Source organism: Shouchella xiaoxiensis (assembly GCF_016907895.1).
Classification (GTDB): domain Bacteria; phylum Bacillota; class Bacilli; order Bacillales; family Bacillaceae_D; genus Shouchella; species Shouchella xiaoxiensis.
This window is the reverse complement of the sequence record NZ_JAFBCV010000003.1, coordinates 173,014-230,684: the sequence shown is the minus strand read 5'-3', so window position 1 is coordinate 230,684 and position 57,671 is coordinate 173,014. Positions and strand designations below refer to the sequence as shown.

Genomic DNA, 57,671 nt, shown 5'->3' with positions numbered 1-57,671 from the left:
TGATGCAGCTCATTTGGTCTCCTCTCTTTCTAAAAAACAAGCGGAACGGTCAAATGGTTTGCACATTCAAGATCGTCACCATTTACAAAAAGCACGACAGATGCTTGTTAGTGAGCTTGTCATCGTCGAAGACTACTCTGAAGAGAAGGCTTATGAATTTATCGACACAAATTTACTCGAAGCTGCAAATTAATAACGCGTCTTGATTGTCAGCTACACCAATCTCCTTTACAATAGAATTTGAAGTAATTAAACAAGGCTTTCACCTTAATGAAAGCCTGTTTTTTTAATAGGAGGCCATTTAAATGGACGTATTAAAAATCTCTCCAAGAGGATATTGTTATGGCGTAGTGGACGCAATGGTGATGGCACGACAAGCAGCTCAGAACTTGGACTTGCCACGGCCACTTTATATACTTGGTCAAATTGTTCACAATCAACATGTTACAGATGCATTTGAGGAAGATGGAATCATCTCTCTTGATGGACCAAATCGCTTAGATATCCTTAAAGAAGTTACACACGGAACAGTTATCTTTACAGCGCATGGCGTCTCTCCAGAGGTTCGTCGCTTAGCAAAAGAAAAAGGGCTAACATGTATCGATGCAACTTGCCCTGACGTGACGCGGACTCACGACTTAATTCGCGAAAAAGCTTCAGAGGGACATCAATTTATCTATGTAGGGAAACAAGGCCATCCGGAACCAGAGGGTGCAATGGGAGTTGCTCCTGATGCCGTTCATTTAGTTGAAACGATGGATGATCTTGAGCAATTAAAATTAGATGATCGAGATATTATTATTACAAACCAGACAACAATGAGCCAGTGGGATGTTTCAGATATTATGAAGCGAGCTATGGAACTTTATCCTAAAGCAGAAGTTCACAATGAAATCTGTCTAGCTACTCAAGTGAGACAAGAGGCAGTTGCTGAACAAGCATCTGAGTGTGACGTTGTAATTGTTGTTGGTGACCCTAAGAGTAATAATTCAAATAGACTCGCGCAAGTATCGCAGCAAATTGCCGGCACGCCAGCTTATCGAATTGGTGACCTATCAGAACTTCAACTAGATTGGATTAAAAACGCCACTAAGGTCGGCGTAACTTCAGGCGCATCTACGCCAACTCCTATTACTAAAGAAGTTATTACCTTTATCGAGAATTACGTGCCAGAAAATGATGAAACATGGGATACAACGAAGAAAGTTCCGATTGATAAAATCCTCCCAAAAGTACGCGTAAAAAAATAATATAAAAAAACCCGGTGCATGCACCGGGTTTTTTTATAGAAATTTAAAAGGTTCCGTACTTAGCTCAGAAGCTACTACCTCAATCTCATAACCATTTTTCAATAAACGGTTCTCCATCTCTTTAGCAACGCCAAGCTTCATAATCGATTCAATATGATGACCAGCATCAATGATCGTCATCCCTTCCATCAAAGCATCTTGGGCAACATGATAATACAAATCTCCTGTTATTAGAACATCAGCGCCCGCTCGTTTTGCATTTAACACATACTTGTTCCCATCACCGCCTAAAACTGCCACTTTTTTGATCGTCTTTTCTAGGTTTCCAACAACACGAACCTGGGGCACGTTTAATTGAGTTTTAACAAAATCGACGTATGATTTGAGCGATTGTTGTTGATGTACGGTGCCTATCCGACCAAGACCTAGCATTTCTTTCGGTTGATCTAAAGGATATAGATCATAAGCAGGTTCTTCATATGGGTGAGCACTAATAAAAGCGGCTATAACCGTTTTGCTTAATCTTGTTGGTATAATGGTTTCAATTCGTTCCTCATCTACAAACTCTTGCTTTCCTGCTTCTCCGATATAGGGATCAGCTTCATTTGTTGGACGAAAACTACCAGTACCTTGTACCGAAAATGAGCAATGGCTATAGTCCCCAATGAATCCAGCCCCCACTTTGCCAAGTTCTAAGCGAATTTTATCGGCGTGGGACTTAGGAACATAAGCGACGAATTTATTCATTAATTCCTGATGTGTTTCGACAAGAACATTGGAGTCAGTAAGCTTTAATTGTTTTGCAAGTAGATCATTTACCCCACCGTTTGCAACATCTAAATTAGTGTGTGCAGCGTAGATTGTAATGTTGTGTTCAATTGCTTTTTTTATAATTCTGCCCAAAGGTGTTTCAAGATCAATTTGTTTTAACGGACGAAATAGTAAGGGATGATGGGCTACTATAAAATCAACGTCTTTCTCAATTGCCTCATCCATCGTTTCTTCTAGTACATCTAAAGCAACCATTACTTTACCAATTTGTTTATTTAAAGACCCAACCATTAATCCATTTTTATCGCCTTCTACTGCAAATCGTTTAGGTGCCCACTGCTCGAACTCATTAATAAATGTTTGTGCATGGATGGATTGCTTATTCATGATAAAACTCCTTTCACAAGCGAAATCTTTTGCATCAATTCTTGGTGCTTTATCTCTTTCTCCTTAGATGCTTTACCCTTTTGTAGTTGATTCAACACTTGCTCCCAGCTATGAACCTCCCTTTCCCACTTCTCTTTAAATGCCGAGCCTTGTTTGTCTCTTAAAATCGGACCTAAAAGAACGTCTGCCGCGGTGTATGTGGGAGGGTGCACTACTGGCTCAGCTACAAGAATTTCATATATTTTATCGTCTTCCTTAATCATAATCTCGTCTACTAAAGTAAATCCATTCTTAACAAGCCATATACGAATTGTATGGGCTGCAATATTTGGCTGCAAAACAAGTCGTTTTATTCCATTAAGTTTCTCCTTGCCGTCTTCCAATATAGATGCAATTAATGGTCCACCCATTCCAGCGACTGCAACTGCCTCAATTTGATCTTGATCGCCTATTACAGCCAATCCATTTCCTTTACGAACCTGTACTTGCTCAGACAAACCAGATTTAACCACTTGCGCTTGAGCCGATTGATACGGCCCATCATTTACTTCACCAGCAATTGCCTTAACCATTTTATTATTTAAAGCTAAATAACATGGTAAATAAGCATGATCTGAACCAATGTCTGCAATTGTTTGAAACCCTTTTAAATAATCCGCTACTCGTTCTAAACGAGTAGACAGTTGATTTGCATTCAACGCCTGTTCTCCTCCAATAGAAAAAAAGCAAGGGAAGCTCCCCCGCTCTTATTCTGATAATGATAATAGATATTCTGCTATCGCATCAATTTCATCAGGATGCAAACTGCTGCCGAACTCTGGCATACCACCTTGTCCATTTGTTACGATGTCAACGATTTCATCTTCTGATAATTGACCACTAAGATTATTAATTGCTGGAGCAATATCTGTTCCACCTAAATCGTTCGCATGACAGCTAATACATGATTGCTCGACAATACCTTGTCCATATTCAATCGCATCAGTAATCTCAGGTGCTTCAGGAGCTTCTTCTCCTTCTTCATCTCTACCGGCACGTTCTTGTTGGCCGATCGCCGAAAATACAACCATTAAAACGATTCCAAGAAGTGCTATAAAAGCAAATGGAATTAAAGGACGTCCTTTCATATCAGTGCTCTCCTTTCGTGTTCGATCTGTCTACTACTATGTAAAAAAGCACGAATCTCTTACATTTTACTGCAAATACACCGTTATGAAAAGGCTTCCCTTTATTTTTCTCAAAAATTAACGGAAGGCATCACTCCATAAATTTATGAGAAAATTCTCAACAATAATTTGCATTCCTTTTGTAGAAACAGTAAAATAGAAAGTAAGATACACCAACCTACCTTACATAAGTGATCTCATGTAGGCAGATCGGTGTATACATACTTAATCGAGAAAATCTTTAAGACGCTTGCTTCTACTAGGATGACGAAGTTTACGAAGAGCTTTCGCTTCAATCTGACGAATACGTTCACGCGTAACACCAAACACTTTACCAACTTCTTCAAGTGTTCTTGTTCTTCCATCGTCCAATCCGAATCGAAGTCGTAATACATTCTCTTCGCGATCCGTTAACGTATCAAGTACATCTTCAAGCTGTTCTTTTAATAATTCATAGGCTGCTGCATCAGAAGGTGCTAACGCTTCTTGGTCTTCAATGAAATCTCCGAGATGCGAATCATCCTCTTCGCCAATAGGTGTTTCAAGCGATACAGGTTCTTGCGCAATCTTTAAGATTTCACGCACTTTCTCAGGCGTTAAATCCATTTCATTCCCAACTTCTTCTGGCGTAGGTTCGCGTCCGTAGTCTTGTAATAATTGACGCTGAACTCGAATCAACTTATTAATTGTTTCGACCATGTGAACAGGAATTCGAATCGTTCTAGCTTGATCGGCAATTGCACGTGTAATCGCTTGACGAATCCACCAAGTTGCATACGTGCTGAATTTAAAGCCTTTGTCATAATCAAATTTTTCAACGGCTTTGATAAGCCCCATATTACCTTCTTGAATAAGGTCAAGAAATAACATACCTCGGCCAACATACCGTTTTGCAATTGAAACAACAAGGCGGAGGTTTGCTTCAGCAAGTCTCTTTTTCGCTTCCTCATCACCTTGTTCAATGCGTTTAGCCAATTCAACTTCTTCTTCAGCAGATAAAAGTGGTACGCGACCAATTTCTTTTAAATACATACGAACAGGATCATTTATTTTAATTCCAGGAGGGACACTAAGATCATTTAAATCAAATTCTTCTTCGTTCTTTTCTACTTGTTGCATAGATGGAACTTCATCATCCGTTTCATTCAACAGTTCCACACCTTGCTCGCCAAGGTATTCATAAAATTCATCCATTTGGTCGGAATCTTGTTCAAACGTAGCCATTTTCTCTGTAATTTCGGCATACGTAAGCGTACCACGTTTTTTGCCTAGTTCCACCAATTGTTCTTTTACTTGATCGATGGTCATATCACCTTCAGTTACTGGACGTAACGGTTTATCAGCCACTCGATCCCCTCCTTCCGAAATTAACCAATTCCTACTTACTCTGCATTTCTTTTTTTAAACGTATGAGCTCCATTTGCTTCTGTGCAGCTCGTATTGGATCTTGTTCTAACCGAGCCGCCTGCTGTTGTTCTTTAATTGAAGCCCACTTTGGATAATCCTCAATTCGAACAATATAATCATTTAATTCATCTTCTGTGCACTCTTCTTTTAAAGGTTGCATCAAAAGGTAAGCAGCAAGCTTTGCTAGCTTCATGTCTTCTAAGCTTTCAACAAACTCTTTCATTCCCTTTTTAGGGCTGCGCGAAACAAATGAAAGCAAATAAGCATATAAAGCTTGATGTTCATCATGATTAAACCCGTTTGTTAATCGTTCAGAAACACGCCAGATCATTTCACCATCTTGCAACATATAAGCTAGCAACAATTGTTCCGCTTTGAGATGAGCCGCTAAAGGGCGGGATGATTGATCTCGTCTCTTAGTTTGTGACGCTGCCTGTACTTTTGGTTGCTGATGTTTCCAAGCTTCCTTCTGTACTTGTTGCTCTTTTCGTTGAATTTCTTGATAGAGTACATCTATAGATAGTTGAAACTCCTCAGAAAGTTGCCGAACATAGTGTTCTCGTTCAACTGATTGCTCAAGCTGCGCTAACTCCTGAATCATTTCTTCAATATAGCGTAACCGTTCTCCTTCATTCTGCATGTTTTTTCCTTGTTTTGCATCATGCATACGAAAGGATAGTACGGATAAACAATCATTTTCTACTAGTTTTTGAAATGCCTGATTCCCATATTGTTTTATAAAATCATCAGGATCATAACCTTCTGGTAGCAAGCCAACTTGTACATTGCAGCCTGCTTCTTGTAAAATAGGAATTGCTTTACGAACAGCTTCTCTTCCAGCCTTATCCCCATCAAAACAGAGCACAACGTCTTCTGTATTTCTTCTTAACAGCCTTGCATGATCTTGACTTAAAGCTGTTCCTAAGGTCGCTACAGAATTGGGCAAACCTGCTTTCCAAGCTGCCATAACGTCAAACGCACCCTCGAATAAAAAAGCTTTATTTTTCTTTCGAATGCTTGGTCTAGCCTCATGCATATGAAACAACGTCTTTGCTTTTTGAAAAATTGGCGTTTCAGGACTATTTAAATACTTAGGTTGCCCTTCACCAATTATTCTTCCCCCAAAAGCAATAACGTTTCCACTGTTATCCGTAATCGGAAACATTAGTCGATTACGAAATAAATCATAATAGCCTTCCGTTTTTCGTTTAGCCACTAACCCTGAGGCTTCCATCTCCTCAAGATTAAACCCTTTATTTTCCAGGATTTGAGCGAGTGTCCCCCACTGGTCAAGAGCAAAGCCAATTCTGAAATGTTCTAATTGATCTTGCGAAAACAACCTCTCTTCCGCATAAACTCGGCCGGGTGCACCTTCTTCAGTTAATAACAAAATACTATGGTAAGTAGAAGCTGCTAACTCATGTCCAGCTTTCATTGCTTTTGCTGACTTAGAGTCTTTTCCCTCCTCAGCTACAGCCGGAAGATTCGGCAAATCAATTTGCGAACGTTTTGCAAGATGAGTAACGGTTTTTGAAAAAGACCATCCCTCTAATTCCTGTAAAAAAGTAAAGACGTTTCCACCTGCTCCGCAGCCGAAACAATGATAGACTTGTTTCTCTTCCGAAACTGAGAAAGATGGTGATTTTTCATCATGAAATGGGCACAATCCTCCATACTGTCTTCCTTGTTTCTTTAGCTGGACGTACTCCCCTATTACTTCTACAATATCACTTGCATCTCGAACCTCAATTAGTTTTTCATCAGGAATCTTAAAAGCCACGATTAAGAATCACCACAACTCTCCTAACTAAATTCCTGTTGCGCGAGTTTGTTTTCAAGCGCACGATAAAATGTAATACGGTCCTCTTCAGTAAACTTAGTTGGCCCTTTTGTTTTTTTTCCAGCCCTTCTTGCTTTTTGAGATGCATAACGAGACTGCAGCAGCCCATTCATTTCTTCCTCAGTAAAAATGTGTCCTCTCGGGGACAATGCACTTACTCCTTTTATAATAAGAAGGGAGGCTAGAGCATGGTCTTGTGTAATACAAATGTCATCTCGTTTAACATGCTGCAATAAGTATAAATCTGCAGCCTCTTTGTCAGTGTCTACTACAGCTGTTTTCACATCTTCAGGCAAATTCATATTATGAGCATAAGAAAAAACAAAGACCATATCTTTTTTGTATTTACGAGAAAGAGAAATAATTTCTTCCTTAACTGGGCATGAATCAGCATCAACATAAATCATTGAACTCATAAGCTATTATTCAACATTCTTTACTCGTTCTCCTTCAAACTTGACGAAAAAAATAAGAACTTGTCGAAACATCTACTTATTTACAGCCTTCATTTCTATCATTACCAAAAAAACGAGAAAAAGTCTTGACTTTTTAAATTTATTTGTTCTCAGTGCTTTTTATACTTAAAAACTGTCAAACAAATAATATACATGCTCCAATAGGCAATTATATCTTATAAGTCTTATTTTGAACAGTAAACAGTTTCCATTTATCCTTAATGATTCTGAAACATATTGGAAATTAAGTTAGCCGTTTCCTCAACCGCTTTATTTGAGACATCAATTACCGGACAATTAACGCGATCCATTACTTCTTGGGCATACTGTAGCTCTTCTTTTATCCGATTAATATTTGCATAATTCGCTTCTGATTTTAAGCCTAATGCCTTAAGTCGTTCAGCTCGAATACTATTTAATTTTTCAGGGCTAATCTTTAAACCGATGCATTTTTTTGAGGATACTTTAAACAATTCCTCGGGAGGCTCTACTTCTGGTACTAATGGGACATTCGCCACTTTTAAACGTTTATGAGCTAAGTATTGTGACAAAGGGGTTTTTGAGGTCCTTGATACACCAATTAAAACGATATCCGCCAAAATAATTCCTCGAGGATCTCTGCCATCGTCGTACTTAACAGCGAATTCAATCGCTTCAACTTTACGAAAGTAGTCTTCATCTAATCGATAAATAAGTCCAGGTTCATAGCGTGGTTTTTCATTAGTCAACTGATTAATTTTCCCAAGCACTGGACCAATAATGTCAACTGTTTCAACATTTGCTTCATTAGCACATTCAATAAGATACTCTTTTATCTCAGGAACGACTAATGTAAAAGCAATTAGCGCTTTTGCTTTTTTAGCAATTTGAACAACTTCAAGTATTGTCCCTTTATCTTCCACGTATGGAATGCGGCGCAATTCTACATTTGATCCATTAAATTGACTTACAGCTGCTTTAACAACTAATTCAGCCGTTTCACCAACAGAGTCAGACACAATGTACACAACGAGCCGTTCTGATTGAGCAGTCATAAACACTCCCCCGTTCCTTAATATTAATTTATATCATTTGAAGACAAGTCGACTAACAGTGAAGTCATATTGGTTTTCGTAATTCTTCCAATTACTTCGTATCCAGACCCATTCTCGACTTTTTTTACTATTGGCAGACCATCAATTTGTCTTGAGATCAACTTCTGTGCAACTTCAATAATTGAATCATCTTTTTCACACATCGTTATATTCGGCATTCGTGTCATGATAATACTTACTGGGACTGTATCAATTGATTGCCCACCCATGCTTGCACGGAGTAAGTCTTTTCTAGAGACTACTCCGACAAGTGTTGACTGCTTATCAACAATGAACAATGTACCGCAGTCCTCTAAAAACATCGTACAAATTGCTTCATACACAGAGGTGGACTGCTCCACAAGGATCGGTCTTGATTGATAATGGTGTACTTTAATTTTTTGGATTTCATCAGATAAAACAGTTGCATCTGATTTACCTGTATAAAAATACCCTACGCGCGGACGCGCATCTAAAAATCCAGCCATTGTTAAAATGGCCAAGTCTGGGCGAAGCGTTGCCCTAGTTAAAGAAAGGTGTTCAGCAATATGTTCACCTGTTATGGGGCCATTTTCTTTCACAATATCAATTATTAGATGTTGCCTTTTTGAAAGTTCGATTAGACTCACCTCTCTTTAGCCAGGCCTCTTTTACGACGCAAACACAATTTGTTGGAAGTCTGCATAAGACTGAATTGAAACTGCCAACCTTCTCAATAGCGCCAAACGATTATTTCGAACCATTTCATCGTCTGTCATAACCATCGTTTCTTCAAAGAAAGTATCAATAACAGGACGGCATGACGCTAATAGTTCATATGCTTTAGCTGCGTCTTTTTCCGCCCATGCCTTTGCCAAGCCTAATTCGACCTTGACGGTGGTTGACAACAGCTTTGCTTCCGCATCATTTTCAAACCATTCTTCAGATACTACGGTGCTTGTTTCAGCTTTTTTAGCGAGATTAGTCACACGACTTAGAGATTCTGTGACTCCTTTAAAGTTCCCTGTATTAATTTGATCATTTAATTCTGCGGCTTTTGCAAACATGGAATGTGTATCTACGAGCGGTGATGCAAGGACAGCATCAACTACATCATAGCGGTAGCCAAGGTCCGTCATTAAGAATTTCAAACGGCCTGTAAAAAACCGTATGAGTTCTTCCTTCGTAGATTCGACATCAGCCGTCATAAATCCTTTTTTGCTTATAAGGTCCAGACTAAACTCTATTAACTCCTCTAGCGTTAAGTTAACATTTTTATCTAATAAAACTTGAATAATTCCAGTTGCTTGACGACGTAGCGCGTAAGGATCTTGAGAACCAGTTGGAATTAAACCTATTGCAAAACAGGCGACTACTGTATCTAATTTATCAGCAATTGATAAAATTGCTCCAGATATAGAGTCGGGCGTACGGTCTTTAGCAAATCTCGGTAAATATTGTTCATAAATAGCTCGAGCAACTTCCTTAGACTCGCCCGCTTTTTCAGCGTAGTCTTGCCCCATTCGTCCTTGTAATTCAGGGAACTCGCCAACCATATGCGTTACGAGATCAAACTTTGCAAAAGAAGCCGCACGTTCAACTGTTTGTTTTAAGGCTTCATCATCACTTACCTGGCTTGCTAACCAAGTAGCTAATTCTTTTGTACGAATGACTTTCTCTCCCGTTGTTCCAATCGATTCATGAAAGACAATTGCATCGAGTTTTTTGTTTAACTCAGAGAGATTGGCCTTTTGATCTTCACTATAGAAGAATGCCGCGTCAGCTAACCGACCTCTTAAGACTTTTTCATTTCCTTTTGAGACCGTATCAATATTTGCTTCATTTCCGTTTCGAACCGTTACAAAATAGGCTTGTAGCTCGCCTTCTTTCGTTTCAACTGGGAAATAACGTTGATGTTCACGCATGGTTGTAATCAAGACTTCTTTTGGTAGTTGCAAATATTTCGTTTCAAATGATCCAGACAAAGCAGTTGGGTATTCAACTAAATTTGTTACTTCTTCAAGCAACTGGTCTTCTATTGGAATGACCCACTGATTATCCCGTTCAATATCTTTAATTTGGTTCACAATTGCTTCTTTTCGTTTGCCTGCATCCACGATGACATATTGTTCTAAAAGCAGTTTTTCATAATCAAGCGGATTTGTGACTGTTATTGCTTCACCTAAAAAACGATGGCCTCTTGTTTGATCACTTGTAGACACTTCTGTAATTGAAAAAGGCACAACGTCCTTGTCATAGATTGCTACCAACCAGCGAATTGGGCGAGCAAAACGCAAATCATACGAATTCCATCTCATTTTCTTCGCAAAAGTCAGCTGACGAATAAGTTGCTCTAATTGCGGAAGCAAAGCAACTGTTGTCTCTCCTTTAACAAACGTTTCTGCAAAAACATATTCTGTTCCGTTTAATTCTTTTAGCTTTAACTGATCCAACTCTACTTTTTGACCTCGCGCAAAACCAATCGCTGCTTTCGTCCAGTTCCCTTGTTCATCAAGTGCAATTTTCTTTGCAGGACCTTTTGCTTCACCTGTTACGTCCGCTTGTTTATCAGCCAGCCCTTTTATAAGTAATGCTAGTCGACGAGGAGTTGAGTACGTATGAATCGACTGATAAGCTAAACCGTTTTCTTTCAACCACATCGTCATTTTTTCTTCGAGCTGCTCAATTGCTGGTGTAACGAATCTTGCAGGAAGTTCCTCAAGCCCAATTTCAAGTAAGAAAGGTTTAGTTGTCATTTGACTGTACCTCCTTTTTTAACATCGGAAAACCTAATTTTTCACGCGCTTCGTAATAGTGTTTGGCAGCTTTTCTAGCTAATGTACGGACCCGTCCAATATAACCAGTGCGTTCTGTAACTGAAATCGCACCTCTTGCATCCAGTAAATTAAACGTATGCGAACACTTTAATATATAATCGTATGCAGGAAATACAAGTTGTTTTTCAAGCGCTCTCCCAGCTTCTTTCTCATATGTGGCAAATAAAGAGAACAACATATCAGTATCTGATACTTCAAATGTATACGTAGAATGTTCAAACTCTGGCTGTAGAAATATATCTCCATACGTAAAACCTTCAACCCACTCTAAATCAAATACATTTTCTTTGCCTTGAATGTACGTCGCTAGTCGCTCTAAACCATAGGTAATTTCGGCTGAAACGGGATTGGCTTCCATACCTCCGACTTGTTGAAAATAAGTAAATTGAGTAATCTCCATCCCATCAAGCCAAACTTCCCAACCTAGGCCAGCACAACCAAGCGTTGGATTTTCCCAATTGTCCTCTACGAAACGAATATCATGTTTCAAGGGATCAATTCCTAAAGCACGAAGGCTATCAAGATACAATTCTTGAATATTATTTGGTGATGGTTTCATAATGACTTGAAATTGATGATGCTGATATAGTCGATTTGGATTTTCTCCATAACGACCATCCGCTGGTCGTCTTGAAGGTTCTACGTAAGCAACATTCCAAGGCTCAGGCCCAATTGTGCGTAACAGCGTATGAGGACTCATTGTCCCTGCTCCTTTTTCCGTATCATACGCATTTAAAATAATGCATTTTTGATCTGACCAAAAAGATTGGAGCGTTAAAATCATTGTTTGTACATTCATTTGCTTACCTCCTGTTTGTGAGTAGACAACAAAAAACTCTCGCCTCTACGCCTCAATGGCGTAGGGACGAGAGTAACCCGCGGTTCCACCCTACTTATTAAGCATGTCAACTGCTTAATCGCTTTTCCTTAAAATGCTCAAGAAGCGCCATAAACAATTGATTGTATCTCTAGCTCACACCACCCTAGAGTCGCTTAAAACAATCGTGTAATTGTTTACTCTTCCGTCAACACATATATTAGCATAGTCATATTAGCTAATTTTATTGCTCTAGTGTATCATTGTCAAGCTTAAATAAATTCTGGTCCATTTTCATCAATTGTTTTAAAAAGCGTTTTGACTTAAGTTGGATACCAACATATTCATCGTAATAGAATGTCAACATATGATTTAACTGCTGTTTAGTTGCATCTTTTACCGTAATCGTACCAAATTTATTAAAATCTAAATAATAGAGAGCTCGTATGAGTTTGGCCACAGAGAGCGTCAACGGGAACGCCCTCTCATCTTTTATTCGACAAAGATTACATAGAAAACCTGCATAGGTTACAGAGAATGCTACCGGATCACGCTCCTGTGATCCACATGAGGCACAACAGTCAAGCTGCGGTTTTGCTCCTGCAATCCCTAGCATTTTTAAATCAAATATTCGAGCAATCATTTCAGGATCTTGCCCGTTATTTAGTTGATGCATCGCTAAAACAAGCCAGTCATAAACCAAAAAATAAGATTTTTTTTCTTCAGTCAGTTTATCCACCAATTCAACAATATAAGAAGCGTAAGCCGTTTTTACGATATCTAGCTGAATTTCTTTAAACGTATAAATCGTTTCTCCTTGACTTAACGACGGTAGTCCACTGCCTTGATAAAATAAAAATTGTGCTACAACAAACGGTTGGGTAACTGCTCTGTATTGACTGTTTGGTTTTTTTGCACCTTTTGCTAAAACAGCTATCTTTCCTTGATCTCTCGTAAATAAAGTTACAATTTTGTTCGTTTCTCCATAGTCAATTGTTTTAAGGACAATTGCTTCTTGTTTTTTTAGCATACTTCATCCTTATTGTCTGCATCAACTAATTAAGTTAGCGTTTGATCCGTTCGTTCATCAAATTGGATAGCTTCTAATTCCTCAGAATCATTGTCTCGCTCCAATTCCTTATGAAGCAGATACGTTTCAATATTTCCAGTTTGTGAAAACACTTTCCAAGATAGAACAAGCAATTTATTCGCCACCCTTCTCTATTTCTTATGATGTATCATGACCTAAAGAACGAACGTTCATCCGATGGAAATATTGCTAATTAATTGAGCTTGACATTTGTTTTTTCTCCAAAATTCCTTTTTTAAATCATAAGTCAGTTACAACAAAAAAACAATGGTCAAACGCCCAGTTTGATCCATTGTTTTTTGATTAATATTCTTCCTCATTAAATCCATAATCCTTTAATTGCGACGGACGGTTCCGCCAGTCTTTTTGGACCTTTACCCATAATTCTAAAAACACTTTTGAACCTAGCAGAGCCTCAATATCCGTGCGCGCTCTCTGACCAACTTCTTTTAACAAAGCTCCTCTTTTACCAATAATAATTCCTTTTTGAGAAGACCGCTCCACTATAATCGTTGCTCCGACATAAACCATTCCATTATCGCGCTTTTTCATTTGTTCAATTACAACTGCAATTGAATGGGGGATCTCTTCTTTTGTTAAATGTAGAACTTTTTCACGAACAAGCTCTGCCACAATAAAACGTTCAGGGTGGTCTGTAACCTGATCACTAGGATAGTATTGTGGTCCTTCGTCCAACTGTTCTACAATTTGCTCCATTAATTTCGGCACATTGTTTCCATCTAAAGCGGAAACCGGTACAATTTCATTAAACTCAAATCGATCCTTGTATTGGTCGATAACTTCTAACAACTTATCTGAGTGTACTTTATCAATTTTGTTTATGATTAAAAAAACGGGTGTTTTTGTTTCATTCAAACGGTCTATAATGAACTGTTCTCCCGGACCAAATTTCGCATCAGCTTCAACCACATAAAGAATTAAATCTACTTCACGCAGTGTATTTTTAGCAACCTTCATCATAAAATCACCTAGACGATGTTTAGGTTTATGAATACCTGGTGTGTCAATAAAGACCACTTGTGACTCATTTGTTGTCAGTACACCTTGTACTTTATTTCGCGTTGTTTGCGGCTTGTCCGACATAATTGCAATCTTCTGGCCAATCACTCGATTTAACAACGTTGACTTTCCAACATTCGGTCTACCAATGATTGAGACAAAACCTGACTTAAATTTCTTTTCTTGATTCATTCATATCCTCCGCTTTAAAAAAACCTGGCAACAGTTCTTGCACCGTTGTTTTTTTCCATTTTCCTGTTGTATTACTTAAAAAAACTGGCATATCAGGGTCACACAATTCAGCTAATACCTGCCTGCACGCTCCACATGGTGAAACAGGGCCAGGAGTGTCTGCTGCAATTGCCATTGCTTTAAACGGCTTATGACCTGGATGGTACGCTCGAAATAGAGCGGTACGCTCCGCACAGTTTGCCAAACTGTACGCAGCATTTTCAATATTTGCGCCTTGAATAACTGTACCATCCTCTAACAACAATGCGGCTCCCACTTGAAAATTAGAGTAAGGTACATATGCTTGTGACCTTGCATTAATTGCCTCAGTAATCAGTTCGATCTGATTCACTCTACCGCTCTCCTTTATGTCATATATTCAAGTAGATAGGGCACGAAAATCCACAAGCCAATAATAAATGCAAAAATACAAAATACAAATACGCTCGCTGCCGAAATATCTTTTGCACGTTTAGCCATTGGATGAAATTCTTCTGTGACCAGATCTACCGTTCGTTCAATTGCCGTGTTAAATGTCTCGGCAGTCAATACACCACCTACAACGATTAATAAAATAATCCACTCAAAAGAACTAATTGAAAAAAACCAAGCAGCAATAAAAACGACTACTGCTCCAAATAAATGGATTTGCATATTCTGTTCATTTTTGACAACATACATAATTCCTGAAAACGCATAAGCAAATGATCGAAAAAGACGCGATATTCCTCTACGATTGCGATCTTCCAAGGCCATAGGATTCTAAAATCTCCTCTTGTTTAGTAAACATCTGCCTTTCTTCTTCTTCATCCTGATGATCATAACCTAGTAAATGCAAAAAGCCGTGTATGGTCAAAAAGCCTAATTCACGTTCAAAAGAATGACCATAGTCCTTTGCTTGATCATGAATATGTTTCACAGAAATGACAATGTCACCTAATAAATCTGGCATTTGATCGTCATGAAAAGCTACGTCTTCCTCGCCGTCATTCAGAGCAAATGATAACACATCTGTAGAACGATCGATATTACGATGTTCACGGTTTAACTCGTGGATGGTCTTTTCATCAACAAACGTAACGGAAAGTTCACTGACACGCGTTAACCTTTCTACTTTATATGCATGTTCAATCAGATGTTGAACAATTGTTAGTTGTTCTTTAGACAAAGTATTTGTTTCATCAATTAAGTCTACTTCAATCATCGTTTGTCTCCCTTAGTCACTTCTTCTGGGTATTCGATTCGCTGGTGAAACGTTCCATTTAAAGTTTCACACATAGAAAGTTTTATTTCATTCAATTCTCTTAACGTTAAATCAGATTCATCAAACTGCCCATCCTCTAGCTTATCCTTAATAATTTTATCAACCAGAGTGGCAATTTTATCAGGCGTCGGCTTTTGCATGGAGCGAACGGCCGCTTCCACACTATCCGCGATCGAAATGATTGATGTTACTTTAGTTTGTGGTTTCGGACCCGGATAACGAAAATGTGATTCTGGTAAATCTTGTTCACTATGTTGATTTGCTTTATGATAAAAAAACTTTAGCAGACTAGTCCCGTGATGTTGTTCCGCAATATCAACAATTTCTTTAGGCATTTTATGCTGTCTCAAAAGGTCGCCGCCATCTTGTGGATGGGAAATAATAATCGTTTTACTTAACTGAGGAGAAATCTTATCATGAGGATTTTCTCCGCGCATTTGATTTTCTATGAAAAAATGAGGTCTCCTTGTTTTTCCTAAATCATGATAATACGAACCAACTCGTGCAAGCAGTCCATTCTCACCAAGAACTTCACAAGCTGCTTCTGCTAAATTTCCAACAACAACACTATGGTGATATGTACCGGGTGCTTCAGTCAAAATCTTTCGTAATAAAGGGTGGTTTGGATTAGACAATTCAATTAATCGGGTCACTGATAGAACACCAAAGCCTGTTTCAATAAAAGGTAACAAGCCGATTGTCAATACTGACGCTATGAATGCTGATAGAAATGCAGCTGTGAAATGCCAACCTAGCTCAACACCGTTTAACTGAATGCTTTTCATTAACAACAGTGCTAACACCGCTAACACATTTGCACACGTTACATAAAAACCGGCTCGCAAAATTCTTGTTGCTTTATTTGTGCTGTTTAAGAAGTAAATGGCTGTTAAGCAACTCACCAAAATATAAAATCCATACGTAAATGTGAAGATACTTGATGAATCATAACTATAAAAAACAGATCCAATTACTGCAAATAAAAAACTAGTTACAATCGCAATTTTCGGTTGGAGTAATAAAGTTAGTAGCATGGCACCAGCTGCAGCCGGAACTGCATAGCCAATTCCAGGTATATTTAACATCCCTTCTAAATAACTGTACAACTTCATAAGTATTAAGATAACCATAAATACGATTGAAAACATTAATAAATGCGAATTATTCGTGGCAACAGTAGTATTCGAGTCATTTAAAAAGTAGCTTAGCATACCGGTTAACAACGCCACAAATAAGGCTAATCCAATGTACGGGTAGACAATTGCAGTATCGTCTAACAATCCAACCAATCGCAATTGCTCATACATTTGGTGAGTTACAATTTCCCCTGCTTTAACAATAAGTTCTCCTTCACGTATTAAAACTGGCTCTACTGAGTCCGCCGCTTCTTGCTTCAAACGTTGAGTTGCATCAGGGTCAATGGTTACATTAAATACAATGGCTAAATCAATAATATCGATAACCGCATTTCGTACATCCTGTGCTAATGAGCTAACCTCTTCAACCTGTTCTCGTGCTTCACGTTTTGCATCTTGAAGCTGCCCTACTCGAATTTGTTGACTCATTGCTTCGTGAACAGAATTTATTGCTGTATCCAATCCTGACTGAAATTGAAAATCAGAAGCATTCAAAAGAGCTTCAATCGATTCGTCAGATAGGTCAGCATTTGTAGTCGCAGAGTAATCTTCTCGTACCAATTCTATTTTTTCGTCAATCGACAACACATCTTCTTCATTTTCTTCGTCTGAAGAGTCATTACCACTTCGAGCTTGATCAATTACGCTAAAGATATCATTAACTTGTTGAACACGATCTTCTTCATAACTTGTATTGTGCTTCGTTTGTGATTCGATGCTATTAACGGCTTCTTCTTGCCTCTGTAATGTTGCTGCACGGTCTTCCACCGTAATTGGTGCACGAATATCTCTTTCAGCAGGTTCAGACAGGTTAACGGTTAGTTGTTCAGGTATAACATTGTCAAGCATCAATCCATACATAAACAGAGCAATGACAGAGAGAATCACTGCTCTTATATAAGGTTGTTGTTTAATTTTTCGCCACCATGTACGGGTGGCTGATATTTTGGGTTTATTTGCTGACAAACGTGGTCACCTCACCTTAATTTCACAACAGCCCTATTGCTCCTTTTCCTCTGCTTCATACGCTTGTAATATCCGTTGGACAAGCACGTGACGGACAACGTCGGTGGATTGTAAGTAAACAATACCGATTCCCCGAACATGATTTAATCGCCTTACAGCACTTTGCAAGCCCGATCGTTTCCCTTTAGGTAAATCAACTTGAGTTAAATCTCCATTAATGACCATTTTTGAGCCAAATCCCAATCTAGTAACAAACATTTTGATCTGTTCTTCGGTCGTGTTCTGAGCTTCATCCAAAATGACGAAGGCATCATCTAATGTACGACCACGCATGTATGCTAATGGCGCCACCTCAATTGTGCCACGCTCCATCAAGCGTGATGTATGTTCAACGCCTAATACATCGTGAAGTGCATCATAAATTGGTCTCAGATATGGATCAACTTTCTCTTTTAAGTCGCCTGGTAAAAAACCAAGGCTTTCCCCAGCTTCAACCGCCGGTCTTGTTAAAACAATCCTCTGAACATGTCCTTCTTTTAATGCGGTTACAGCCATAACAACAGCCAAGTAGGTTTTTCCCGTTCCTGCTGGCCCTACACCAAAGACCATGTCATTCTTTTTAATCAATGTAATATAGTGTCTTTGACCGAGGGTTTTAGCTTTGATCAACTTTCCTTTAATTGTTGTAGCAACTTTCTCATCATAAAGATCATTTAAATCGTCTAACTTGTCTTCTTTTTCTAATTGAACAGCGTAAACAACATCACGCTCTGCTATTTGAACATGTTGTTCTACAACTTGAGCAAGCGTATTTAAAACACGGGCAGCCTTATCGATTTGAGCTTTTTCCCCCGTAATCAATATGTCTTCCCCTCGCGTCACTAACTGAATGGCTAACTCTTCTTCTAATCGTTTTAAATGTTGGTCATTCGGTCCGTAAAGAGCTTGCGTGATGCGAGCATCTTTCGAACTAAGTTGAATCAATGATGTTTCAGACAATCGCCTCAGTCTCCTTGAATAATTGGTTTTTCTTGAGCTATTTCTTCTAGTACTTGGTAATGTATCTTTATTGAAACTGTATCATTTTCAACAACTTCTTGCAAAATATGTTCCGTTTTTATTTCTGCTTCGTCGGGCAGCTTTCCTTTTAATTCTTCTCTAGCTTGCTTCTTCAACACATCGATTGCCTCTTCTTTTGTATACGCACGCTTGAAAGCAAATGTTTCACGCTGTTCAAGTATTGAGAATTGAAATGGCAAACGATAGCCAAAAAGCGAAAGATTTGTTTCTTTCTCGAACGTTTCATAAGCAGCATAATCTGGCTTGGTAAAATTCCAATAAGGGATTTCAACATCACCAAACGTAATCATTCGTTTATTTTTCTGCTCTCCAGTCAAAGCTGTAAAAGTTTGCTCCATTGGCATAGATATAGTTGAAGTATACCATATTTCCCCGATTATCGAAGCTTTTGCGGCAATTGTTTGTTCCTCTCCCTCCACTCCGATAAAACCCGATACAAGTAAATCACCCTCGTTTACAACTTCATTCGTTCTTGTAACTGCTTTGCCATCTTCCACAAACATTTTGCGGATTACCGCTTTTTTTGAAGCAACTAAGTGTCTCGGGCTTAATCGCTCGGGTTCAGTCTGCCTTACTTGCTCAACAACTTCAAACTCATAGGTCGTCCCTTTTTTGCGCACACCAATCCATGTAGCTTCTGAAATTCGATCCGTTACTATCCTTTGAATCTCGTCCGGTTTCGGTAACCGAAAAGCAAGTGCACCTTTTTCAATTCCAATTTCCTGTATAACTTCATTTAGCTTCTGTTCAACATGCGGGGTTGCCCCTTTTATGGTATGACCCCAGACCATGTTTGAAGCAAACAGAATGATTCCAATGAATAATAACATTCCTACAGCAAATCCAACCCGTATTTTCATACGGTTAATGAGAAAAGGAATGCCCCGCCTTTGCTTAAAACGAATTTTCATACCAGATTGCCTAAATAACTTTCTCATTTTAGGGATATCAGTTAACGCGATATCAAACTGTAAAACACCGTCTGCCAGTTTGGCTACATTCCAAATCTGCACTCCTTCTTTCACGCATTTATTAACAAATTGTTCTGGGTAATTCCCCTCAGCCTCTACTGTTACATTTCCTTTGAAAGATTTAGACATCTCATTGCGCAAAGTAAATCCCTCCTTTACGTATTCTCGTTTTCATTAATAAATAAAACCTGATTAATCTTTCCCTCAAGTAGAAGCTCTTCGGGTAAAATGGTCTTTAGGATAAAGCCTTCTCCTTTAATTAACAACTGACCGTGCTTTAATAACAACCTTAATTCGTTTGACGAAAAACGAAGCACACCTTGATGGTTTTCTATATAAATATGCAGTTGACCTATCATTGTAATACGAGGTAGGTCCATCACCACATCAGCAGGCAATTGCAACTGATTGGTCATCCATCTCTTCATTCTGTTTGCTATTTTATTCATTCAATGGCCCCCTCTCCTATTAAGCCTATGAAATCAACGTCGAAATTAGCACAAAAAAAGCCGTAGTGCATCATGCACTACGGCTTTTTAAACGTTTAATCTAACGCCTATTCGAACGATATTTCCCAATAGCTGACCGACCCTTTGGCGGGCCAAGCACTTCAGACCAGACAACAGCCTGCATCGCTTTTTTCCCAGATAAATTCTTGAAGTCCATATCAAGACCATCAATCGAGCGATCTCTCTCTACAGTTAAGTCTGAGATTGCACTTAGATCAACTTGCTCTTTTATCTCTCGCGCTTTTGCGCGAGCTTGCTTTTGGCGCTCATATAACTCCTGTTGTCTTTGATCGCCATTAGCAGAGCTTTGTTTATTTTGTGCTGTTGACTGCGTTTGATTAGGTGGTGCTGCTTCCGTTGGAAAATAATCTTCCCACTTAATCTCATCAGCTGTTTTTTGTTGAGGTTTTGCTTCAACAGGACGATTTCGGTGCTGAGGATTCGATCGCTGCTGTTGAGGCTGCCTTTGTTCCGCTGGCCCCTCAGAGTCACTTTCTGGTTGTTTAGATTGAGCCATCCGAGAGAATGTACTAATCAACAATCCAATTACAACGATTAGAAGAAGTGGGTTAGCAAGTAAAAACGAAAGTAAATCTGACATGAGCTAACCCCCTAGCGACTAGCTTATTTGTTATTGCGGTTACGTGGGTCATTATCCGGGTATTGGTTATCATCTCCACCAGACGCTTTGCTAATCGAATCTCTCATATCCGTATCAGCCATTACGTTCTGGTAATTCATATAATCCATCACACCCATATGACCATTACGTAAAGCTTCTGATAATGCCATCGGTACTTCAGCTTCCGCTTCAACAACTTTAGCGCGCATTTCCTCAACGCGAGCTTTCATTTCTTGTTCTTGCGCTACAGCCATTGCACGACGTTCTTCTGCTTTCGCTTGAGCAATTTTCTTATCTGCTTCAGCTTGATCCGTTTGAAGTTCAGCTCCAATGTTCTTACCAATATCAATATCCGCAATATCGATTGAAAGAATTTCAAAAGCAGTTCCTGAATCGAGGCCTTTAGATAATACAGTTTGAGAAATCATATCTGGATTCTCTAGAACTTTTTTATGATCCTTTTGTGAACCAATTGTCGATACAATCCCTTCACCAACTCGGGCAATTACCGTGTCTTCACCGGCACCCCCAACAAGGCGATCAATGTTTGCACGAACCGTAATTCTTGCTTTTGCTTTTACTTCAATCCCGTCCATCGCCACACCAGCAATAAAAGGTGTTTCGATTACTTTAGGATTAACACTCATTTGTACAGCTTCAAGAACGTCACGACCAGCTAAATCAATTGCCGCTGCGCGTTCAAACGTCAATTCAATGTTCGCTCGCTGTGCTGCGATAAGGGCGTTTACAACTCGGTCAACGTTACCTCCAGCTAAATAATGACCCTCTAGTCTTGATGTATCCAAGTCAATCCCAGCTTTAACCGCTTTAATAAGCGGGTTAACAACGCGAGCAGGAACAACCCGTCTTAACCTCATCCCTACTAATTCAAAAATCCCGATTTTCACTCCAGCTGCAATTGCAGATATCCATAGAGCGACTGGAACAAATGTGAATAAAATAGCGAGTAATATAATTACCGCTGCGATAATAATAAGTGTAAATATTACCGTATTATCGTCCATTTACTTTTCCTCCCTTTTCAAAATTTAAGTTTGCTCAAGCTCCCTAACAACAATCCTTGAACCGGATGTATAGACAACCTTGACCATTCTTCCTTGTTCAATATAGCTTCCTTCAGAAACAACGTCAAGACGCTTATCGTTAATTAAAGCAACTCCGGCTGGTCGAAGGATACTTAAAGCCTTTCCAGTTTGCCCAATTAAATCAACTTCTGTTTCATTTGTTACATACCCTTCATCGCTTGTTGTTTGGGCTTGCAGAACAAGGCGTTTCCAAGGTCCCTTATCTCCAAAGAAGACAAACAAAATAATTGCTGCTGCAATTGTTAAAAATAGCGCTATCCCCACAGAAAAGACCATAACTGTTGTAGAGAACGATGCCATAAATAAACCTGCAATAATTAAACCGATACCAAGAAGCCCAAATATCCCAAACCCAGGAGCAATCATTTCAATTCCTAGCAATATCACTCCAACAACAACTAATATAAGCGACTCCCAGCCAGCGAAGCCTGCAACCATATGCCCGAAGAAGAAGAGTAGAAGCGCAGAGATCCCCATAATGCCTGGAATTCCAAAGCCAGGAGAATACAATTCTAAAATAAGACCCAGACTACCAACAGAAAGTAAGATTGGTATAACAATTGGATTCGTCACAAATCGTGCAATATGTTCAGCAATACTTACTTCTGAATCAACAACATTTACGGATGATGGATCAAAGCCTAAAAACGAAATTACGTCATTTAAGTTTGATTCAATCGATTCAGCGTAGCCTACTTCCTTCGCTTGTTCTGCATTTAAAGTCAAATAACCTGATGGAAAACCATCCACATCAAAAGAAGCATTTGCCATTGCTTCAGCATAAGCAGGATCCCGCCCGCCATCCGGTCCGTTTTCAGTCGCCGCAGTCGTCATTCTGCTTATCCACAATGATTGCACCTTTTCATCAGCAGCATTTCCCGAGCCATCAATGACACCTGCAGATCCTATTTGTCCATTCGGCACCATAATAATTTGGTCCGCATTTAAGGCAATATACGCACCAGCTGATATTGCCTCACTGTTTATAAAAGCAGTAACTGGAATATCTGTGCGATTGATAATATTAGCAATATATCCAGCGGCATCTACAGCACCACCAGGTGTGTCAATATCAAGGATAATGTGATCAGCATTTTCTTCTTCAGCTTCTTTAAATGAACGTTCTAAAAAAGCTTCTAATCCTCGCTCGACCGTTTGCTCAACAGGTATCACATAAATGGTTTCACTCGCGCTCGTCGATTGATTTGCAAATACTTGAAAAGGTATAAGTAAAAAGGCAAGCAAATAAGCTAAAAATGCTATTTTTATCCATTTACCCACTTTTTTCGTCCCTCCCTCCTTTTCAGATAATGGTAGCTAATTGTATATACGGTTACTTATAAAATAAGTTTCACCTTTCATTAAAATAGTATCACGCCAGATCACGAAATCCAAATAAAACGGCAAAAAACCTCTGCCGAGGCAGAGGTTTTATCATTTTTCTTAATTTGACAAATGCTTCATGACCAACTGATTAACAAGACCACCATCGGCCTTGCCTTTTACTTTTGGCATAATCGCACTCATTACTTTACCCATATCAGCTTTTGACGAAGCGCTTGTCTCAGTAATCGTTTCTTTAACAATTGCTTCAACTTCTTCTTCCGTCAGTTGCTGTGGCATATATCCTTCGAGCACAGAAAGATCACTTTCTTGCTTCGAAGCCAAATCTTCACGATTCGCTTGTTTAAATTCATGGAGGGATTCTTTGCGCTGCTTAACTTCTCGATTAAGAACGGTAATGCTCTCATCTTCAGTAAGTTCACGCCCGAGCTTAATCTGCTCATTTTGTAATGAAGACTTTACTAAGCGAATAACAGAAAGTTTATCTTTCTCTTTATTGCGCATGGCTGTCTTCATATCTAGGTTTAACCTCTCAAGAAGAGTCAAGTAAAACCACCCTCTCAATAATTAGAACTTGCGTTTTCTAGCCGCTTCAGATTTCTTTTTACGCTTCACACTTGGCTTTTCGAAGTGCTTACGTTTTTTAACCTCAGCTAACGTTCCTTCTTTAGAGAGCGATCTCTTAAAGCGACGAAGTGCAGCATCAATCGATTCGTTTTTGCGAACACGAGTTTCTGCCATTCTATTTCCCTCCCTCCGAAAACAACCAAACTCAATACGTGCTTATGGCACGTCTGTGTAAATTATAATACAGCAAATGACTTCGGTCAACTATTTGTTAAAAAGAACCTCACCTATCAAAGAGAAAAATTGGAATGCCTAGTTGCATAGCTCCATATAGTGTAGGACGAGGTGGTAAACTTGGCCAAAGAATTGTTTTCATTGCTTGCAGTTTTTATAGCATTATTTTTATTCGGAATTTATATATTGCGTGCTGGATTAATTCAAACTGGTACAAGCAAAGCGCAAGCCCTTTTATTAAAAGCAACGTCATCTCCACTTAAAGGGCTGATTGTTGGTATTTTTATCACGGCTTTATTTCAAAGCAGTTCAGTTGTAACGGTTCTTCTTGTTGGCTTAGTTGCTGCAGGATTAATCCAATTCAGACAAACGATTGGTGTTATTCTCGGTGCCAACATCGGCTCTTGTTTCACGCTTGAATTAGTTGCATTTAAGATGACAGATCTCGCTATCCCTTTGCTTGTAGTTGGTCTTGTTTGTCTTGCTTTTTCAAAATCACTGCTTTATAAAATAGGCTGTGTTTCTTTTGGAATAGGCTGTATTTTTTTAGCTATGAATGGATTTGAATCACTTGCCGCTCCTTTAAGTTCATTTCCGCTGACGCACCAATTTTTTGAATGGACAAATCACCACCATCTTACTGGGATTACCGTCGGGGCAATTGTTACAACCATTATACAATCAAGTACTGCAACCATCGGAATGGCGATGGGCTTTATCGAAGGCCAAGGATTAACGATGGAATCTGGCGTAGCAATCATGCTTGGAGCAAATATCGGCACATGTTTAACCGCTTATATTGCCAGTATTGGAGCTGGTAAATCTGCACGACTTGTTGCCCATGCACACATTTGGTTGAATTTACTCGGCGCTCTATTGTTCTACCCTCTCATTGCCTTTTTAGCTCACTTTGTCTCGCTATTAGCTGATACAGCAAGCATGCAACTAGCGCATGCAAGCACGATTTATAATATTGTGTGCTCATTACTCGTTCTGCCTTTTGCTTACTTGTTTGCCAGGTTCGTGGAAAGAATCGCTCAAGTAAAAAGATTTAAGTAAAAACAATGTTTTAATTGTGTTGTCAAGGGAATTTAATAATAATGAACGTGAACAAGGAGGAGATTAGATGAAGACAGCAAAACTTGGTCAATCAGATTTGACTGTATTTCCAATTGGATTAGGTACAAATGCAGTTGGTGGTCACAACCTCTACCCTAATTTAGATGAAAATGTGGGGAAAGAATTAGTTAGAAAAAGCCTGCAAAATGGCGTGAATTTCCTTGATACAGCTTTTATTTATGGCGAAGGGCGCTCTGAACAATTAATTGGAGAAGTTGTCAGGGAATTTAATCGTAACGAAGTTGTCATTGCTACTAAAGCAGCACATAGAAAATCAGGAGATTCATATGGAATTGATAATTCTCCTGCCTTTCTCACTCAGTCTGTTCATGAGGCATTACATCGATTGCAGACCGATTACATCGACTTATTTTACATTCACTTCCCAGATGAAGATACACGTAAGGATGAAGCGATTGATGCTTTAGTTGAATTAAAAAAAGCTGGAAAGATACGTTCAATTGGTGTTTCTAACTTTAGCTTAGAACAATTAAAACAGGCAAACCATAGTGGGCATGTTGATGTTTATCAAGGAGAATACCACTTGTTAGATCGCAGCGCTGAAGAAGAACTTTTCCCATACATGCGCGAAAACAACATTTCCTTCATCCCTTATTTCCCCTTGGTGTCAGGACTATTAGCAGGAAAGTATACGAAAGACACTACTTTTCCAGATGGCGACTTACGTAATGACCAGAAGCATTTCCAAGGGACTACGTTTCAACGAAATATCGATAAGGTAAATGAATTACGCCCCATTGCACAAAAACACAATGTTGATATTGCTCACATTGTTCTAGCTTGGTATCTAGAAAGACCGGAGATTGATGTACTCATCCCTGGAGCTAAACGAGCGGAACAACTTTTAGATAATGCTAAAAGTGTAGACATATCACTCTCCAAAGAAGAGAAACAATTTATAAATACCCTCTTTTAAAGAGAAAACCAGTCGCGTAATCGCGACTGGTTTTTCAGATTCATTTAATAGTCTTGTTCTCCTTGCTCACCTTGGACTATAGCTACACCAGAACTAGCACCAATACGTGTTGCACCTGCTTTAACCATCGCTTGTACATCACTGAGGCTCCTAACTCCCCCTGAAGCTTTTACTCCTAACTTATCGCCAACCGTTTTCCGCATTAATGCAACGGCTTCAACTGTCGCTCCACCTGTGGAGAATCCAGTTGACGTTTTAACGAAATCTGCTCCTGCCTGCGCTGCTAAGCGACTAGCACGCTCTATTTCTTCATTTGTTAATAGACAAGATTCAATGATAACCTTTGTAATCGCTTTGTTTTCCGCTGCTTTTACAACTGCTTCAATATCTGCTTGAACAATTTGATCTTCATTTTCTTTCAATGCAGCAATGTTAATCACCATGTCAATTTCAGTGGCACCGTTACGAATCGCATCTATTGTTTCTTCGGTTTTTACTTTTGTTGTATTTTGCCCTAGAGGAAAGCCAATAACCGAGCATACCTTTACTTGATCTGCATTCTCTAAACGTTGAGCGGCGGTTTTCACCCAATAAGGATGAATACAGACAGAAGCAAATTCGTGACGTATCGCCTCTTCACATAGTTGAAGAATTTGTAATTTTGTTGCATCTGCTTTTAATAACGTGTGGTCAATGAGGTGTGCGACTGATTCAGTCATTTCACTCACCCTTTCAATAGTTGTTATGTCCCGTCCATAATAACATGAAACAGTTCGTAACACGAGTCGTAGATAGGTTAAGTGTCCTCTTAGCTTTATTTATTTCTTAACTGCCTCTAACAAAATCGATTGACCGCTAAAACGTATAACGTCATTATCAACTTCATGAACATCTAGCGCTCTTTTTACATCAAGTGGTTGTTCAATGATCCATTCTGCTAATTCTTGTTTTTCTTTCTCTGTGAATTGCACTCGATCTGTCCAATCTTGGTAATCAAATGTCTTCTTAAATGTACGCAAGAAGGTAATCGTAAATCCTCCCTCTTCCATCATTGAAAGCCATTCAGATTTTTTATACGCTCTGACATGACTAGAGTCCCTTTTCTTTTCAAGTTCATTATAAGCTTTGTCATAAACTCTATTCTCCAAAGCAACGTTATCTAATAAATAAAATCGAGCACCTTTTTGAAGTATTCTATAGGTTTCCGTTAAAAACTTTGGAACATCCATGAAATGATGAGCTGCAATCCGATTTACAGCTAGATCAAACTGTTCATCTGCGAAAGGAAGGTTCTCTGCTGCTGCTTCAATATATTGAACGTTTAACAACCCTGCATCATCTATTTGTTTTTTTGCAACCGTTAGCATCTCCGGTGTTAGATCTACAGCTACAACATCCTTTACATATGTGGCTAATTTCTTAGCTACGTGTCCTCCACCAGTCGCAATATCAACGGCCGCTTGATACGTCTCTTTTTCTATTAATTGTTCTAACAAGCTTAAATCGTCACCTTTTGCGTGATTTTTACTCGTCACATACGCTTCTGCAAAGGCACCAAATTGTTCTTTTGAGCTTTTACTCATGATTATAACCCTCTTCCATCTTTAATGATTTCATTATAGTTGAAGCATTCCGAAATAGATAATTGTCATTATTGATCGTCAATTATAAGAAAAAAGGATCATTCAAAGCTCGCAAAAAATCCTTGTAGTCACTCAATCAGAGGACACAAGGATTTTCAGGTTAACTTTTATACAGTCTGCTCTTGATCTTCAAGAACACGAACAAACTCACCTCGATTAAACGGGTAACCGGCTTCCGTTATTTTCACCTTAACAATTTTTCCAATCAAGGAATCATCAGCAGACAACTTCACTTTTAAATAATTGTCTGTATAACCAACATATTGACCACTTTCAGGACTCTCTTTGTCCAGTTCTTCCGGAATGACCTCAAGAACTTCACCCTCAAAGCTTGACGCATACTCTTTAGCCAGTTGGTTTGACAACTCAATTAGTCTATGTACTCGCTTATTTTTAACGTCTTCGTTTATTTGGTCAGTCATACGCGCCGCGGGAGTACCCGTTCTCATTGAATAAGGGAAAACGTGAAGCTCACTAAACTGATGCTTAGCGATAAAATCGTATGTTTCTTGAAACTCTTCTTCCGTTTCACCAGGAAAACCAACAATTACATCCGAAGTGATTGCTAATCGTGGCAGAACTTGCTTTAGCTTCGTAATGCGTTCTGCATAAGCGTCCATTGTATATTTACGACGCATACGCTTTAAAACGGTATCAGAGCCAGATTGCAAAGGAATATGCATATGACGAACTACTTTAGATGACTTGCCGATTACCGCAATCACATCATCCGTTAATTGACTTGCTTCAATTGATGAAATACGGATGCGCTTCAATCCTTGCACTTGCTCTAGATCTTCAAGTAAACGAGCTAAACTATAGTCTTTTAAATCTTCACCATAACCACCGGTATGAATGCCCGTTAAAACGATTTCTTTGTATCCAGCATGCACAAGTTGGTTCGCTTGTTTCACCACTTCTTCTGGATCACGAGATCGCATTAAGCCACGCGCCCACGGAATAATGCAAAACGTACAAAAGTTATTGCATCCTTCTTGAATTTTTAATGATGCTCTTGTGCGATCTGTAAATGAAGGAACATCCAATTCTTCGTAAACACGTGATTTCATAATGTTGCCAACACCGTTTATCGGTTGGCGTTCCTGCTTATATTGTTCAATATAACCAATCATCTTTGTTCGGTCTTGTGTCCCAACTACAATATCAACACCAGGAATAGCTAATATTTCAGCAGGAGATGTTTGAGCATAGCAACCCGTTACACAAATAACTGCGTCAGGATTTTTGCGGATTGCTCGCCGTATAACTTGACGACTCTTCTTATCACCTGTATTCGTTACCGTACACGTATTAATGACATAAACATCAGATGTTTGTTCATAGTCAACTTTCTCATAACCTGCTTGCTTAAATAGTTGCCATATAGCTTCAGTTTCATAATGATTTACTTTACAACCTAGAGTGTGAAACGCAACGGTTGACATTCACTCACCTCAAATTTCTAATTGATACGATAACGCAGCCAATACATAGGAACTGGCTGTTTCGGTTCGAACGATTCGAGGTCCAATACTGCATGAAATGGCACCCTCATTTTGAAATATGGCAGTCTCTTCCCTTGTTAATCCACCTTCAGGTCCGATAATGACCAATACCTTCATTTCTTGATTTAATCGTTCAAATGCTTGCTTTAAGTTTGATTTCTGTCCATGTTTAGCTTCTTCTTCATCACAAACGATACATAAATCGTAAGTACCAATTGATTGTGTAAGCTGAGTCACTGTTAAAGGAGGGACAACCTCTGGAACGATTGATCGGTGTGATTGCTCTGCAGCTTCCTTGGCAATTTTTTGTAGTCGTTCAATTTTTTTTGACACTTTCTTTTGATCCCATTTTACAATAGATCGCTTTGCGGTGAAAGGAAGAATCGACGAAGCGCCGAGCTCAGTAGTTTTTTGGACAATTTGTTCGAGTTTATCACCTTTAGGAAGACCTTGCGCAATGGATACCTTTACAGGCATCTCAACAAGTGCCTCTTCCATTTCTTCAATGATGTGACCAGTCACTTTTCCCTGTGATATATCTGTCAAGGTAACTTTCACTACTCGCTCATTTTCATTTACACAAATGACAGTTGAACCAGCTTCCATTCGCATCACTTTAGCAATATGAGAAGCATCATCACCTGTAATTTCAACAAGAGTAGCGCTCATTTGATCATTTGTTAAGAAATACCGTTGCATTATACACCTCTCTTACACCGGTTTACGAGCCTTTATTGCGACCCAATCGTTTAACTCTGTCACTTCATCAACAATAAAACCAGCTGATTCTAAAGCATCGATGACGTCTGCCTTTTTTCTCGTAATAATGCCTGAAGTTATATACGAGCCTCCAGGTTTAACAACTTTGAAAGCTTCATCCGCAAATGAGACAATGACCTCAGCCAAAATATTCGCCACAATAACGTCAGCAACATTTTCCTGAACACCTTCTAGCAAATTGTTTTGCTTCACTTCAATAGCATGGTCAGCTTGATTCAAAACAAGATTTTCTTTTGCACTAGTAACCGCAACTTGGTCAAGGTCATACGCAGTAATCGTTTGCGCCCCAAATTTCCAAGCTGCTAATGCTAGTACACCAGAACCCGTTCCAACATCAATAACACGATCATTAGCTTCTACCGTTTGTTCTAGCGCACGAATCGAAAGAATTGTTGTTGGATGCGTTCCTGTCCCGAAAGCCATTCCAGGATCTAATTCAATGATTATGTCATTCTCTTGTGCCTGATAGTCTTCCCAAGTCGGCACAATGATAACGCGTTCCGTCACTTGAACAGGGTGGTAATATTTTTTCCAAGCGTTCGCCCAGTCTTCATCATCCACTTCAACATATTCCATTGTTGCTTGTCCAAGATTGATTTCACATTGAGTTAATTGTAGGATGCGGTCTTTTACAAGGTCCATTGTCGCGCTAAATGAATCATTCATTGGAAAGTACGCTTTTACATATACACCCTCTTCAGGATAATCATCAGGAGACAAGTCATACATTTCTCCAAACTTGTCGCCCCAATCTTGAACCAAATCATGCGGATCTTCAATAGCCACACCAGCAGCACCAGATTCATGCAGCACATTTGAGACTGGTTCAATCGCTTCTTGAGTCGTATGAACACGAAATTCTGCCCATTTCATTACGTATCATCCTTTATCATTCTAAAATTTATTTATCTGCAAAAGAAGTGAAGAGAACGTAGATCGTTCTCTCCACTATCAATTAATCTCCTTTAAAAGCACGTCGCAATTTCTCAAAAAAACCGTCTGTTTGCTCTTCTGGACGACCGCCACCCATCCCGGCAAATTCGCGCATTAATTCTTTTTCATTTTCATTTAATTGTTTTGGAGTGACAACACGAATTTGAACATGTTGATCTCCTTGACCTCGACCATGAACGTTTGGAACGCCCTTGCCACGAAGTCTAAAGTTTGTTCCCGTTTGCGTTCCAGCTGGAATTTTCAGCTTTACTTTACCTGTTAGTGTGGGCACTTCAATTTCATCACCAAGTGCAACCTGAGGGAAGGTTAATGGAACTTCACAATAAATATCTTCTCCCTCACGCTCGAAAAATTCGTGTGATTTCACTTGGAAAACAACATATAGATCTCCAGCTGGACCACCATTAACCCCTGCTTCACCTTGGTTTGAGACTCTTAACTGCTGTCCGTTATCAATACCAGCAGGTACTTTTACGCTAATTTTCTTGCGTTTCTTCACTTTTCCTTTACCGTGACATGTTCCGCATTTATGCTTGATTGTTTTTCCTGTACCTTCACAGTGATTACATACTCGTCTGTTCACGACACGACCAAATGGTGTATTTTGCTCAACGTTTAATTGACCTGATCCTTTACAATGAGAGCATGTTTCGGGCTTCGTGCCCGCTTTAGCCCCAGAACCTTCACAAGTATCACACGTCTCTTCGCGGGGAATTTCAATTTCTGTCTCTTTCCCAAAAACAGCTTCTTTAAATTCGAGCGTCATCGTATATTGTAAATCATTTCCTTGGCGAGGCGCATTCGGATTGCTACGTCCGCCTCCATTTCCACCGAAGAACATATCAAAGATATCACTAAAGCCACCAAAGTCACCTGCACCGCCTGCACCACCAAACCCTTGATTTGGATCTGTGTGACCAAACTGATCATAGTGTGACTTCTTCTGCGGGTCACTTAATGTATCGTACGCTTCTTTCACTTCTTTGAACTTTGTTTCTGCACCCTCTTCTTTGTTTACATCTGGGTGGTATTTACGTGCTAATTTTCGGTACGCTTTTTTTACTTCCTCTTCAGAAGCTCCTTGACTAACCCCAAGAACTTCATAAAAATCTCTTTTACTCACGTTTTTCCTCCCGACTGAAAGTGGCCATTCATGCCACCTCACGTTTTCTCACATAACGTTCATCTTACCACCAGTTACGTGTGGCTTGCAACCGCCATGAACACACTCAGAAAAAAAGCCAAAGCCATAACGCTGACTTTGACTTTTCCTTCATTCTAGATTATTTCTTTTCTTCTTCGTTAACTTCTTCGTAATCTGCATCAACAACGTTATCATCTTGTTGTTCAGCGCCTTCGCTTCCACCTTCTTGGTTCGCTTGAGCGGCTTGAGCGGCTTGCTCATACATTTTCGTCGTTAAAGCCGTAACGATTTCTTGAAGTTCGTCTTTAGCAGACTTAATTTCTTCTTCATTATCCGTTTCAAGAGCAGCTTTAAGCTTATCTTTAGCCGCTTCTGCTTTATCTTTTTCTTCTTGTTCTACATTTTCACCTAAATCTTTAAGTGTTTTTTCTGTAGAGAAAACGAGTTGATCGGCTTCATTGCGTAATTCAACCTGCTCACGACGTTTTTTATCTGCTTCTGCATTTTCTTCCGCATCTTGAACCATTTTTTCAATTTCATCGTCCGATAAACCAGATGAAGAAGTAATTGTAATAGACTGTTCTTTATTCGTACCCAAGTCTTTTGCTTTTACATTTACAATTCCGTTTGCATCTAAATCAAACGTGACTTCGATCTGTGGAACCCCACGTGGCGCTGGAGGAATGTCACTTAGTTGGAAACGACCCAGTGTTTTATTATCAGCGGCCATTTCACGCTCTCCTTGAAGAACATGAATATCAACGGATGGCTGGTTATCTGCAGCCGTTGAGAAAGTTTGGGATTTAGACGTAGGAATCGTTGTATTGCGCTCGATTAGCTTTGTAAACACGCCACCCATTGTTTCAATTCCAAGTGATAATGGTGTTACATCAAGAAGAACTACATCTTTTACATCCCCAGTTAGTACACCCGCTTGAATAGCTGCACCTAACGCAACAACTTCATCCGGATTTACACCTTTATGAGAATCTTTCCCTGTTAGGCGTTTAATTGCTTCTTGAACAGCTGGAATACGAGTTGAACCCCCAACAAGTACTACTTTATCAATTTCAGAAGCTGACAAACCAGAGTCAGATAATGCGCGTCTTGTTGGAGCTAGTGTCCGCTCTACTAGATCTGAAGAAATATCATCAAATTTAGCACGAGTTAAATTAATCTCAAGGTGCTTAGGACCTGTAGAATCAGCTGTAATAAATGGTAATGAAATCTGTGTTTGCGTTACGCCTGAAAGGTCTTTTTTCGCTTTTTCAGCAGCATCTTTAAGGCGCTGCATCGCCATTTTGTCTTTAGATAAGTCAATGCCGTTTTCTTTTTTGAATTCAGCAACAAGGTAGTCCATGATCACATCATCAAAATCATCGCCACCAAGTTTATTATCTCCAGATGTTGCCTTTACCTCAAAAAAGCCATCGCCAAGTTCAAGGATCGATACGTCAAACGTACCACCGCCAAGGTCATATACTAGAATTGTCTGATCTTCTTCTTTTTCTAAACCATACGCAAGCGCTGCTGCTGTAGGCTCGTTTACAATACGATCAACTTCAAGTCCAGCAATTTTCCCAGCGTCTTTTGTTGCCTGACGTTGAGAATCGTTGAAATAAGCTGGTACTGTAATAACGGCTTTTGTTACCGTCTCACCTAAATATGCTTCAGCATCTGCTTTAAGTTTTTGTAAAATAATCGCAGAAATTTCTTGTGGGGAATAGCTTTTTCCTTCTACTTCAACTTTATAATCGGTACCCATATGACGTTTAATGGAGATAACGGTATTTGGGTTTGTAATTGCTTGACGCTTAGCAACTTCTCCTACAAGGCGCTCTCCATCTTTAAAAGCAACAACGGATGGAGTTGTGCGATTTCCTTCGGGATTAGGGATAACTGTCGCTTCTCCACCCTCCATAACTGCAACACATGAATTCGTTGTTCCTAAATCAATTCCAATAATTTTACTCATTCGTTTTTCCTCCTAATACTATGAATTCACTTTAACCATAGAGTGCCGTATCACACGGTCTTTTAATTGATACCCTTTTTGAAGCTCATCAACAATTTGGTTGCTTTCATAACCATCTTCCTCTACTTGCATAACAGCTTGGTGAAGGTGGGGATCAAACATCTCTCCCTTAGTTGGAATCACTTCTACCCCTTCGTTCGCTAAAGCTTCTTGTATTTGACGATTTACCATTTCCATCCCTTGCAGAAGCTGTTTTGCTTCTTCGTTTTGAGGCTCGACTGACAGAGCTCGTTCAAAATTATCAAGCGCTGGAAGTAGTTTTTCTATAAAGCTTTGCGCACGATATTTTGCTTGCGCTTCCTTCTCATCCTTTGTACGACGACGAAAATTTTCATAATCAGCTCGCACACGCGCTAATCGCTCTTTTGTCTCAACTAATTCTATTTCAAGGTGATCAACCTCTGGCTCGTTTATTTCATCGCTGTCAGTTGAAGTTGTCTCATTAGCATCAATCTCTTCAACATGAAGTTCAGAATCAGCTTGTTGTTTCGTATCTTCTTCTAAAATCGTTTCGTCTTTCTTTTCTTCTGCCACGATTGTTCACCTCCTAGTATGCCTTAACTAAATAATAGTCATTTCGTTACATATCCTTGGACAGCTTACCAATAAGCGTGAAGATAATGCAACTGTTAGAACTAGTTTATTTTGATCTTTTATATGTATAGTAGCAGATTAATCTGCTACAAATACGCCTATTCATGCAAACCTGATAATAGCTTAGACAAATCTTTCGACAGAGAATCAACTACTTTGATCATTCGGCGATACTCCATGCGTGTCGGTCCAATCACTCCAAGCGTTCCTACATGTTGACCATTAATTGCATAAGATGCAGTTACGATACTACAGGCTTCGAATGCTTCAAGCTGGTTCTCCTGACCAATTGAGACTTGCAAACCATCCGTTTGTTGTGTTCTTAACCATTGATGCAAAATACTCTCTTCTTCAAGTGTTTTATAAACTAAACGCATTTTACCGACATCTTGAAACTCCGGCTGCCCCATTAAATTTGAACGACCTGCAAAGAAAAGTTTCTCACTTGTACCAGGCAACATCGAAGGACCAAAAATTGAAAGAACATGTTCATAATTTGTTATGTGTTCTCTAAACAAAGAGCTAAGTTCAATTTGAATCTTTTGTTGCAATTGCACCAATGGTATACCTGTTAACCGCTCGTTTAATAAATTTACCGTGCGTTCTAAATCAGCAGGAGTCACTTCCTTATCGATATGAACAAGGTGATTTTCAACGTGCCCGGTTTCGCTGACAATAATAACAACCGCTTTTTGATGATCCATTGGGATAATTTGAATTTTTTTCAATTTCTCATTTAACGATTCAGGACCTAAGACGATGGAAACATAACTTGTCATTTCAGATAATATACGTGCTGATTCTTGAAACACTTCCTCCATTGCTCTTAGGCTTGCGTCTGTTAAACGGGATAACCTTGCGCGTTCTGTAACGGTTAATCGATGTGGAGATAACAAATGGTCCACATAATAACGGTAGCCCTTCTGTGACGGTACTCGCCCAGCTGAACTATGTGGTTTTTCTAAAAAGCCTAATTCCTCTAAATCAGCCATCTCATTTCGGATCGTGGCTGGACTAAACGGAATGTCACTTCGTTTAGAGATGCTACGCGAACCAACAGGCTCAGCGGAACGAACATAATCGTCAACGATGGCATGTAAAATCAAAAGTTGTCTCTCAGTTAACATTCCAGCACCTCCTGTTAGCACTCAATGGCGTCGAGTGCTAATACTATAGATACACTATCAAATAGAGGGTGTTTTGTCAATTAGAAAAGTCTTGTTTTTAAGTCGTCTCAGCAAAGACATCATCCTCCAAAACAGCTACAAAAAGTTCAAACGCCTCATTCCCGAGTAACAACCCTTCTTCAGTTAAGGCCAAGCTCTTATTTGTGTTCACAATCAAGCCTTTTCTCAAACCTTCTTCAATCGATTCTAAGAATAGTTCTTCCAGCTCGTATCCATACTTCATTTTAAAAGCCTCTTTTGAAAGACCTTTTCTAATTCTTAACCCTAAGAAAACAGCTTCCTCAAGCTTTTCTGCAGTTGTTACGAGATGTTCTCTTAACCTTGCCCTGCCCGAATCATTAATGGAATCAATGTATTTCTGAATCGGGTTAATGTTTTGGTAGCGAATGCCTTCTTCATATCCTGAAGAGCCCGCTCCAAAACCAGCATAACTTTCGTTTTTCCAGTACACTAGATTGTGCTTGCTTTCATAACCCGCTTTCCCAAAGTTGCTTATTTCGTATTGATTAAGGCCTTGTTCCGCAGTTTTAGCCTTCAATAGTTCGTACATAGCTACATCATCTTCTTCAGGTGGCAAGCGCAGTGTCCCTTTTTTATAACGATTAAAAAACACCGTTTGTTTTTCTACCTTCAACATATATGCAGAAATATGCTCAATATCTAATTGCAAAGCGGTCTGAAGAGATTGCTCAAAATCTTGAACCGTTTGATTAGGCAAACCGAGCATTAAATCAACTGATAGATTAGTAAAACCAAGATCTCGAGCTGTTTTTATTGCGCTAAACACGCTCTCAGGAGAATGTGTCCTGCCTATTTCTGTTAGCAACGGCTGCGAAAAGGTTTGAACTCCAAAACTAAGTCGGTTTACTCGATGCTTTTTTAACACTTGCAGTTTTTCAACATCTGCGCTATCTGGATTAACCTCAACCGTCCACTCACTGACATGCTGCAAGTTGAGCAAGTTGTGCATCGCTACAAACAATCGATCCAGTTGCGCTGCGGTTAGCGCTGTAGGTGTCCCACCGCCAATATAGATCGTCTCAATTGCCACTTTATTTTTTGCTTGCTTGGAGACGCTTATTTCTTTTATCAACGCATCAATATAGTCCTCCACTGGTTGGTTCTCTAAGAAGACCTTATTAAAATCACAATAATGACAAATATGCTCACAAAAAGGGATATGAACATAGATTGACGTACTCATCGTTTCTTCCCCCTTACAGTAAAAAAGCCAACCTATTTAGAGGTGGCTTTCCAACTATAATTTCTACATTAATTATCGTCCATACGCAAAACAGCCATGAAAGCTTCCTGTGGTACTTCCACGTTTCCGACAGACTTCATCCGTTTTTTACCTTCTTTTTGCTTCTCTAGTAATTTTCGTTTTCTAGAGATATCCCCACCATAACATTTAGCTAGAACGTTTTTACGCATCGCTTTTATGGTAGACCGCGCAATAATTTTTGTTCCGATACTTGCTTGAATCGGGACTTCAAATTGCTGGCGAGGAATAAGCTCCTTCAGTTTTTCAACAATAATTTTCCCGCGTTCATAAGCAGAATCACGATGCACAATAACGGACAACGCATCGACTTTTTCACCATTTAATAAGATATCCATTTTAACAAGTTTCGATTGTAGATAGCCAATTAACACATAATCAAAGCTAGCATAGCCCTTCGTACTTGATTTTAGTTGGTCAAAGAAATCATAGACGATTTCCGAAAGGGGCAGTTCGTAAACAATTTGAACACGAACATCATCTAAATACTGCATGTCCTTAAAAACTCCGCGTTTTTTCTGACAAAGATCCATTACAGCGCCTACATAATCATTTGGTACCATTACAGTTGCTTTTACGTATGGTTCTTCGACATGTTCAATTCTTTGCGGATCAGGCATATTTGAGGGATTGTCAATTTTCTCGGTTTCACCGTCCGTTAATGTTACATGATAAATAACGGATGGTGCCGTGGTAATCAACGTAATTCCAAACTCTCTCTCAATCCGTTCTTGAATAATTTCCATGTGTAGTAATCCAAGGAATCCACAACGGAAACCAAAGCCAAGCGCTTGAGATGTTTCTGGTTCATACTGCAATGAAGCGTCATTTAGCTCTAACCGCTCTAACGCCTCTCTTAAATCATTGTAATCATTTGTATCAATTGGATATAATCCACAATACACCATTGGATTCATTTTTCGATAGCCTGGCAACGCTTCTGGCGCTGGATCAACTGCGTTAGTAATCGTGTCACCGACTCGTGTGTCACCGACGTTTTTAATCGCAGCAGTCAAAAAGCCTACGTCGCCGACCGTTAACTCATCGCACTTCACCGCTTTTGGAGTAAAAACACCTACTTCACTTACTTCAAATTCTTTACCTGTCTGCATCATTCGTATTTTTTGTCCCGGTCGAACCGTACCCTCTACTATACGAATATAGGCAATTACGCCTCGATACGGGTCATAAAGAGAATCAAATATAAGCGCCTTTAATGGAGCTTTTGGATCTCCTGTAGGTGCTGGAACTTTTTCAACAACTTGCTCTAAAATTTCTTCGATTCCAATGCCGTTTTTTGCCGAAGCAAGGACAGCGTCTGAAGCATCAAGACCAATTACATCTTCTACTTCTTTCTTCACTCGTTCTGGTTCAGCACTCGGTAAGTCAATTTTGTTAATAACAGGCAAAATTTCCAAATCGTTGTCGAGTGCTAAATAAACATTCGCTAGCGTCTGCGCTTCGATTCCCTGTGCGCTATCTACGATTAATAGAGCACCTTCACAAGCCGCAAGACTCCTTGATACTTCGTATGTAAAGTCGACGTGGCCAGGTGTATCAATAAGATGAAAAATGTATTCTATTCCATCTTTAGCCTTATATGTTAACTGAACAGCATTTAGTTTAATTGTAATTCCACGCTCTCGCTCTAAGTCCATTGCATCAAGCGTTTGATCTTTCATTTCTCGGTCCGTTAACGCTCCTGTTCGTTCCAAGATCCGATCAGCTAACGTTGATTTTCCATGATCAATATGGGCGATTATCGAGAAGTTCCTAATCCTTGATTGGCGTTCTAGTCTTTGTTCATTGTTCATTCGTTTGATTTCACCCCTAAAATACGTACATATACACTATGTCCTATTATAGCAAGGCAAACACATTGCATCAATAAGAGCTTTTATTCTCTTGCGGATGACGTTCATTTTCTTTGTTAATCCCGTTCCGTACAGCTCCTACAACCTTCTCCAAACCAGATCTCGTCGTATTTTCTACTCCAGTAGCAAACGTCGAACCTAGATCAGAAAAAAAATTAGACATTCCTTTTGTTTCCCTAGCAGTTGTTAATGGTTCTTTTTCGGCAAGCTCTGTCTGATCAACAACCGGTACCTCATGCTGTTTTTCTACAGTCGATTCTTGTATTTGCAATGGTTTTGGTTCATTCAAACCAGCATATTCACTCATTAATTGCACGCCCATAATTAAACCAAACACTAAACTAATGCCTAAAAGTAAAGCGCGGTTTTTCCAATTTTTCATCACGCACATCCCCTTTACATCTTCTTAAAGGATTAGCAAAAAGCTTGTCCATTAAAAAGAACATATGCATGAACGATTAAATTTAGACTAGAAAAAAGCTGATCAAAAGATCAACCTTTTTTACCGAGTATAAGCGCCTACGTTACTTTGATCCACTTTATTGTGTAACGCAGCATTCAATCCACCAGCGACAACATGAGCCATATCTTCAATAAACACATCGATTTCTTTTGGGGTAACCATTAAATTATGGCCTAAAGGCGCTAATACTTCTTGAATTAACTGGCGCTTTTCATTATCTTCGAGTCCACCAACCATTCCAAGTATCGCCTTTCTCCCACTTTTATCCGGTAAATCTTCCTCTGTTAATGTCCGTTTTTCTCCAAAAGTCATTCCTGCGGGCGCTAATCTACGGGAGGGCTTATCTCCTTCTCGCATCTCTTTCCCTAAATGCTTTAAGACAAAATCAATTGCATCTGACGTAATCGTTACAGCATCAACGACTGTCGGAATACCAATTGCAATAACCGGAACACCTAACGTTTCTTTATTCATGGCTTTCCGGTTATTGCCTACACCACTGCCTGGATGAATGCCCGTATCGGCAATTTGAATCGTCGTATTTACACGTTCAATTGAGCGAGAAGCTAAGGCATCAATGACAATGACAAAATCTGGTTTTGTTTTTTCAATTACTCCAAAGACAACATCGCTTGTTTCGATTCCAGTTACACCCATTACACCAGGAGTAAGGGCGCTTACCGAGCGATACCCGTCCTCTACTTCTTCAGGTGCGAGTGCAAACAAATGTTTTGTTACAAGAAGTTCTTCCACAGTAAGTGGACCAAGAGCGTCAGGTGTTACGTTCCAATTTCCAAGTCCTACAACTAAACAAGTGTCTGTTTTTTTTATTCCAGAGCGCTCTAAAAAAGCAGAAAACTCACTTGCAAATACATGTTCTAAATCCGCCTGTAGATCTGTGTCTTTTTGTCTGATTCCTTGAGCCTCGAACGTTAAATACTGACCTGCTCTTTTTTGAATTCGTTCTGCTCCCTCTTCTCCAATTTCTACTTTCGTTACTTTTACATTTCGAATGGTTTCTGATTCAACAACAACATCTGACACCTTCGAAGGTTCATCTTGATTTTCTTCCCGCTGCTTTTCAACAACCATCTCATGTGCTTCCAGTGCCAAATCCGTTCGAACTTGGAATGGCTCCATATTTAACTGTCCCATCTAACTCTCTCCTTCTAAATTAAGTGCTATTAGTGTCCCTCTCCACCACAAAAACATTCACGGTTTAAAATGAGTTCAACAGTTTGTATTGCAATAGGTGATTAGTTTTGATAAAATGCAGAGTGTTGTACTGCTCTAACAGTGCTTTAGAGATGGCCTTCGCATAGGCCGTTTATGACGGAGGTGAAAATTATGCCAAATATTAAATCAGCGATTAAACGTGTTAAAACAAATGACAAGCGTCGTGCGCAAAACGCTGCTCAAAAATCAGCCCTACGTACTGCTGTTAAGAATTTTGAAACTGCAGCAGATGCTGGTAATGCAGAAGAAGCAAATGCTGCATTTGTTGAAGCGACGAAAAAGCTTGATAAAGCTGCTACAAAGGGTCTTATCCATAAAAATGCTGCATCACGCCAAAAATCTCGTCTTGCAAAAAAATTAAACGGTTTGTCTGCATAATATAAGACTTTCCTATAGATCATGGGTGACCGCCCGTGATCTTTTTACATTTAAAAAAGCCGATCCGTTTTACGGATCGGCTTTTTTACGTTGCTTGACTTAATTGTATAAGCAGTAATTCAACAGCTCTTTCTTTTTCGACCTTACCTGTTTTAATCGAGAAATCCGTTTCATTACAAGCAACTAACGCTTTTTTTAATGTGTCTTTTCCAAAAGACCTTAAACGTTGCGAAGCGAGCTTGACAACATATGGATGTAATTTCAATTGAGAAGCGATTTCTTTTTGAGAATAACCCTTTTCTTGTCTCAGTTTTACTTGGTGGAATATCCGAAATTGCCTTGTTAATAGTGCGAGAATTGCAAGCGGTTCTTCCTTTTGACGTAGTAAACGATGATAGGTTTCAAGGGCTTGTCCAGCCTGTCCAGCTGCTGTGAATTCAACAACAGCAAACACACTCTGTTCAATTGTTTCCGAAACCATTGTTACAATATCTTCTTTCGTAATGTGCTTCGAATCGCCTTTATAAAGCATACATTTTGCTAATTCTTGATAAATCAACATTAAATTAGACCCAATTCGTTCATACAGTTCTTGTTTGGCATCAGAATCCATTACGAAACTATTGTTTTTTAAATATCCATCAATCCACTTATAAAGATCTGATTCCATTAGTGGATTGATATCAATTGTTTCAACTTCTTTTTTTAATCGCTTTGTTATACGTTTACGCTCGTCCAATTTTTCGTATGGAGATACGATGATCAAAACGGTTTGTTCGGATGGCTGATCTAAGTATGCTTCTAAAATCGTTAAATCATGCTCTATTTTAGAACTTGACTTCTGGCTAGTCGCTAAATAAAAATCCTGTATAACAACCATTTTTTTTGCAGAAAAAAAAGGGAAAGTCTCAGCTTCTTCTATAATATCCGTTAATGGCGTGTCCGCTAAAAGGTGACGGACATCATTTAGTTCACCATCTTCTCCTGTAAACAAGGCATTATGAACATTCATTAAAAATTGATTGACCAAATAAGCTTCTGTTCCATATAAATAATAGATAGGCTTCAATGATTCTGGCGTCAACTTTTTTGAAATTGTTGCTAAACTCATATACTAACTCCTAACCATGCGTTATAGCTTTATTTTAGTGCCTTCTTATTAAATGAGCAAGAGAGAGACTGAGCCTCTCTCTTTTATCTATAATAAACGCTTTTAACGAAGACCCTAGGCTTCCCATTAAAAGCGGGCTCTTGTTTTCATATGGTATAGTATGCAAAATTGAAAAAGGTGTTCTTCTTAAAAGTTTTGTCCTTTTTTATGAAACAAGGATATACTACTTATAGACTGGGTAATCCTGTTAAGAGAGCCTTTTCATTTATGCTGAAATCACGTATACTGATTTTATATAGGAGGTGCGAAATGAATAAATTTGAAAAAGAAGTCCAAGACAACTCCAATGATATTGTTCCTTCAGCCGTGGGCTTTATCGCCTCGTTTGGTTTTTTTGCTCTTATCTTTATCATCGCTAACATCGTTGACGTGGCAAGTTTTCTTTAGGACAAGTACATAAAAAAGGCAGGCACATGCCTGCTTTTTTTATTCAATAACCTTGCGTATATTAATTTTGCCATTTTTAATTATAATTTCTACAGCACCATGTTGATCTGTTCTAAGAACCAAAACGCCTTGTTCTTCTAACCTAGCAATTACATCAGGGTGAGGATGACCGAAGCGATTGTTAACACCAGCTGAAATTAATGCCATTTTGGGCTGCACTTGTCCGAGGAAAGCTTCATTTGTCGATGTTACGCTTCCATGATGTCCTACTTTTAAAACATCCGCCTGCAAAGTCGGATACAATGTAAGAAGATGATTTTCACCCTCCTTTTCCAAATCCCCTGTTAATAGAAACGTTTTTCCTTCTGCAACGAAGTAAAGAACAATTGATCCATCATTGCTCGTCCACGTTCGCTGACTAGAAGGATGGATGACATAGAAATCGTTGTGAATACGATCTCCTGCCTTAATCATTTTAAACTCTCCACCCATTTTCTTTATAGTCTGAATAAGGTCTAACTCAATTTCTTTCTCAATTTCAACTGCTGGATAATAAACAACTTGCGTATTTATTGATTCAATTACGGCTTTCGCTCCACCAATGTGATCATAATCGCCGTGAGTTAAAATAAGCCCAGTAAGTGAATCAATCCCTTTTGCTTTTAAAAAGGGGACAATAATGTCGCGCCCTGTATCGAATTGTTGATTTCTTTCTTCCCATTCTTCTTGGTGAAAATGTATAAATCCTCCAGTATCAATGAGATAGACCTGTTTTCTACGTGGTAATTCAATTAAAAAGGCGTCTCCTTGTCCAACATCAATCATCGTTACAACCGTTTCATTCTTTAAATATGGACTGTATGTTGCAATGAATAGAATGATCCCAAAGCTTATACCTGCTTTATATAACGCTTTACCTCGTTCCCACTGCAAGCCTATACATACAATACTTATATACATTGCGACGATAAGTATAATCGCAGGTTTGCCAATTGTCCAAACGATTACATGATCACTTAGATATAAAATTACTGAATGCACTGGAACGATAATCGTAGATAAAAGCGAGGTAAGGTACGTTGTAATTAGCGGAAAAATAGGAACCGTTAAGACAATTAGAAAACAAATCGGCAAAATACATAAAGAAATAAAAGGAATATACATTAAATTAATTAACAAACTAACCGGAGACCATTCATAAAAATGATACAAGATTAATGGTAGACCGATGAGTTGCGCAATCGTTGTTACTACAGCTAAACGAGTGAAATAATGGTTCGCTTTTTTCATCATTTCATCTTTACAAAGAATGAGAGAAAATGAAACAAGAAATGACAGTTGAAAACCAAGCTGAAACAGTTTATAAGGATCAATCATAAGATAGCCGAAGAAAATAAACGAAAATCCGTAAAATGGGTGAATTGGAATTCGTAAAAGTTGGAAGAGGAAATAAACAAAGGCCATTGTAGACGCACGTATAACAGGAGGAGCAGCACCACTTAAAACAGCAAAAATAGGTAGGAATAGAAGTAAGCTACTAATGGCATACTCCCTCGGCACCCCTATTCGAATTAGAAGAAAAAACACACAGGCTGTTACAATTCCTACATGCAAGCCGGAGATTGCTAATAAATGAATGATACCAAGCTTTGCATACGCTTCGGAAACCTGGGGGTCTAGATAACTTCTTTCACCATACGTTAATGACAAAACGATCCCAGACACTTCTTTCGGTACTATTTCTAGTATTTTGTCAATGGAATTTGCTCTAAATTGCTTTAATGCTTCCATAATGGTTAATGAATGGTTATCCATGCATTGGAACGATGCGACATGTTTCACTTCAAAAATCCAGTGAATTCGTTGATGATGTAAATACTGTTTATAATCAAACGCATCGAAATTTCGCGAGGATGCTGGCTCTTTTAAATTCCCACTTGCAATACACCGCTGTCCGGGCAGCGTTTTCGCTATTTCCAACTGGTCTTGATCTGTAAGATAGATATGTAATACTAATCGTTCACCTGTGTTCGTCTCAATCGTATTACGCAAAAAATTACCATTTGCATGAAAACGATCTTGAATAGTAAATGCTAACTGTGATTGGGAGTAATCTAGATCGGTTTGATTTAATGAATGATGTATAAATGAAACAGAGGAAAATAAAACGAATGGAAAAAAGAGGGAGAAGCAAGTCATTCTAAAATTTTTTCTCCAAGATAAAAGAACTAGAATGACCGCTACTGCTATAAAATAAAAACCAACTTCATTGTTTTTGCCACTGAAGAGAACAATTGCCGCACAAGTTGACAGCAATGCGATAAAAAGCTTATTCACGTTTCTTCACTTGAAAAAAACAGCTCTTTCGTTTTTTGAGCGTAAGCTTCAAGTTCATGATCACTCGCACCTAACCGTTCAAGCTCCTGTAATAAAGTTGAAGTAAAAGCCAATTTATCATGGAACTGCGTATCAAAAACAGACTGATCAAGTTCAACTTCAATACACTCAATCTGAGCCTCTTTAAAAAGAGATTCAGCGTACGGATGGTTTTTATAATCTTTGGCATAGTGCACTTTTGATATACCCGCTTGTATAAGGGATTTCGCACAATGAACGCAAGGGAAATGAGTGATATAAATCTCTGCACCTTGAGTAGGAACGCCGAATTTTGCACATTGCAACAAGGCATTAACCTCTGCATGTACTGTTCGTACACAGTGATTATCAATGACATAACACCCTTGATCAAGACAATGATCTGAGCCGGAAACGGATCCGTTATATCCCCCTGCAATGATTCTTTTTTCGCGTACGATCGTTGCCCCTACTTTTAGACGAGGGCATGTACTTCTAAGTGATAGCAATTGGCTTTGGGCCATAAAATACAAATCCCAAGAAATTCGCTCCATTATTTCTCTCCTTCTTTATAAAAACTATGTAAATTGTAGGACGCATAGTTCATTCCGTCAATTGAAAATGATTATTTTACAATGATCGATTCTTTTAGGGACTCAAATGATTTCTCCCCTATTCCACTAACTTCCATTAAATCTTCAATCGTAGAAAATGGTCCGTGCTCATCTCGGTGCGAAATAATTGAAGCCGCTTTAGATGGTCCTATTCCTGACAGTGTTTGCAATTCAACTTCTGTTGCACTGTTTAAATCAACTTTGTCCTCTTGATCGTTTGAATGACTAGATTGATTTATTTCTAACGGAAGTGCCTCAGTCTCTTCACCTTCTTTTGGTACAAAAACAATGAGTTCATCAGAAATTCGTAATGCCAGGTTTACCGCATCTTGGTTTGCCTCTACTAAAAACCCTCCTGCTTTTTCAATTACCTCATAGACTCGACTCTCTGCTGGTAATGTGTACACTCCTGGGTGTGCAACGGCTCCTTTTACATCAACAACTACTTCGGCTGGGACTGTCTCTATTTCTTCAACCTCTGGCTCATTATCAGTTAGACCTAATGCATGCCAATCGTCTTCAAAAGTAGAGTCATTACTCCCTTCAGTGAAAAGATAGATTAAACTAATTAAACTAATACAACCAATTGCGATTACACCGTACCGGTATAAGGGACGATTAAACAATTGTTTCATAAAGTCCTCCTAATAATAATGTGAATAGTAAACAAGCAAGCGTGCATATGTTTTCTGATAAGGCGGTTCTATGAGGAGGGTAACAAACATGAAAGTAGGTTTTATTGGTACGGGGAGTATGGGGAGCATGCTTATTGAAACGTTAATAGAAGCAAAAACAGTAAATCCAGAAGACATTCACATTATAAATAGATCGACTGAAAAAGCGAAGTCTATAAAAAATGCCTTTCCCACAATTAATCAAGCTGCAAGCATGGAAGAACTCGTGTCTAGTAGCGATTGGCTGTTTTTATGTGTGAAACCAAAAGAGATGCCCGAACTTTTCCAAACAATTGCTCCTCTTGTTTCAAAAGATCAATTAGCCATCTCGATCACAAGTCCAGTTTCAATTAATGACCTTGAAACAACGTTACCTTGTAAAACATGTCGTGTTATACCAAGCATTCTTAATCGAGCACAATCAGGCTCCATGCTTATTAGCTTTAGTGAGACATGTCAAACTTCAGATCGTGCTGCTCTGATAAATTTTGTTTCAACAATTGCAAGTCCGCTTCTTATTGAAGAAAACATCACCCGTGTTTCGTCAGATATTGTCAGCTGTGGACCCGCTTTCTTTTCTTTTCTTGCGCAACGCTTTATTGAAGGGGCTGTCAATGAAACAGAGATATCTGCAGAGGACGCAACGGAATTAACGACTTCGATGCTTATTGGATTAGGGAAATTGCTGGAACAAGGTCATTACACATTGCCTACATTACAAGAAAGAGTATGCGTACCAGGAGGCATAACCGGAGTAGGAATTGAGGTATTAGAGCGTATCGTCGGAGATCAGCTAAATGAGTTGTTTCGAGCAACACATCACAAATATGCTACCGAAAAAAAGAAGTTATCAGAAGAATTTTCTTATAAGTAAAAGACAGGGGAGTTTCCCCTGTCTTTTAAATTCTAGCTGTATGCGTTAAAGTCCTGCTTCTTTTTTTCGACAAGCAAAAAAAAGTCGTTCGCTTGTTTCGGAAGGCTGATTCATCGAAAAATCAGCTGTTACTTGTATAGTTAAAAACCCTGCTTGTTTAAGCCATGTTTCATATTGGTGCACAGCGTATGAGCGCTCTTTATGCAACTCTTCCAACCGGTCATATGAGCCATTTTTTTGCTTCACAAAGAAAGTCAATTCATGCTCTATACTTAATGGCTCTTCACCTTGAAAAGAGTTCCATATATAGGAGATCTCATCATCCGCCTCAGCAAAAGTAGCATCAATAAACTGATTAATTTTATACGGTGAATGGACATCAAACAGAAGCCAGCCGCCATCGTTTATAAGGTTAAAACAATTTGCAAATGTTTTTTTTACCTCATTCTCATTACTCAAATAGTTTAAAGAATCACAAAAAATGGAAACGACATCGAATGAACCAATAGCTGCAAGTTCACTCATATCTCCTTGCAAGAGCTGACAATTAAAGCCAGAAGCGGTCAATTTCTTTTGGGCAATGGCTAACATGTCCTCCGATAAGTCAACGCCTGTTACATGAACACCTGCTTGTTTTAACCTTACTAACAGCTCACCTGTACCACAACCAAGATCTAATACACTCAGGCCAGAAAGGTTTTCTCTCTTCAGCGTTTGTTTCATATAATTTAGCCATTGATTATAATCAACATGATCCATCAACTGATCATACAATTGAGCAAAATGAGTGTAACTCACTATTTTTTCACCTTATAGGTAAATCCATCTCGCTGTTCAACTAACCCAGCTTTTAACAGCTTACCAAGAGCACGCTTAAATGCCGCTTTACTCATGCCAAACCGAGCTTTAATATCTTCTGCTGAAGATTTATCTGTATATGGCATTGCTTCATTTGTACGTTCATCAAGGAACGCGAGTAATTGCTCTGCATCAGCCGCCTGTTGATCTGTCCTTAAGAGACGCTGCGTAATATTAACACGTCCGTCTTCTCGAACGAATTGAACTTTCCCTTTTACAAGCTGACCTAAACGAGGAATTCCATTCGCTTCATCCTGATGCAAAAATGCAATGGGCCCATCCTTAATCAAAAGAGCAGCCCCTTCATCAAGAAAATGATAGATCGTTCCTTCTACATCTCGATTTAACCACTCTTGATTAGCTCCTATGGCTTGGTCAGTGATGGGTGATCCTTTGACTAACCTTCCCATTAGACGGCCTTTTTTGTCCCATGTTAAAGAGCAATATAAGTAATCTCCTTCAGCTGGCCATTCTTGACGGTCCATCGGTAGTTCATCCATTGAGACAAATAAATCTCTTGAAATGCCATTAAACACAAACACGCCATGTGTCGGTCGAACTCCCACGACCCGGAGCCAACCCATTTCATCATTTTTTATTATTGGCGCCTTCATTGTAGCACTTAAGCGATTTTGATGGTCGTGATAAAGAAAAACTTCGATTGTATCGTTAATTTCTGGTCGATTCGTTACATCTCTTTCATGCAAAAGAACATCGACTTGACCATCTGTTAAAAAAAAACCAAAAGAAGCCTCACGCGCCACTTGCAGATTAACTGACATTCCAGGTTTCATCATTGTGTCACAACCTCGTCTAAATCAACAATAGACGCATCTCCCCATAGTTTCTCCAAGTTATAATAGAGACGCTCATCTTTATGAAAGATATGAACAACAACATCCCCGACATCCAATAAAACCCAGCGCGCTTGATCATACCCTTCTAATCGTTTTATTTCTAAACCATCTTTTTGAACAACTTTTTTTAGTTCATGAGCTATCGCTTGTACTTGTTTTTCTGAGTTACCGTGACAGATAACAAAGTAGTCAGCAATCGGCGAAATTCCCTCCATATTTAATGCCGTTATTTGTAAACCTCTTTTATCGTCAATTGCTTCAACAACCATTTTTAAATGTTTATTCAAAAGTTTTATCTCCTTTCAATACATAAGAATTATAAGCAGCAATTGTTTCTGGATGAATTGCTTGCTGTTTATTAAGTAAGTAGATGATCGTATTTGTTAAGGCAAATAAACATGCTTGGTCCAAGCTTTTTTCAGCCAGTTCCCTTGCACGTTGAACTCCCTCAAAATGTCGATTCGGCTCGATATAATCTGCTAAAAAAACCACTTTTTCTAACAGACTCATATTTGACCTACCAGTCGTATGCGATCGAATCGCCATCAATACGTCTTTGTCAGTAATTCCTAAATTATGACGTACATAATAAGCACCACATGGAGCATGCAATAACTCTTGCCCATATTCTGCCCAATGTGCTTCTTCTAATTTATTCGTTACGGTTTCAATCATTGGTTCAAGATCGTGGTACTTACAAATATCATGTAAAATCGCAGCCATCTCAGCTTTTTTCTGATCAGCACCGTATCTTTTTGCTAATAATACGGCAGTCTCTCGAACGCCGAGTGTGTGCACAAATCGTTTTTCTGTTAAATGCGGGCGAACAGTTTCTAAAGCTTCCTTAGCCGTTAAATTCATACAAACCATACTCCTTGATCACTTGTTCCACTTCCGCTGAGACAAAGTATCGGATCGGTTTATTTTCAAAAACTCGTTTTCGAATAATTGTAGAAGAGATATTTACATCAATAAATGGAATAAACTCAACTTCCTTTTTTTTGATGGCAGCTGCTCCAGGTCTGTTAAAGGCAACAAAGGTTACGAGTTTCTTTAGCTCATCAATTTGATACCACTGATCAAGCATGTCAACCATATCACCACCGATTAAAAAATAAAAATGATGGTTTTGATGCATTTCCTTCAGCTGCTTAACTGTATCAATCGTGAAGGATTTCCCTTTTCTCTTTAACTCAATATCACTTACTTTAAAGCGATTTTCGTTTTGAGTAGCTGCCGTGACCATTCGGAATCGATTTTCACCACTAGTTAAACCTTGTCTTTCTTTGTGTGGCGGAGTGGAAACAGGGATGAACCAGATTTCATCAAGCTTTAACTCGGACAGAGCTTCTTGAGCGATCAGCATATGACCTAGATGAGGTGGATCGAACGTTCCTCCAAATAAACCAATACGTTTTTCTTGATTATGTTCGTGGGAGGACAATTTTAGACTTTTCCTTAGAAGGCTTATAAAGAATGATAATGTTGCCAATGACTTGTACGAGATAGGCATGGGTAGCATTAACGACTTCTTCAGCGACAGCATCCTTGTCTTCCATACAGTTTTGTAGGACACTGACTTTAATTAACTCTCTCGCTTCAAGCGCCTCATTTAATTGGACAAGCATATTTTCATTTACGCCACCTTTACCTACTTGAAAAATAGGTTGAATGGCATGCGATTCAGAGCGTAAAAATCGTTTTTGTTTATTTGTTAACATCGTCTTGTTTCCTCCATTTAAAGAAATTCTTTTTTAACCGCTTCTGCCATTAACGATGAATTAGGCATTAATCCCGTCCAATGTCTAATGGAAAAAGCAGCTTGATTCACAAACATCCCTAGCCCATTTAGAATAGGATTTCCCCGCTTCTTAGCCTCTTTTAAAATGGCCGTTTCCATAGGATTATAAATCAAATCACAGACAAGTGCGTCTGGGCTTAAATTTTCCAGTTTCAGAGGCAGCTCGTCAACATGTGGATACATCCCCACCGAAGTCGTATTGACAACAATATCATAATCCCCTAGACGCTCCTCCGTCATTGAGAGGTCCTGAACGATAATACCATACTGAGAGAAGTCATTTGCCAGCGCGGTTGCTTTACTCATCGTCCGATTCGTTAACGTCACTTGCACGCCCTCTTCACTCATTGCATAAATAATTGCTCGAGCTGCGCCCCCAGCTCCAAGAACGAGTGCCTTTTTCTTTTGAAAAGGCGCTCCATTTTTAGCTTGTTTTAACGATTGAATAAAACCAGGTGCGTCTGTATTGAATCCAATTAGTTGATTCTCTTTTCTTACAACAGTGTTAACAGCACCAATTATACGTGCGTCATTATCAATAGCATCGAGGTAATTTATAATGGCTACTTTATGAGGAATCGTAACATTCATCCCATCAATTTCGCCATTTCTCATTCGATTTATTACAGTCGATAAGTCTGTTTCACTTACGTCATAAGCCGTATAGTTCGCTTTTAGGCCAAGCTCCTTATATGCAGAAACATGCATTTGAGGGCTTTTGCTATGACTAACAGGTTGTCCAATTAACGCATAGTGCCGCATGGTTCACACCTCTCAATCATGAAAGTATGGATGGTCTAGTACTTACTGCTACTTCCTCTGGTACATGAGCTTCTATTGTTATACCATCGCCTTGTATCGTAATCCAACCTAGTCCAGAAAAAACCACATCAGTTGGTTCAGCACTGACTTTAAATGTATGTTTTTTTAATTGCGGAATCTCTTCTCCTTCGCTTATATAAGGAGGAGCAAGGAGTTCCCCTGCATGATCTTTATACAATTGCGAAGCGTTTTCTAATTTCGTCCTGTGAATACGTAAACTATTCGCCACATAGGCAATGAAAGAAGCCGGTTTTCCTGAGACAAAATCCAATCTAGCTAACCCACCCAAAAAAAGTGTTTGCTCAGCTTTTAATTGATACACAGTTGGCTTAAGTTCCTTATTTGGTGTAATTACTTTCAAGCTTTTCTTTTTAAGTCGATGGGCAGCCTGATGACGGTTCATTAAGCCAGGGGTATCAACTAATGAACGACCATCTTCTAATGGAATATCAATTAAATTAAGCGTTGTACCAGGAAAATGAGAAGTCGTAATTAGCTGGTCTCCTTGATGCCCATGGAGTTTAAGAATCCGATTAATAAAAGAGGATTTCCCAACATTTGTACAACCAACTATATAGACATCTTTGCCCTTTCTTAGCGTATCAATTTGATTCATGACTTGCTCAACGCCTTCATTCGATACAGTGCTCATTACTAACACATCGAGAGGTTTTAATCCTTCTTCACTCGCTGTTTTTTTCATCCAGTTGCGTAATTTTCCGCGATTGGTTGACTTAGGTAATAAATCAATTTTATTTGCAACGAGCAAAACAGGATTTTTCCCAGCAAATCGCTGAACACTTGAAATCCAGCTGCCATATATATCAACTATATCTACAATCTTTACAATTAGTGCATCTTTTTTGTGTAAAGACTGAAACATCTCCATAAATTCATCGTCTTCAATTGATACGGATTGAATTTCATTGTAGTGTTTTAAACGAAAACATCGTTTACAAATAACCGTCTCCCTTTTTAACGCAGCAGGAGGTGCAAATCCAATTTTATCAGGATCTTCTGTTTGAATTTGTATTCCACAGCCGGAGCAAAACCACTCCTCAACATGATCTGACATTCTTAATCCTCCCAGTTTATATGACCTTTTTTCTTCATCCATCGTAAAACAAATCGTTCCATCCGACGATTTAGCTTCGTCATCCAGTCATCCGTTTTTGTTACAGGCACAACCAAAATCGTGTACAAGCCAGCTCGATTGCCCCCAAGAACATCGGTGAAGATTTGATCACCGATAACGACGGCTTCATCTGTTCGGACACCCATTTGTTTACAAGCCCTTTTAAATGCTTTACGCCGTGGTTTTTTCGCACTATGGATAAACACTTTTTCTTCCGGGTCACAAAACTCTTTTACTCGTTTTTCACTATTATTTGATACAATCGTTACATTCAGTCCTGTTTCTTCTAACTTTGCAAACCATTCTTTCACTTCTGGAGTAGCTTCTGCACGATGCCATTCCACTAGTGTGTTATCAAGGTCAGTAATAACAGCTCGAATTCCTCTATCCTTTAAAGAAAATAAGTCAATATCATAAATGCTTTTCACATATTGATTTGGCAATAAACGGCTGAACACGTCAGCACCCCTTTTCCTCTATATAAAAACTTCTAGTCAAACATCAACTATACCTTTCCTACAATGAGATTTCAAATAAAAGATGATCTCTTCTTTTCTTTATAAATCGATAAACTTTTCGACAAATTCAGCGCATCGCCACCCCTGTGGATAACGTTGTACACCGTTTAAAACGCATACAATTAAGGATTTATTACAATAATCAACAAATCATTCACAGGTTATACACGGATCATTGTGGATAAAACGAACGGTTGTTCTATTACCGCTGGCGTGTTAGGATATTTTTAATATCACTATGTTACAAGGATGCGTAATACGCGCTTCATGAGGAGGTGGGCCTGCTTTTAGCAGGTACTATGGAAAATTTGTCGGACGAGCTTTTAATTGAAACGTATCAAAAGGCAATTGAATTAGAATTAAATCAAGATTTTGTTGATTTAATTTATAGTGAGCTTTTTAAACGTTCATTAACGGATCACATTAAATTATCTTCTTAAAACCCGTATTCGCACCTTGCTAACACCCTCAAGTAAAAGAGACTATCGATTGCAATCGATAGTCTCTTTTTATTCTATTACTTCTTTCTTAGGAATTAACTTAAGGTACTCTCGAGGAGCAAAGTGATTCGGATCAGTGTCCTGAATGGAAACGCCTTGCTTTGGATTGGTTCTAGAATATAAATGAACTGAATCATATACGAGCCAACAAGCTGCAAATAAAACGAAGAAAATCGTTAAACATACATAAGCTTTCGTTACAGTGCGAATAATAAAACGCCTCCTTACTACTAAAGGTGGCGTTTTTTTATGATTCTTATACTGATTTTCAAACTTTTTTTCTTATTTTTTATCTGTTTCATCCTATTTAAAACCATTTTAAGGTCATTGTTTTGTCAAGTAAAAAAATGTACAAACCCCTGTTTTTTACGCTATAATTGCGGAGATTATGTTGACAATGTATCGAAAAGGAGGTTAAACATGTCAAGCCTACACTTAGCAATTATATTGCCATTTCTTATTGCTATCGTTATTCCGCTCATTTACCCATTTACGAAACGTATCCACACTGGCTGGTTTGTTCTACTAGTGCCATCAGCATTATTTGCTTATTTTGTTTCCCGGACTTCGGATACAGCAAATGGTGGAGCAGTCATGGAAGAAATGGCATGGGTGCCATCACTCGACATTCATTTTAACGCATATTTAGATGGATTAGGCCTACTGTTTGCCTTATTAATTACTGGAATTGGTGCTTTAGTCGTCCTGTATTCCATTTTTTATTTGGATAAAACAAAGGAAAAGCTCTCGAATTTCTATGTGTACCTGTTAATGTTCATGGGTGCCATGCTAGGCATTGTGCTCTCAGATAACTTAATTGTACTTTATATTTTCTGGGAAGTTACAAGCTTGTCTTCTGCCTTGCTAATCAGTTATTGGTTTACGAATAAAGGGTCGATTTTTGGAGCAAGAAAATCCATGCTAATCACAGTTTTTGGCGGATTTGCAATGATGGCTGGATTTATTCTACTTTATGTCGAAACAGGGACGTTTAGCATTCAATCATTGATTGGACAAGCTGACATTATTATGCAAAGCCCTTTCTTTATTCCAGCAATGATTCTGGTCTTAATTGGAGCCTTTACAAAATCAGCTCAGTTCCCGTTTCACTTCTGGTTACCTGATGCAATGGAAGCCCCAACTCCTGTCAGTGCTTACCTTCATTCAGCCACAATGGTTAAAGCGGGCATCTATTTAGTTGCTCGAACAACACCGATTTTCGCAGGTGCACCTGAATGGTTCTGGATTATCGTTATTACTGGATTAACAACGCTTATTTGGGGCTCTGTTTCTGCCGTAAGACAACGAGATTTAAAAGGGATTTTAGCCTTTTCAACCATTAGCCAGCTCGGCTTGTTAATGACTTTACTTGGTGTCGGCTCTTCTGCTTTTAATGCAAATAGCCTAAGTGAGAGTGCTCTATACGGTGCTGCAATTGCCACTGCTGTCATTCATTTAATTAATCACGCCACTTTTAAAGGAAGTCTTTTCATGGCTGTAGGCATTATTGACCATGAAACCGGAACACGCGATATAAACAAGCTTGGCGGATTAATGGCCATCATGCCGATTACATTTACGATCTCTCTTGTCGGTCTTGCTTCAATGGCTGGTATACCGCCGTTCAACGGCTTTATTAGTAAAGAAATGTTTTTTACGGAAATGTTGACTGTGACGTCAATGAATTTTGCGGGGGTCGAGACATGGGGCTATGTCATGTTAGCAATTGCTTGGATTGCTAGTATTTTTACATTCCTCTATTGCGCCATTTTGTTTTTCAAAACATTCTTTGGCCGTTTTCAAAAAGAACAGTTTAACCGTACTGTTCACGAAGCACCACTCGGTATGTTAATTAGCCCTGTTATTCTAGGATCACTCGTCATTTTGTTTGGTTTATTTCCAAACTTGCTTGTTACATCGGTTATTGAACCTGCTGTCGCAAGCATTCTGCCGCATGTCCCAGTAGAAGAATTGTCAATTGACATGACCTTGTGGCATGGAATTAACACAGAATTACTAATGTCTCTAGGTGTTATTGGAATTGGCTCCACTTTATACTTGACTTATCCTAAGTGGAAAAGCATTGCGATTATGCAACATTCTCGTGATCCATTTAATCGTGTCTACGATAAAAGTCTTGATGGCTTATCAAGTAGTTCAGAATGGATTACAAAATTGCAAATGACAGGTCGTCTGCGTGATTATTTTGCGTATATGCTTGTCTTCATTGTTGCACTACTCGCCTATGCATTTGTGCGCTCTAACAGCTTCACCCTATCTTTTACAGCAACAGAAGAAACACCAGTCTATCTGTATGCCATTACGTTCCTACTAATACTTAGTACAATTGCTTTATTGTTCATGAAGGGACGGATTCAGCTCATTATTACGATTGGTGTAGTTGGTTTCCTTATGGCATTATTGTTCGCTGTTTTCAGTGCACAGGATTTAGCCTTAACTCAGTTACTGATCGAGACTGTTACGGTTGTTTTACTTCTATTAGCATTTAGACACTTACCAGAAGTAACGAAAGAGATTGGCTCAAGAGTCCGTAAATCACTGCATATCAGTATTTCCATTGCAGTTGGTATTCTTGTGTTTTTAATAAGTGTTTCTGCGTTCGCATTGCGAACAGAAGCAAATTTCACTCCTATCTCTGAATTCTTTATCGAAAACTCCTATAAGTTAGCTGGTGGAGAAAACATGGTTAACGTAATTCTAGTAGATTTCCGTGGTTTAGATACGATTTTAGAAGTACTGGTCTTAGCAATCGTTGGACTTGCAATATTAATGATGGTTAAACATCGATTTAAGGGAGGCGAAGATGTGTGAAGTTCTCACGTTCCCATGACGTCATGCAACGGGTGCTCATAACGATCACCATCTATTTTCTCGTTGCTTTCTCATTTTATTTGTTTTTTGCCGGCCACAATAATCCAGGTGGAGGTTTTATTGGTGGGCTAATGACTGCCAGTGCCTTTATCTTGATCTACTTGATTTTTGATCGTCAGGTCGCAAATCGAATCATCCGGTTCTCGTTTCCTGGCATACTTGCAACCGGCTTACTCATTTCGATTGCAATCGGATTAATTGGACCGTTAATTGGTGATGAAATGTTCTCGCAGTACTTTGATTACTTTGATTTACCTTTTTTCGGGGAAGTTGAGTTAACAACTGCCGTTCCCTTCGACTTTGGGATCTACCTTGTTGTCGTCGGCATGGCCATGGCAGCTACAGTCACAATAGCGGAGGATGAAAACGAATGGAAATCTTAATCTTTTTAGCGATTGCCGTTTTATTCTCCGTAGGAACGTATTTTCTGTTATGCAGGAGTTTAATAAAAGTCATTTTGGGCATCATGCTCATTTCACACGGTGCCCATATGCTTCTTTTAGCAATGGCTGGTCTACGTCAAGGTGCGCCTCCTCTTGTTCATTTATCAGGGAGTAACGCTACTGACCCACTTCCTCAAGCGATGATTCTAACGGCAATCGTTATTAGTTTCGGTATCACAGCTTTCCTAGTTGTGTTAGCCTATCGAACATACAGAGTAAACGGCACTGAGGACTTAGAGAAACTGCGAGGTGCTGAAGATGATGAGTAATATGGTAATGCTTCCGATCATCATTCCTTTTATCGTTGGGACAATCCTCATCTTATTTGCTAAGAAACACCTTTTACAACGAGTAGTTGCTTCAATTACTGCACTATTAATGGTTGGTATTTCTGTTTATCTTGGCTGGACTGTCTATACAAAAGGAACGATGATGCTGGAACTCGGGGGCTGGGAGGCTCCTTTTGGAATTGTTGTTGTTGCTGATAATTTAGCGGCATTCATGGTTGTTCTAACAA

At 39.0% G+C, this 57,671-nt stretch carries 63 protein-coding genes (2 of these 63 only partly in view); 12 read left to right on the top strand and 51 right to left on the bottom strand.

All coding sequences use genetic code 11. From position 1 onward, the window contains the following. Nucleotides 1-193: the 3' portion of a CarD family transcriptional regulator gene (locus JOC54_RS06575; protein ID WP_035418299.1), read on the top strand. 299 nt of this gene lie to the left of the window's left edge; 193 of the gene's 492 nt are visible here — the last part of the coding sequence; the start codon falls outside the window, past its left edge; its stop codon occupies nucleotides 191-193. Nucleotides 194-305: 112 nt separating this feature from the next. Beyond that, nucleotides 306-1,250, top strand: coding sequence for a 4-hydroxy-3-methylbut-2-enyl diphosphate reductase (locus JOC54_RS06570; protein ID WP_035418297.1), 945 nt, complete (start codon nucleotides 306-308; stop codon nucleotides 1,248-1,250). A 33-nt stretch (nucleotides 1,251-1,283) separates the two neighbouring features. Here JOC54_RS06570 and JOC54_RS06565 read toward each other — a convergent pair whose 3' ends face one another. The 25 genes from JOC54_RS06565 to rpsU all read right to left on the bottom strand — a co-directional run bounded on the left by JOC54_RS06565 (nucleotide 1,284) and on the right by rpsU (nucleotide 24,062). After that, the gene (locus JOC54_RS06565; protein ID WP_204465249.1) at nucleotides 1,284-2,408 is read right to left on the bottom strand and encodes a Nif3-like dinuclear metal center hexameric protein; all 1,125 of its coding nucleotides are present in this window, start codon (nucleotides 2,406-2,408) and stop codon (nucleotides 1,284-1,286) included. After that, nucleotides 2,405-3,106, bottom strand: coding sequence for a tRNA (adenine(22)-N(1))-methyltransferase (locus JOC54_RS06560; protein ID WP_204465241.1), 702 nt, complete (start codon nucleotides 3,104-3,106; stop codon nucleotides 2,405-2,407). The genes JOC54_RS06565 and JOC54_RS06560 overlap by 4 nt, the downstream gene beginning before the upstream one ends. Before the next feature lie 48 nt (nucleotides 3,107-3,154). Beyond that, nucleotides 3,155-3,535 carry a c-type cytochrome gene (locus JOC54_RS06555; RefSeq protein ID WP_035418293.1) on the bottom strand — a complete coding sequence of 127 codons (381 nt, stop codon included), beginning with the start codon at nucleotides 3,533-3,535 and terminating at the stop codon, nucleotides 3,155-3,157. A 264-nt stretch (nucleotides 3,536-3,799) separates the two neighbouring features. Beyond that, entirely contained in the window at nucleotides 3,800-4,921 is a 1,122-nt protein-coding gene (gene rpoD, locus JOC54_RS06550; RefSeq protein ID WP_035418292.1) for an RNA polymerase sigma factor RpoD, read from the bottom strand. A gap of 31 nt (nucleotides 4,922-4,952) precedes the next feature. Continuing rightward, nucleotides 4,953-6,761 carry a DNA primase gene (gene dnaG / locus JOC54_RS06545; RefSeq protein ID WP_204465239.1) on the bottom strand — a complete coding sequence of 603 codons (1,809 nt, stop codon included), beginning with the start codon at nucleotides 6,759-6,761 and terminating at the stop codon, nucleotides 4,953-4,955. A 23-nt stretch (nucleotides 6,762-6,784) separates the two neighbouring features. Next, complete coding sequence (locus JOC54_RS06540; RefSeq protein ID WP_204465237.1) at nucleotides 6,785-7,237, bottom strand: YaiI/YqxD family protein; 453 nt, start codon at nucleotides 7,235-7,237, stop codon at nucleotides 6,785-6,787. Nucleotides 7,238-7,494: 257 nt separating this feature from the next. Next, nucleotides 7,495-8,310 (bottom strand): pyruvate, water dikinase regulatory protein, encoded by an 816-nt coding sequence (locus JOC54_RS06535; protein WP_035418288.1) that lies wholly within the window; start codon nucleotides 8,308-8,310, stop codon nucleotides 7,495-7,497. Between the two features lie 23 nt (nucleotides 8,311-8,333). Next, the gene (gene ccpN, locus JOC54_RS06530; protein ID WP_035418287.1) at nucleotides 8,334-8,978 is read right to left on the bottom strand and encodes a transcriptional regulator CcpN; all 645 of its coding nucleotides are present in this window, start codon (nucleotides 8,976-8,978) and stop codon (nucleotides 8,334-8,336) included. 21 nt (nucleotides 8,979-8,999) lie between these two features. Next, entirely contained in the window at nucleotides 9,000-11,084 is a 2,085-nt protein-coding gene (gene glyS / locus JOC54_RS06525) for a glycine--tRNA ligase subunit beta (protein WP_204465235.1), read from the bottom strand. After that, nucleotides 11,074-11,964, bottom strand: coding sequence for a glycine--tRNA ligase subunit alpha (gene glyQ / locus JOC54_RS06520; protein WP_204465233.1), 891 nt, complete (start codon nucleotides 11,962-11,964; stop codon nucleotides 11,074-11,076). Before glyQ ends, glyS begins: the two co-directional genes overlap by 11 nt. Before the next feature lie 262 nt (nucleotides 11,965-12,226). Then, nucleotides 12,227-13,012 (bottom strand): DNA repair protein RecO, encoded by a 786-nt coding sequence (gene recO, locus JOC54_RS06515; protein ID WP_204465232.1) that lies wholly within the window; start codon nucleotides 13,010-13,012, stop codon nucleotides 12,227-12,229. 29 nt (nucleotides 13,013-13,041) lie between these two features. Further along, nucleotides 13,042-13,185 carry a YqzL family protein gene (locus JOC54_RS06510; protein ID WP_081761085.1) on the bottom strand — a complete coding sequence of 48 codons (144 nt, stop codon included), beginning with the start codon at nucleotides 13,183-13,185 and terminating at the stop codon, nucleotides 13,042-13,044. Nucleotides 13,186-13,375: 190 nt separating this feature from the next. Beyond that, on the bottom strand, nucleotides 13,376-14,284 hold the full coding sequence (gene era, locus JOC54_RS06505) for a GTPase Era (protein ID WP_035418286.1): 909 nt from the start codon (nucleotides 14,282-14,284) through the stop codon (nucleotides 13,376-13,378). Further along, entirely contained in the window at nucleotides 14,262-14,675 is a 414-nt protein-coding gene (locus JOC54_RS06500; protein WP_204465231.1) for a cytidine deaminase, read from the bottom strand. The genes era and JOC54_RS06500 overlap by 23 nt, the downstream gene beginning before the upstream one ends. Nucleotides 14,676-14,689: 14 nt before the next feature. Further along, nucleotides 14,690-15,079: a diacylglycerol kinase family protein gene (locus JOC54_RS06495; protein ID WP_035441293.1), complete on the bottom strand. Its 390-nt coding sequence runs from the start codon at nucleotides 15,077-15,079 to the stop codon at nucleotides 14,690-14,692. Continuing rightward, the gene (gene ybeY, locus JOC54_RS06490; protein ID WP_204465230.1) at nucleotides 15,054-15,527 is read right to left on the bottom strand and encodes an rRNA maturation RNase YbeY; all 474 of its coding nucleotides are present in this window, start codon (nucleotides 15,525-15,527) and stop codon (nucleotides 15,054-15,056) included. Before ybeY ends, JOC54_RS06495 begins: the two co-directional genes overlap by 26 nt. Beyond that, complete coding sequence (locus JOC54_RS06485) at nucleotides 15,524-17,689, bottom strand: HD family phosphohydrolase (RefSeq protein ID WP_051991023.1); 2,166 nt, start codon at nucleotides 17,687-17,689, stop codon at nucleotides 15,524-15,526. Before JOC54_RS06485 ends, ybeY begins: the two co-directional genes overlap by 4 nt. A 33-nt stretch (nucleotides 17,690-17,722) precedes the next feature. Next, a complete protein-coding gene (locus tag JOC54_RS06480; protein WP_204465229.1) occupies nucleotides 17,723-18,688 on the bottom strand; it encodes a PhoH family protein in 966 nt (321 codons plus the stop codon). A 5-nt stretch (nucleotides 18,689-18,693) separates the two neighbouring features. Further along, nucleotides 18,694-19,881 (bottom strand): sporulation protein YqfD, encoded by a 1,188-nt coding sequence (gene yqfD / locus JOC54_RS06475; RefSeq protein ID WP_204465228.1) that lies wholly within the window; start codon nucleotides 19,879-19,881, stop codon nucleotides 18,694-18,696. 14 nt (nucleotides 19,882-19,895) lie between these two features. Then, the gene (gene yqfC / locus JOC54_RS06470; protein ID WP_035422066.1) at nucleotides 19,896-20,189 is read right to left on the bottom strand and encodes a sporulation protein YqfC; all 294 of its coding nucleotides are present in this window, start codon (nucleotides 20,187-20,189) and stop codon (nucleotides 19,896-19,898) included. Between the two features lie 100 nt (nucleotides 20,190-20,289). Further along, nucleotides 20,290-20,850: a YqfB family membrane protein gene (locus tag JOC54_RS06465; RefSeq protein WP_035422064.1), complete on the bottom strand. Its 561-nt coding sequence runs from the start codon at nucleotides 20,848-20,850 to the stop codon at nucleotides 20,290-20,292. Nucleotides 20,851-20,873: 23 nt separating this feature from the next. Continuing rightward, a complete protein-coding gene (floA, locus tag JOC54_RS06460) occupies nucleotides 20,874-21,896 on the bottom strand; it encodes a flotillin-like protein FloA (protein ID WP_035422062.1) in 1,023 nt (340 codons plus the stop codon). Between the two features lie 24 nt (nucleotides 21,897-21,920). Beyond that, nucleotides 21,921-23,258 (bottom strand): NfeD family protein, encoded by a 1,338-nt coding sequence (locus tag JOC54_RS06455; protein ID WP_204465227.1) that lies wholly within the window; start codon nucleotides 23,256-23,258, stop codon nucleotides 21,921-21,923. 162 nt (nucleotides 23,259-23,420) lie between these two features. Next, complete coding sequence (locus JOC54_RS06450; protein ID WP_035422058.1) at nucleotides 23,421-23,867, bottom strand: GatB/YqeY domain-containing protein; 447 nt, start codon at nucleotides 23,865-23,867, stop codon at nucleotides 23,421-23,423. Between the two features lie 21 nt (nucleotides 23,868-23,888). Beyond that, on the bottom strand, nucleotides 23,889-24,062 hold the full coding sequence (rpsU, locus tag JOC54_RS06445; protein ID WP_035396344.1) for a 30S ribosomal protein S21: 174 nt from the start codon (nucleotides 24,060-24,062) through the stop codon (nucleotides 23,889-23,891). A gap of 180 nt (nucleotides 24,063-24,242) precedes the next feature. Here rpsU and JOC54_RS06440 point away from each other — a divergent pair, with 180 nt between their 5' ends. Next, the gene (locus JOC54_RS06440) at nucleotides 24,243-25,181 is read left to right on the top strand and encodes a Na/Pi symporter (RefSeq protein ID WP_204465226.1); all 939 of its coding nucleotides are present in this window, start codon (nucleotides 24,243-24,245) and stop codon (nucleotides 25,179-25,181) included. Nucleotides 25,182-25,248: 67 nt separating this feature from the next. Next, on the top strand, nucleotides 25,249-26,178 hold the full coding sequence (locus JOC54_RS06435) for an aldo/keto reductase (RefSeq protein WP_204465224.1): 930 nt from the start codon (nucleotides 25,249-25,251) through the stop codon (nucleotides 26,176-26,178). A 44-nt stretch (nucleotides 26,179-26,222) separates the two neighbouring features. Here JOC54_RS06435 and deoC read toward each other — a convergent pair whose 3' ends face one another. The 13 genes from deoC to gpr all read right to left on the bottom strand — a co-directional run bounded on the left by deoC (nucleotide 26,223) and on the right by gpr (nucleotide 40,794). Continuing rightward, nucleotides 26,223-26,897: a deoxyribose-phosphate aldolase gene (gene deoC / locus JOC54_RS06430; protein ID WP_204465222.1), complete on the bottom strand. Its 675-nt coding sequence runs from the start codon at nucleotides 26,895-26,897 to the stop codon at nucleotides 26,223-26,225. Nucleotides 26,898-26,996: 99 nt separating this feature from the next. Continuing rightward, on the bottom strand, nucleotides 26,997-27,761 hold the full coding sequence (locus tag JOC54_RS06425; RefSeq protein WP_204465220.1) for a class I SAM-dependent methyltransferase: 765 nt from the start codon (nucleotides 27,759-27,761) through the stop codon (nucleotides 26,997-26,999). A gap of 167 nt (nucleotides 27,762-27,928) precedes the next feature. Further along, nucleotides 27,929-29,266, bottom strand: a complete 1,338-nt coding sequence (gene mtaB, locus JOC54_RS06420; RefSeq protein ID WP_204465218.1) for a tRNA (N(6)-L-threonylcarbamoyladenosine(37)-C(2))-methylthiotransferase MtaB — start codon at nucleotides 29,264-29,266, stop codon at nucleotides 27,929-27,931. A gap of 9 nt (nucleotides 29,267-29,275) precedes the next feature. Continuing rightward, entirely contained in the window at nucleotides 29,276-30,025 is a 750-nt protein-coding gene (locus JOC54_RS06415; RefSeq protein ID WP_204465216.1) for a 16S rRNA (uracil(1498)-N(3))-methyltransferase, read from the bottom strand. A gap of 12 nt (nucleotides 30,026-30,037) precedes the next feature. Further along, nucleotides 30,038-30,979: a 50S ribosomal protein L11 methyltransferase gene (prmA, locus tag JOC54_RS06410; protein WP_204465214.1), complete on the bottom strand. Its 942-nt coding sequence runs from the start codon at nucleotides 30,977-30,979 to the stop codon at nucleotides 30,038-30,040. A gap of 82 nt (nucleotides 30,980-31,061) precedes the next feature. Next, nucleotides 31,062-32,183 (bottom strand): molecular chaperone DnaJ, encoded by a 1,122-nt coding sequence (dnaJ, locus tag JOC54_RS06405; RefSeq protein WP_204465212.1) that lies wholly within the window; start codon nucleotides 32,181-32,183, stop codon nucleotides 31,062-31,064. 160 nt (nucleotides 32,184-32,343) lie between these two features. Then, the gene (dnaK, locus tag JOC54_RS06400; protein WP_204465210.1) at nucleotides 32,344-34,179 is read right to left on the bottom strand and encodes a molecular chaperone DnaK; all 1,836 of its coding nucleotides are present in this window, start codon (nucleotides 34,177-34,179) and stop codon (nucleotides 32,344-32,346) included. An 18-nt stretch (nucleotides 34,180-34,197) separates the two neighbouring features. Continuing rightward, the gene (grpE, locus tag JOC54_RS06395) at nucleotides 34,198-34,773 is read right to left on the bottom strand and encodes a nucleotide exchange factor GrpE (RefSeq protein WP_035422042.1); all 576 of its coding nucleotides are present in this window, start codon (nucleotides 34,771-34,773) and stop codon (nucleotides 34,198-34,200) included. Between the two features lie 158 nt (nucleotides 34,774-34,931). Next, nucleotides 34,932-35,960, bottom strand: coding sequence for a heat-inducible transcriptional repressor HrcA (gene hrcA, locus JOC54_RS06390; protein WP_204465208.1), 1,029 nt, complete (start codon nucleotides 35,958-35,960; stop codon nucleotides 34,932-34,934). Between the two features lie 97 nt (nucleotides 35,961-36,057). Continuing rightward, entirely contained in the window at nucleotides 36,058-37,224 is a 1,167-nt protein-coding gene (hemW, locus tag JOC54_RS06385) for a radical SAM family heme chaperone HemW (protein WP_204465206.1), read from the bottom strand. Nucleotides 37,225-37,292: 68 nt separating this feature from the next. Beyond that, complete coding sequence (gene lepA, locus JOC54_RS06380; RefSeq protein ID WP_204465204.1) at nucleotides 37,293-39,116, bottom strand: translation elongation factor 4; 1,824 nt, start codon at nucleotides 39,114-39,116, stop codon at nucleotides 37,293-37,295. A gap of 70 nt (nucleotides 39,117-39,186) precedes the next feature. Further along, nucleotides 39,187-39,558, bottom strand: coding sequence for a DUF3679 domain-containing protein (locus JOC54_RS06375; protein WP_204465202.1), 372 nt, complete (start codon nucleotides 39,556-39,558; stop codon nucleotides 39,187-39,189). Nucleotides 39,559-39,678: 120 nt separating this feature from the next. After that, a complete protein-coding gene (gpr, locus tag JOC54_RS06370; RefSeq protein ID WP_204465201.1) occupies nucleotides 39,679-40,794 on the bottom strand; it encodes a GPR endopeptidase in 1,116 nt (371 codons plus the stop codon). A gap of 192 nt (nucleotides 40,795-40,986) precedes the next feature. Here gpr and rpsT point away from each other — a divergent pair, with 192 nt between their 5' ends. Next, nucleotides 40,987-41,253, top strand: a complete 267-nt coding sequence (gene rpsT / locus JOC54_RS06365; RefSeq protein WP_035422033.1) for a 30S ribosomal protein S20 — start codon at nucleotides 40,987-40,989, stop codon at nucleotides 41,251-41,253. A gap of 85 nt (nucleotides 41,254-41,338) precedes the next feature. Here the strand turns inward: rpsT and holA are convergent, their stop codons facing one another. After that, nucleotides 41,339-42,364, bottom strand: a complete 1,026-nt coding sequence (gene holA / locus JOC54_RS06360; RefSeq protein WP_204465200.1) for a DNA polymerase III subunit delta — start codon at nucleotides 42,362-42,364, stop codon at nucleotides 41,339-41,341. Nucleotides 42,365-42,673: 309 nt separating this feature from the next. On the opposite strand from holA, the gene JOC54_RS06355 reads away from it, so the two are divergent. Beyond that, on the top strand, nucleotides 42,674-42,811 hold the full coding sequence (locus tag JOC54_RS06355; protein ID WP_035422031.1) for a YqzM family protein: 138 nt from the start codon (nucleotides 42,674-42,676) through the stop codon (nucleotides 42,809-42,811). Between the two features lie 39 nt (nucleotides 42,812-42,850). On the opposite strand, the gene JOC54_RS06350 is transcribed toward JOC54_RS06355, so the two are convergent. The 3 genes from JOC54_RS06350 to JOC54_RS06340 all read right to left on the bottom strand — a co-directional run bounded on the left by JOC54_RS06350 (nucleotide 42,851) and on the right by JOC54_RS06340 (nucleotide 46,415). After that, nucleotides 42,851-45,148, bottom strand: a complete 2,298-nt coding sequence (locus tag JOC54_RS06350) for a DNA internalization-related competence protein ComEC/Rec2 (RefSeq protein ID WP_204465199.1) — start codon at nucleotides 45,146-45,148, stop codon at nucleotides 42,851-42,853. Then, complete coding sequence (locus JOC54_RS06345) at nucleotides 45,145-45,720, bottom strand: ComE operon protein 2 (protein ID WP_035422143.1); 576 nt, start codon at nucleotides 45,718-45,720, stop codon at nucleotides 45,145-45,147. Before JOC54_RS06345 ends, JOC54_RS06350 begins: the two co-directional genes overlap by 4 nt. 71 nt (nucleotides 45,721-45,791) lie before the next feature. Further along, nucleotides 45,792-46,415 (bottom strand): helix-hairpin-helix domain-containing protein, encoded by a 624-nt coding sequence (locus tag JOC54_RS06340; RefSeq protein ID WP_204465198.1) that lies wholly within the window; start codon nucleotides 46,413-46,415, stop codon nucleotides 45,792-45,794. An 88-nt stretch (nucleotides 46,416-46,503) separates the two neighbouring features. Between JOC54_RS06340 and comER the strand changes: the two genes are divergently transcribed. Beyond that, nucleotides 46,504-47,328 carry a late competence protein ComER gene (gene comER / locus JOC54_RS06335; protein WP_204465196.1) on the top strand — a complete coding sequence of 275 codons (825 nt, stop codon included), beginning with the start codon at nucleotides 46,504-46,506 and terminating at the stop codon, nucleotides 47,326-47,328. A gap of 45 nt (nucleotides 47,329-47,373) precedes the next feature. Here the strand turns inward: comER and JOC54_RS06330 are convergent, their stop codons facing one another. Genes JOC54_RS06330 through JOC54_RS06290 form a run of 9 tightly spaced genes read right to left on the bottom strand, consistent with a single transcriptional unit; the run spans nucleotide 47,374 to nucleotide 53,259 of the window. Next, nucleotides 47,374-48,126, bottom strand: coding sequence for a class I SAM-dependent DNA methyltransferase (locus JOC54_RS06330; protein ID WP_204465194.1), 753 nt, complete (start codon nucleotides 48,124-48,126; stop codon nucleotides 47,374-47,376). After that, nucleotides 48,126-48,983 (bottom strand): CvfB family protein, encoded by an 858-nt coding sequence (locus tag JOC54_RS06325; RefSeq protein ID WP_204465192.1) that lies wholly within the window; start codon nucleotides 48,981-48,983, stop codon nucleotides 48,126-48,128. The genes JOC54_RS06330 and JOC54_RS06325 overlap by 1 nt, the downstream gene beginning before the upstream one ends. After that, nucleotides 48,980-49,312 (bottom strand): ribosome silencing factor, encoded by a 333-nt coding sequence (rsfS, locus tag JOC54_RS06320; RefSeq protein ID WP_204465434.1) that lies wholly within the window; start codon nucleotides 49,310-49,312, stop codon nucleotides 48,980-48,982. Before rsfS ends, JOC54_RS06325 begins: the two co-directional genes overlap by 4 nt. Nucleotides 49,313-49,322: 10 nt before the next feature. Continuing rightward, a complete protein-coding gene (gene yqeK, locus JOC54_RS06315) occupies nucleotides 49,323-49,904 on the bottom strand; it encodes a bis(5'-nucleosyl)-tetraphosphatase (symmetrical) YqeK (RefSeq protein ID WP_035422133.1) in 582 nt (193 codons plus the stop codon). Next, nucleotides 49,888-50,487, bottom strand: a complete 600-nt coding sequence (locus tag JOC54_RS06310; protein WP_239586611.1) for a nicotinate-nucleotide adenylyltransferase — start codon at nucleotides 50,485-50,487, stop codon at nucleotides 49,888-49,890. The genes yqeK and JOC54_RS06310 overlap by 17 nt, the downstream gene beginning before the upstream one ends. Beyond that, nucleotides 50,468-50,764 (bottom strand): ribosome assembly RNA-binding protein YhbY, encoded by a 297-nt coding sequence (gene yhbY, locus JOC54_RS06305; RefSeq protein WP_035422131.1) that lies wholly within the window; start codon nucleotides 50,762-50,764, stop codon nucleotides 50,468-50,470. Before yhbY ends, JOC54_RS06310 begins: the two co-directional genes overlap by 20 nt. Nucleotides 50,765-50,781: 17 nt before the next feature. Beyond that, nucleotides 50,782-51,606 carry a shikimate dehydrogenase gene (gene aroE / locus JOC54_RS06300; RefSeq protein ID WP_204465190.1) on the bottom strand — a complete coding sequence of 275 codons (825 nt, stop codon included), beginning with the start codon at nucleotides 51,604-51,606 and terminating at the stop codon, nucleotides 50,782-50,784. A gap of 16 nt (nucleotides 51,607-51,622) precedes the next feature. After that, nucleotides 51,623-52,741 (bottom strand): ribosome biogenesis GTPase YqeH, encoded by a 1,119-nt coding sequence (gene yqeH / locus JOC54_RS06295; protein ID WP_204465189.1) that lies wholly within the window; start codon nucleotides 52,739-52,741, stop codon nucleotides 51,623-51,625. A gap of 2 nt (nucleotides 52,742-52,743) precedes the next feature. Beyond that, nucleotides 52,744-53,259, bottom strand: coding sequence for a YqeG family HAD IIIA-type phosphatase (locus tag JOC54_RS06290; RefSeq protein ID WP_204465188.1), 516 nt, complete (start codon nucleotides 53,257-53,259; stop codon nucleotides 52,744-52,746). Nucleotides 53,260-53,618: 359 nt separating this feature from the next. Here JOC54_RS06290 and JOC54_RS06285 point away from each other — a divergent pair, with 359 nt between their 5' ends. From JOC54_RS06285 to JOC54_RS06265, 5 genes are all read left to right on the top strand, one after another. Continuing rightward, nucleotides 53,619-53,759, top strand: a complete 141-nt coding sequence (locus JOC54_RS06285) for a sporulation histidine kinase inhibitor Sda (RefSeq protein ID WP_035422129.1) — start codon at nucleotides 53,619-53,621, stop codon at nucleotides 53,757-53,759. A gap of 480 nt (nucleotides 53,760-54,239) precedes the next feature. Beyond that, entirely contained in the window at nucleotides 54,240-56,651 is a 2,412-nt protein-coding gene (locus JOC54_RS06280) for a Na+/H+ antiporter subunit A (RefSeq protein WP_204465187.1), read from the top strand. Next, nucleotides 56,648-57,094 (top strand): MnhB domain-containing protein, encoded by a 447-nt coding sequence (locus tag JOC54_RS06275; RefSeq protein ID WP_204465186.1) that lies wholly within the window; start codon nucleotides 56,648-56,650, stop codon nucleotides 57,092-57,094. Before JOC54_RS06280 ends, JOC54_RS06275 begins: the two co-directional genes overlap by 4 nt. Then, on the top strand, nucleotides 57,082-57,423 hold the full coding sequence (locus tag JOC54_RS06270; protein WP_054793914.1) for a Na(+)/H(+) antiporter subunit C: 342 nt from the start codon (nucleotides 57,082-57,084) through the stop codon (nucleotides 57,421-57,423). The genes JOC54_RS06275 and JOC54_RS06270 overlap by 13 nt, the downstream gene beginning before the upstream one ends. Next, nucleotides 57,416-57,671, top strand: the start of a protein-coding gene (locus tag JOC54_RS06265) for a Na+/H+ antiporter subunit D (protein ID WP_204465179.1). It continues 1,229 nt past the right edge of the window; 256 of the gene's 1,485 nt are visible here — the first part of the coding sequence; the start codon lies at nucleotides 57,416-57,418; its stop codon lies beyond the right edge, outside the window. The genes JOC54_RS06270 and JOC54_RS06265 overlap by 8 nt, the downstream gene beginning before the upstream one ends.

Coding starts and splice junctions, on each gene's coding strand:
- JOC54_RS06570 (WP_035418297.1), top strand. CDS start 306: ATGGACGTATTAAAAATCTCTCCAAGAGGATATTGTTATGGCGTAGTG.
- JOC54_RS06565 (WP_204465249.1), bottom strand. CDS start 2,408: ATGAATAAGCAATCCATCCATGCACAAACATTTATTAATGAGTTCGAG.
- JOC54_RS06555 (WP_035418293.1), bottom strand. CDS start 3,535: ATGAAAGGACGTCCTTTAATTCCATTTGCTTTTATAGCACTTCTTGGA.
- JOC54_RS06540 (WP_204465237.1), bottom strand. CDS start 7,237: ATGAGTTCAATGATTTATGTTGATGCTGATTCATGCCCAGTTAAGGAA.
- JOC54_RS06535 (WP_035418288.1), bottom strand. CDS start 8,310: ATGACTGCTCAATCAGAACGGCTCGTTGTGTACATTGTGTCTGACTCT.
- glyS (WP_204465235.1), bottom strand. CDS start 11,084: ATGACAACTAAACCTTTCTTACTTGAAATTGGGCTTGAGGAACTTCCT.
- glyQ (WP_204465233.1), bottom strand. CDS start 11,964: ATGAATGTACAAACAATGATTTTAACGCTCCAATCTTTTTGGTCAGAT.
- recO (WP_204465232.1), bottom strand. CDS start 13,012: ATGCTAAAAAAACAAGAAGCAATTGTCCTTAAAACAATTGACTATGGA.
- era (WP_035418286.1), bottom strand. CDS start 14,284: ATGAATCAAGAAAAGAAATTTAAGTCAGGTTTTGTCTCAATCATTGGT.
- JOC54_RS06495 (WP_035441293.1), bottom strand. CDS start 15,079: ATGGCCTTGGAAGATCGCAATCGTAGAGGAATATCGCGTCTTTTTCGA.
- ybeY (WP_204465230.1), bottom strand. CDS start 15,527: ATGATTGAAGTAGACTTAATTGATGAAACAAATACTTTGTCTAAAGAA.
- yqfC (WP_035422066.1), bottom strand. CDS start 20,189: ATGAATAAAATAGCAAACAGAATGAAGAGATGGATGACCAATCAGTTG.
- JOC54_RS06465 (WP_035422064.1), bottom strand. CDS start 20,850: ATGTCAGATTTACTTTCGTTTTTACTTGCTAACCCACTTCTTCTAATC.
- floA (WP_035422062.1), bottom strand. CDS start 21,896: ATGGACGATAATACGGTAATATTTACACTTATTATTATCGCAGCGGTA.
- rpsU (WP_035396344.1), bottom strand. CDS start 24,062: ATGGCAGAAACTCGTGTTCGCAAAAACGAATCGATTGATGCTGCACTT.
- JOC54_RS06435 (WP_204465224.1), top strand. CDS start 25,249: ATGAAGACAGCAAAACTTGGTCAATCAGATTTGACTGTATTTCCAATT.
- deoC (WP_204465222.1), bottom strand. CDS start 26,897: ATGACTGAATCAGTCGCACACCTCATTGACCACACGTTATTAAAAGCA.
- JOC54_RS06425 (WP_204465220.1), bottom strand. CDS start 27,761: ATGAGTAAAAGCTCAAAAGAACAATTTGGTGCCTTTGCAGAAGCGTAT.
- mtaB (WP_204465218.1), bottom strand. CDS start 29,266: ATGTCAACCGTTGCGTTTCACACTCTAGGTTGTAAAGTAAATCATTAT.
- JOC54_RS06415 (WP_204465216.1), bottom strand. CDS start 30,025: ATGCAACGGTATTTCTTAACAAATGATCAAATGAGCGCTACTCTTGTT.
- prmA (WP_204465214.1), bottom strand. CDS start 30,979: ATGAAATGGGCAGAATTTCGTGTTCATACGACTCAAGAAGCGATTGAA.
- dnaK (WP_204465210.1), bottom strand. CDS start 34,179: ATGAGTAAAATTATTGGAATTGATTTAGGAACAACGAATTCATGTGTT.
- hrcA (WP_204465208.1), bottom strand. CDS start 35,960: ATGTTAACTGAGAGACAACTTTTGATTTTACATGCCATCGTTGACGAT.
- hemW (WP_204465206.1), bottom strand. CDS start 37,224: ATGAGTACGTCAATCTATGTTCATATCCCTTTTTGTGAGCATATTTGT.
- lepA (WP_204465204.1), bottom strand. CDS start 39,116: ATGAACAATGAACAAAGACTAGAACGCCAATCAAGGATTAGGAACTTC.
- JOC54_RS06375 (WP_204465202.1), bottom strand. CDS start 39,558: ATGAAAAATTGGAAAAACCGCGCTTTACTTTTAGGCATTAGTTTAGTG.
- gpr (WP_204465201.1), bottom strand. CDS start 40,794: ATGGGACAGTTAAATATGGAGCCATTCCAAGTTCGAACGGATTTGGCA.
- rpsT (WP_035422033.1), top strand. CDS start 40,987: ATGCCAAATATTAAATCAGCGATTAAACGTGTTAAAACAAATGACAAG.
- holA (WP_204465200.1), bottom strand. CDS start 42,364: ATGAGTTTAGCAACAATTTCAAAAAAGTTGACGCCAGAATCATTGAAG.
- JOC54_RS06355 (WP_035422031.1), top strand. CDS start 42,674: ATGAATAAATTTGAAAAAGAAGTCCAAGACAACTCCAATGATATTGTT.
- JOC54_RS06345 (WP_035422143.1), bottom strand. CDS start 45,720: ATGGAGCGAATTTCTTGGGATTTGTATTTTATGGCCCAAAGCCAATTG.
- JOC54_RS06340 (WP_204465198.1), bottom strand. CDS start 46,415: ATGAAACAATTGTTTAATCGTCCCTTATACCGGTACGGTGTAATCGCA.
- comER (WP_204465196.1), top strand. CDS start 46,504: ATGAAAGTAGGTTTTATTGGTACGGGGAGTATGGGGAGCATGCTTATT.
- JOC54_RS06325 (WP_204465192.1), bottom strand. CDS start 48,983: ATGATGAAACCTGGAATGTCAGTTAATCTGCAAGTGGCGCGTGAGGCT.
- rsfS (WP_204465434.1), bottom strand. CDS start 49,312: ATGGTTGTTGAAGCAATTGACGATAAAAGAGGTTTACAAATAACGGCA.
- yqeK (WP_035422133.1), bottom strand. CDS start 49,904: ATGAATTTAACGGCTAAGGAAGCTTTAGAAACTGTTCGCCCGCATTTA.
- yhbY (WP_035422131.1), bottom strand. CDS start 50,764: ATGTTAACAAATAAACAAAAACGATTTTTACGCTCTGAATCGCATGCC.
- aroE (WP_204465190.1), bottom strand. CDS start 51,606: ATGCGGCACTATGCGTTAATTGGACAACCTGTTAGTCATAGCAAAAGC.
- yqeH (WP_204465189.1), bottom strand. CDS start 52,741: ATGTCAGATCATGTTGAGGAGTGGTTTTGCTCCGGCTGTGGAATACAA.
- JOC54_RS06285 (WP_035422129.1), top strand. CDS start 53,619: ATGGAAAATTTGTCGGACGAGCTTTTAATTGAAACGTATCAAAAGGCA.
- JOC54_RS06280 (WP_204465187.1), top strand. CDS start 54,240: ATGTCAAGCCTACACTTAGCAATTATATTGCCATTTCTTATTGCTATC.
- JOC54_RS06270 (WP_054793914.1), top strand. CDS start 57,082: ATGGAAATCTTAATCTTTTTAGCGATTGCCGTTTTATTCTCCGTAGGA.